The 57,671-nt window shown below is 44.1% G+C and carries 60 protein-coding genes (1 of these 60 cut by a window edge); 28 read left to right on the plus strand and 32 right to left on the minus strand.

The features are described from left to right. The 3 genes from ABD744_RS08160 to ABD744_RS08170 form a co-directional block, all read left to right on the plus strand. Positions 1–1,668: the 3' portion of a TonB-dependent hemoglobin/transferrin/lactoferrin family receptor gene (locus tag ABD744_RS08160; protein ID WP_344797294.1), read on the plus strand. It extends 438 nt beyond the left edge of the window; the window shows 1,668 of its 2,106 coding nt (coding positions 439–2,106); its start codon lies off the left edge, out of view; the stop codon is at positions 1,666–1,668. 70 nt (positions 1,669–1,738) lie between these two features. Beyond that, complete coding sequence (gene hutX / locus ABD744_RS08165; RefSeq protein ID WP_344797296.1) at positions 1,739–2,116, plus strand: heme utilization cystosolic carrier protein HutX; 378 nt, start codon at positions 1,739–1,741, stop codon at positions 2,114–2,116. 26 nt (positions 2,117–2,142) lie between these two features. Beyond that, on the plus strand, positions 2,143–2,667 hold the full coding sequence (locus ABD744_RS08170; RefSeq protein ID WP_344797298.1) for a HugZ family pyridoxamine 5'-phosphate oxidase: 525 nt from the start codon (positions 2,143–2,145) through the stop codon (positions 2,665–2,667). A gap of 140 nt (positions 2,668–2,807) precedes the next feature. On the opposite strand, the gene ABD744_RS08175 is transcribed toward ABD744_RS08170, so the two are convergent. The 3 genes from ABD744_RS08175 to ABD744_RS08185 all read right to left on the minus strand — a co-directional run bounded on the left by ABD744_RS08175 (position 2,808) and on the right by ABD744_RS08185 (position 4,495). Then, complete coding sequence (locus ABD744_RS08175; RefSeq protein ID WP_344797300.1) at positions 2,808–3,107, minus strand: hypothetical protein; 300 nt, start codon at positions 3,105–3,107, stop codon at positions 2,808–2,810. Between the two features lie 97 nt (positions 3,108–3,204). Continuing rightward, positions 3,205–3,954 carry a substrate-binding periplasmic protein gene (locus ABD744_RS08180; RefSeq protein ID WP_344797302.1) on the minus strand — a complete coding sequence of 250 codons (750 nt, stop codon included), beginning with the start codon at positions 3,952–3,954 and terminating at the stop codon, positions 3,205–3,207. Positions 3,955–4,114: 160 nt separating this feature from the next. Further along, positions 4,115–4,495, minus strand: coding sequence for a DUF2750 domain-containing protein (locus ABD744_RS08185; RefSeq protein ID WP_344797304.1), 381 nt, complete (start codon positions 4,493–4,495; stop codon positions 4,115–4,117). 221 nt (positions 4,496–4,716) lie between these two features. On the opposite strand from ABD744_RS08185, the gene ABD744_RS08190 reads away from it, so the two are divergent. Next, a complete protein-coding gene (locus tag ABD744_RS08190) occupies positions 4,717–6,522 on the plus strand; it encodes a response regulator (RefSeq protein ID WP_344797306.1) in 1,806 nt (601 codons plus the stop codon). Positions 6,523–6,529: 7 nt separating this feature from the next. Here ABD744_RS08190 and ABD744_RS08195 read toward each other — a convergent pair whose 3' ends face one another. From ABD744_RS08195 to ABD744_RS08210, 4 genes are all read right to left on the minus strand, one after another. After that, positions 6,530–7,072: a hypothetical protein gene (locus ABD744_RS08195; RefSeq protein WP_344797308.1), complete on the minus strand. Its 543-nt coding sequence runs from the start codon at positions 7,070–7,072 to the stop codon at positions 6,530–6,532. 193 nt (positions 7,073–7,265) lie between these two features. Next, complete coding sequence (locus tag ABD744_RS08200) at positions 7,266–7,976, minus strand: NAD-dependent deacylase (protein ID WP_344797310.1); 711 nt, start codon at positions 7,974–7,976, stop codon at positions 7,266–7,268. A 56-nt stretch (positions 7,977–8,032) separates the two neighbouring features. Further along, on the minus strand, positions 8,033–8,491 hold the full coding sequence (locus tag ABD744_RS08205) for a DUF5071 domain-containing protein (protein ID WP_344797312.1): 459 nt from the start codon (positions 8,489–8,491) through the stop codon (positions 8,033–8,035). Between the two features lie 9 nt (positions 8,492–8,500). Beyond that, complete coding sequence (locus tag ABD744_RS08210) at positions 8,501–9,697, minus strand: hypothetical protein (protein WP_344797314.1); 1,197 nt, start codon at positions 9,695–9,697, stop codon at positions 8,501–8,503. A 236-nt stretch (positions 9,698–9,933) separates the two neighbouring features. Here ABD744_RS08210 and ABD744_RS08215 point away from each other — a divergent pair, with 236 nt between their 5' ends. Further along, positions 9,934–10,359, plus strand: coding sequence for a hypothetical protein (locus tag ABD744_RS08215; RefSeq protein ID WP_344797316.1), 426 nt, complete (start codon positions 9,934–9,936; stop codon positions 10,357–10,359). A gap of 91 nt (positions 10,360–10,450) precedes the next feature. Here the strand turns inward: ABD744_RS08215 and ABD744_RS08220 are convergent, their stop codons facing one another. After that, the gene (locus ABD744_RS08220; protein ID WP_344797318.1) at positions 10,451–10,858 is read right to left on the minus strand and encodes a hypothetical protein; all 408 of its coding nucleotides are present in this window, start codon (positions 10,856–10,858) and stop codon (positions 10,451–10,453) included. Between the two features lie 156 nt (positions 10,859–11,014). Here ABD744_RS08220 and ABD744_RS08225 point away from each other — a divergent pair, with 156 nt between their 5' ends. The 4 genes from ABD744_RS08225 to ABD744_RS08240 all read left to right on the plus strand — a co-directional run bounded on the left by ABD744_RS08225 (position 11,015) and on the right by ABD744_RS08240 (position 12,868). Continuing rightward, complete coding sequence (locus ABD744_RS08225; protein WP_344797320.1) at positions 11,015–11,593, plus strand: TetR/AcrR family transcriptional regulator; 579 nt, start codon at positions 11,015–11,017, stop codon at positions 11,591–11,593. Positions 11,594–11,685: 92 nt separating this feature from the next. Next, positions 11,686–11,916, plus strand: coding sequence for a tautomerase family protein (locus ABD744_RS08230; RefSeq protein WP_344797322.1), 231 nt, complete (start codon positions 11,686–11,688; stop codon positions 11,914–11,916). A gap of 29 nt (positions 11,917–11,945) precedes the next feature. Next, on the plus strand, positions 11,946–12,380 hold the full coding sequence (locus tag ABD744_RS08235; protein WP_344797324.1) for a hypothetical protein: 435 nt from the start codon (positions 11,946–11,948) through the stop codon (positions 12,378–12,380). Positions 12,381–12,406: 26 nt separating this feature from the next. Further along, positions 12,407–12,868: an acyl-CoA thioesterase gene (locus ABD744_RS08240; RefSeq protein WP_344797326.1), complete on the plus strand. Its 462-nt coding sequence runs from the start codon at positions 12,407–12,409 to the stop codon at positions 12,866–12,868. Positions 12,869–12,913: 45 nt separating this feature from the next. Here ABD744_RS08240 and ABD744_RS08245 read toward each other — a convergent pair whose 3' ends face one another. The 5 genes from ABD744_RS08245 to ABD744_RS08265 form a co-directional block, all read right to left on the minus strand. Beyond that, entirely contained in the window at positions 12,914–13,429 is a 516-nt protein-coding gene (locus ABD744_RS08245) for a P-loop NTPase family protein (protein ID WP_344797328.1), read from the minus strand. Positions 13,430–13,636: 207 nt separating this feature from the next. Further along, entirely contained in the window at positions 13,637–14,854 is a 1,218-nt protein-coding gene (locus ABD744_RS08250; protein ID WP_344797330.1) for a hypothetical protein, read from the minus strand. Between the two features lie 153 nt (positions 14,855–15,007). Then, positions 15,008–15,301: a type II toxin-antitoxin system RelE/ParE family toxin gene (locus ABD744_RS08255; RefSeq protein ID WP_344797332.1), complete on the minus strand. Its 294-nt coding sequence runs from the start codon at positions 15,299–15,301 to the stop codon at positions 15,008–15,010. Positions 15,302–15,303: 2 nt separating this feature from the next. Next, positions 15,304–15,519 (minus strand): addiction module protein, encoded by a 216-nt coding sequence (locus ABD744_RS08260; RefSeq protein WP_344797334.1) that lies wholly within the window; start codon positions 15,517–15,519, stop codon positions 15,304–15,306. Between the two features lie 133 nt (positions 15,520–15,652). After that, positions 15,653–16,006 carry a hypothetical protein gene (locus ABD744_RS08265; RefSeq protein WP_344797336.1) on the minus strand — a complete coding sequence of 118 codons (354 nt, stop codon included), beginning with the start codon at positions 16,004–16,006 and terminating at the stop codon, positions 15,653–15,655. 238 nt (positions 16,007–16,244) lie between these two features. On the opposite strand from ABD744_RS08265, the gene ABD744_RS08270 reads away from it, so the two are divergent. Beyond that, positions 16,245–16,910, plus strand: coding sequence for an SDR family oxidoreductase (locus ABD744_RS08270; RefSeq protein WP_344797338.1), 666 nt, complete (start codon positions 16,245–16,247; stop codon positions 16,908–16,910). A gap of 56 nt (positions 16,911–16,966) precedes the next feature. On the opposite strand, the gene ABD744_RS08275 is transcribed toward ABD744_RS08270, so the two are convergent. Together ABD744_RS08275 and ABD744_RS08280 are read right to left on the minus strand one after the other, a co-directional pair. Beyond that, positions 16,967–18,412: a sigma-54-dependent transcriptional regulator gene (locus ABD744_RS08275; protein WP_344797340.1), complete on the minus strand. Its 1,446-nt coding sequence runs from the start codon at positions 18,410–18,412 to the stop codon at positions 16,967–16,969. Between the two features lie 4 nt (positions 18,413–18,416). After that, a complete protein-coding gene (locus ABD744_RS08280) occupies positions 18,417–20,318 on the minus strand; it encodes an ATP-binding protein (protein WP_344797342.1) in 1,902 nt (633 codons plus the stop codon). 304 nt (positions 20,319–20,622) lie between these two features. On the opposite strand from ABD744_RS08280, the gene ABD744_RS08285 reads away from it, so the two are divergent. The 3 genes from ABD744_RS08285 to ABD744_RS08295 are packed head-to-tail and all read left to right on the plus strand — an operon-like array spanning position 20,623 to position 23,243. Then, positions 20,623–22,092 (plus strand): cytochrome ubiquinol oxidase subunit I, encoded by a 1,470-nt coding sequence (locus ABD744_RS08285; protein ID WP_344797344.1) that lies wholly within the window; start codon positions 20,623–20,625, stop codon positions 22,090–22,092. Further along, on the plus strand, positions 22,092–23,087 hold the full coding sequence (gene cydB, locus ABD744_RS08290; protein WP_344797346.1) for a cytochrome d ubiquinol oxidase subunit II: 996 nt from the start codon (positions 22,092–22,094) through the stop codon (positions 23,085–23,087). Before ABD744_RS08285 ends, cydB begins: the two co-directional genes overlap by 1 nt. A 3-nt stretch (positions 23,088–23,090) precedes the next feature. Beyond that, complete coding sequence (locus ABD744_RS08295; protein WP_344797348.1) at positions 23,091–23,243, plus strand: hypothetical protein; 153 nt, start codon at positions 23,091–23,093, stop codon at positions 23,241–23,243. 132 nt (positions 23,244–23,375) lie between these two features. Here ABD744_RS08295 and ABD744_RS08300 read toward each other — a convergent pair whose 3' ends face one another. From ABD744_RS08300 to ABD744_RS08310, 3 genes are all read right to left on the minus strand, one after another. Further along, on the minus strand, positions 23,376–24,425 hold the full coding sequence (locus ABD744_RS08300; protein ID WP_344797350.1) for a quinone-dependent dihydroorotate dehydrogenase: 1,050 nt from the start codon (positions 24,423–24,425) through the stop codon (positions 23,376–23,378). A gap of 128 nt (positions 24,426–24,553) precedes the next feature. Further along, positions 24,554–24,781 carry a DUF2835 domain-containing protein gene (locus ABD744_RS08305; protein WP_344797352.1) on the minus strand — a complete coding sequence of 76 codons (228 nt, stop codon included), beginning with the start codon at positions 24,779–24,781 and terminating at the stop codon, positions 24,554–24,556. 14 nt (positions 24,782–24,795) lie between these two features. Next, positions 24,796–29,589, minus strand: coding sequence for an NAD-glutamate dehydrogenase (locus tag ABD744_RS08310; RefSeq protein WP_344797354.1), 4,794 nt, complete (start codon positions 29,587–29,589; stop codon positions 24,796–24,798). A 230-nt stretch (positions 29,590–29,819) separates the two neighbouring features. On the opposite strand from ABD744_RS08310, the gene ABD744_RS08315 reads away from it, so the two are divergent. From ABD744_RS08315 to ABD744_RS08345, 7 genes are all read left to right on the plus strand, one after another. Next, positions 29,820–30,776, plus strand: coding sequence for an AAA family ATPase (locus ABD744_RS08315; protein WP_344797356.1), 957 nt, complete (start codon positions 29,820–29,822; stop codon positions 30,774–30,776). A 2-nt stretch (positions 30,777–30,778) separates the two neighbouring features. Continuing rightward, a complete protein-coding gene (locus ABD744_RS08320; protein WP_344797358.1) occupies positions 30,779–31,741 on the plus strand; it encodes a DUF58 domain-containing protein in 963 nt (320 codons plus the stop codon). Positions 31,742–31,794: 53 nt separating this feature from the next. Further along, the gene (locus ABD744_RS08325) at positions 31,795–32,448 is read left to right on the plus strand and encodes a DUF4381 domain-containing protein (protein WP_344797360.1); all 654 of its coding nucleotides are present in this window, start codon (positions 31,795–31,797) and stop codon (positions 32,446–32,448) included. Further along, entirely contained in the window at positions 32,448–33,506 is a 1,059-nt protein-coding gene (locus ABD744_RS08330) for a vWA domain-containing protein (protein WP_344797362.1), read from the plus strand. Before ABD744_RS08325 ends, ABD744_RS08330 begins: the two co-directional genes overlap by 1 nt. Next, the gene (locus ABD744_RS08335) at positions 33,506–35,482 is read left to right on the plus strand and encodes a vWA domain-containing protein (RefSeq protein ID WP_344797364.1); all 1,977 of its coding nucleotides are present in this window, start codon (positions 33,506–33,508) and stop codon (positions 35,480–35,482) included. The genes ABD744_RS08330 and ABD744_RS08335 overlap by 1 nt, the downstream gene beginning before the upstream one ends. Then, positions 35,482–37,152, plus strand: a complete 1,671-nt coding sequence (locus ABD744_RS08340; RefSeq protein ID WP_344797366.1) for a BatD family protein — start codon at positions 35,482–35,484, stop codon at positions 37,150–37,152. Before ABD744_RS08335 ends, ABD744_RS08340 begins: the two co-directional genes overlap by 1 nt. Positions 37,153–37,256: 104 nt before the next feature. Further along, positions 37,257–38,522 (plus strand): transglycosylase SLT domain-containing protein, encoded by a 1,266-nt coding sequence (locus ABD744_RS08345; RefSeq protein WP_344797368.1) that lies wholly within the window; start codon positions 37,257–37,259, stop codon positions 38,520–38,522. 25 nt (positions 38,523–38,547) lie between these two features. Here ABD744_RS08345 and ABD744_RS08350 read toward each other — a convergent pair whose 3' ends face one another. The 5 genes from ABD744_RS08350 to ABD744_RS08370 form a co-directional block, all read right to left on the minus strand. Next, a complete protein-coding gene (locus ABD744_RS08350) occupies positions 38,548–39,351 on the minus strand; it encodes a substrate-binding periplasmic protein (protein WP_344797370.1) in 804 nt (267 codons plus the stop codon). Positions 39,352–39,505: 154 nt separating this feature from the next. Beyond that, positions 39,506–40,210, minus strand: coding sequence for an imm11 family protein (locus tag ABD744_RS08355; protein ID WP_344797372.1), 705 nt, complete (start codon positions 40,208–40,210; stop codon positions 39,506–39,508). A gap of 67 nt (positions 40,211–40,277) precedes the next feature. Further along, positions 40,278–41,000 (minus strand): imm11 family protein, encoded by a 723-nt coding sequence (locus ABD744_RS08360; RefSeq protein ID WP_344797374.1) that lies wholly within the window; start codon positions 40,998–41,000, stop codon positions 40,278–40,280. A gap of 111 nt (positions 41,001–41,111) precedes the next feature. Further along, a complete protein-coding gene (locus tag ABD744_RS08365; protein ID WP_344797376.1) occupies positions 41,112–41,444 on the minus strand; it encodes a YnfA family protein in 333 nt (110 codons plus the stop codon). A 66-nt stretch (positions 41,445–41,510) separates the two neighbouring features. Further along, positions 41,511–43,226, minus strand: coding sequence for a winged helix-turn-helix domain-containing protein (locus ABD744_RS08370; protein ID WP_344797378.1), 1,716 nt, complete (start codon positions 43,224–43,226; stop codon positions 41,511–41,513). Positions 43,227–43,444: 218 nt separating this feature from the next. Here ABD744_RS08370 and ABD744_RS08375 point away from each other — a divergent pair, with 218 nt between their 5' ends. Both ABD744_RS08375 and ABD744_RS08380 read left to right on the plus strand, forming a co-directional pair. Then, positions 43,445–44,272, plus strand: coding sequence for an alpha/beta fold hydrolase (locus ABD744_RS08375; protein WP_344797380.1), 828 nt, complete (start codon positions 43,445–43,447; stop codon positions 44,270–44,272). 244 nt (positions 44,273–44,516) lie between these two features. Then, positions 44,517–44,879 (plus strand): glycine zipper family protein, encoded by a 363-nt coding sequence (locus ABD744_RS08380; protein ID WP_344797382.1) that lies wholly within the window; start codon positions 44,517–44,519, stop codon positions 44,877–44,879. A gap of 74 nt (positions 44,880–44,953) precedes the next feature. Here ABD744_RS08380 and ABD744_RS08385 read toward each other — a convergent pair whose 3' ends face one another. Next, positions 44,954–46,201, minus strand: coding sequence for a serine hydrolase domain-containing protein (locus ABD744_RS08385; protein WP_344797384.1), 1,248 nt, complete (start codon positions 46,199–46,201; stop codon positions 44,954–44,956). Positions 46,202–46,355: 154 nt separating this feature from the next. On the opposite strand from ABD744_RS08385, the gene ABD744_RS08390 reads away from it, so the two are divergent. Further along, positions 46,356–46,928 carry a TetR/AcrR family transcriptional regulator gene (locus tag ABD744_RS08390; protein ID WP_344797386.1) on the plus strand — a complete coding sequence of 191 codons (573 nt, stop codon included), beginning with the start codon at positions 46,356–46,358 and terminating at the stop codon, positions 46,926–46,928. Here the strand turns inward: ABD744_RS08390 and ABD744_RS08395 are convergent. Then, positions 46,925–48,070 carry a GNAT family N-acetyltransferase gene (locus tag ABD744_RS08395; RefSeq protein WP_344797388.1) on the minus strand — a complete coding sequence of 382 codons (1,146 nt, stop codon included), beginning with the start codon at positions 48,068–48,070 and terminating at the stop codon, positions 46,925–46,927. The two genes, ABD744_RS08390 and ABD744_RS08395, sit on opposite strands and share 4 nt — an antisense overlap. 73 nt (positions 48,071–48,143) lie before the next feature. Between ABD744_RS08395 and ABD744_RS08400 the strand changes: the two genes are divergently transcribed. Next, entirely contained in the window at positions 48,144–48,941 is a 798-nt protein-coding gene (locus ABD744_RS08400; RefSeq protein WP_344797390.1) for an ion transporter, read from the plus strand. Between the two features lie 95 nt (positions 48,942–49,036). On the opposite strand, the gene ABD744_RS08405 is transcribed toward ABD744_RS08400, so the two are convergent. The 3 genes from ABD744_RS08405 to ABD744_RS08415 all read right to left on the minus strand — a co-directional run bounded on the left by ABD744_RS08405 (position 49,037) and on the right by ABD744_RS08415 (position 51,382). Continuing rightward, entirely contained in the window at positions 49,037–49,807 is a 771-nt protein-coding gene (locus ABD744_RS08405; protein WP_344797392.1) for a substrate-binding periplasmic protein, read from the minus strand. Positions 49,808–49,961: 154 nt separating this feature from the next. Beyond that, positions 49,962–50,612, minus strand: coding sequence for a cupin domain-containing protein (locus ABD744_RS08410; RefSeq protein ID WP_344797394.1), 651 nt, complete (start codon positions 50,610–50,612; stop codon positions 49,962–49,964). Next, positions 50,612–51,382 carry an SDR family NAD(P)-dependent oxidoreductase gene (locus ABD744_RS08415; protein WP_344797396.1) on the minus strand — a complete coding sequence of 257 codons (771 nt, stop codon included), beginning with the start codon at positions 51,380–51,382 and terminating at the stop codon, positions 50,612–50,614. Before ABD744_RS08415 ends, ABD744_RS08410 begins: the two co-directional genes overlap by 1 nt. A 119-nt stretch (positions 51,383–51,501) precedes the next feature. Here ABD744_RS08415 and ABD744_RS08420 point away from each other — a divergent pair, with 119 nt between their 5' ends. Next, positions 51,502–51,864 carry a winged helix-turn-helix transcriptional regulator gene (locus ABD744_RS08420; RefSeq protein WP_344797398.1) on the plus strand — a complete coding sequence of 121 codons (363 nt, stop codon included), beginning with the start codon at positions 51,502–51,504 and terminating at the stop codon, positions 51,862–51,864. Here the strand turns inward: ABD744_RS08420 and ABD744_RS08425 are convergent. Further along, positions 51,861–53,000 carry an S-(hydroxymethyl)glutathione dehydrogenase/class III alcohol dehydrogenase gene (locus tag ABD744_RS08425; protein ID WP_344797400.1) on the minus strand — a complete coding sequence of 380 codons (1,140 nt, stop codon included), beginning with the start codon at positions 52,998–53,000 and terminating at the stop codon, positions 51,861–51,863. The two genes, ABD744_RS08420 and ABD744_RS08425, sit on opposite strands and share 4 nt — an antisense overlap. A 117-nt stretch (positions 53,001–53,117) precedes the next feature. Here ABD744_RS08425 and ABD744_RS08430 point away from each other — a divergent pair, with 117 nt between their 5' ends. The 3 genes from ABD744_RS08430 (at position 53,118) to sodX (ending at position 54,935) form a co-directional block, all read left to right on the plus strand. Continuing rightward, a complete protein-coding gene (locus tag ABD744_RS08430) occupies positions 53,118–54,011 on the plus strand; it encodes a LysR family transcriptional regulator (RefSeq protein WP_344797402.1) in 894 nt (297 codons plus the stop codon). A 114-nt stretch (positions 54,012–54,125) separates the two neighbouring features. Next, positions 54,126–54,626, plus strand: coding sequence for a superoxide dismutase, Ni (gene sodN, locus ABD744_RS08435; protein ID WP_344797404.1), 501 nt, complete (start codon positions 54,126–54,128; stop codon positions 54,624–54,626). A 3-nt stretch (positions 54,627–54,629) separates the two neighbouring features. Beyond that, positions 54,630–54,935 (plus strand): nickel-type superoxide dismutase maturation protease, encoded by a 306-nt coding sequence (gene sodX, locus ABD744_RS08440; protein ID WP_344797406.1) that lies wholly within the window; start codon positions 54,630–54,632, stop codon positions 54,933–54,935. A 3-nt stretch (positions 54,936–54,938) separates the two neighbouring features. Here sodX and arfB read toward each other — a convergent pair whose 3' ends face one another. The 3 genes from arfB to ABD744_RS08455 all read right to left on the minus strand — a co-directional run bounded on the left by arfB (position 54,939) and on the right by ABD744_RS08455 (position 57,406). Next, positions 54,939–55,352, minus strand: coding sequence for an alternative ribosome rescue aminoacyl-tRNA hydrolase ArfB (arfB, locus tag ABD744_RS08445; protein WP_344797408.1), 414 nt, complete (start codon positions 55,350–55,352; stop codon positions 54,939–54,941). An 11-nt stretch (positions 55,353–55,363) separates the two neighbouring features. Then, complete coding sequence (locus tag ABD744_RS08450) at positions 55,364–55,837, minus strand: NYN domain-containing protein (RefSeq protein ID WP_344797410.1); 474 nt, start codon at positions 55,835–55,837, stop codon at positions 55,364–55,366. A gap of 189 nt (positions 55,838–56,026) precedes the next feature. Continuing rightward, the gene (locus tag ABD744_RS08455) at positions 56,027–57,406 is read right to left on the minus strand and encodes a hypothetical protein (protein ID WP_344797411.1); all 1,380 of its coding nucleotides are present in this window, start codon (positions 57,404–57,406) and stop codon (positions 56,027–56,029) included. Positions 57,407–57,671 lie beyond the last annotated feature (265 nt).

Genomic DNA, 57,671 nt, shown 5'->3' on the forward strand with positions numbered 1-57,671 from the left:
CCTTCCAGCAGTCTTTGGGGTTCTGGGGCCATCGGCGGGGTTGTTGTTCAAAATACGATTGAAGCAAACGATATCATTCAGGAGGGAAATAACTCAGGCGGGTTTATTAAGCAAGGTTATCAAGACAATGGCGATGCCTGGACAACAACCGGGTCATACGCAACCAAGTACAAGGATTTTGATGCCCTAGTTGCCGGAACCTATAAGAACAGTGACGGCATGGATCAAGGTAATGGCGACACCTTGTACGGAACGGAAGCAATTAATAAAACCTTGTTAACCAAATTGGGTTGGAATCTGGATAAGCATCAGCGATTAGCGGTTCAATACCGACACTCAGACCTGAACGGCCACCCGCCTACAGTCGGCTCATCGGACAATCAGGAAAATTCGTCGGATGCGCTTATTGACCGATTAGTAAAAGACACCAATGTTGCCATCGACTACACACATCAAGGTTCATCAGACCTTCTGAACCTGAACGCTAAACTGTATGTAAATAATACCAACAACAAAGAAATAAACACCTTTGATGGCACGGATAAAAGTGATGTAAAAACGCTGGGAATGAACCTTTTTAATCAGTTCAACTTTGGCAACACAAAGGTTTTGCTCGGTTTAGATGGTTATCAGGATACGATCGAAGTTTCGCGCGCGGTGGACTCGAACTCTGCAACCGGGAACCGACCAGAACCACCAACCAAAGCAGAAACCAAAGTATGGGGTTCTTTCACTAAAATTACCCACGATATCAATACTCAATGGCAAGTCGAAGCGGGCGTGCGTTTCGACAGCTTTGATACAAAATCAAAAGACACGGGTACCAGCGAAGATGAAACCGCCCTCTCCCCTTCGGCGGCTGTGCGCTGGAAAACCACCGACTGGATGAGCTGGACTTTACGTTACGACGAAGCCTTCAGAGCACCATCCTCTTACGAACTGTATATTGAGGGAACACACTTTAACTATGGCAATCCAGGTTGGGACAACACATTTATTCCCAACCCAGACCTGAAGCCTGAAAAAGCCCAGAACATTGAACTCACCCTGGACTTAGCATTCAACAACCTTTTAGGAAAGGATTCACTGGCACTACAGGCAACGGCATTCCAAAACGATGTGGAAGATTTCATCTACCTTGATGTTCAAACAAATCCAGATTTTGGCCCTCCTCCCGCTTGTAAATGCGTAACAGGTACATCCACGCATATTAATGCCACAGACGCAGAACTCTGGGGTTACGAAATTATGGCTGATTACCAAAACGGGCCCTTTTCGGCATCTCTGAGTTATGGCCAAACACGAGGCACTCATGAAACCACACTGGGCGCCAATACAACGGAAGATCACCTTGATAACATCCCGGCGGATAAATGGGTTGCGGACATTAGCTACGGTTTCTGGAACATTGATACCAAATTGGGTCTTCGTATTATGGATGTGGAAAAGCAAAACCGCATTGAATTTGAAGAAGGATCACCACAGTCTTACGACGGTTACACTTTGACGGATATTTACGCCACATGGGAACCCTCTGCTGCCAAACTTGACGGTATTAAAGTAGACTTCGTATTAGCAAATGCCTTTGATCAAAACTACCGCCAAGCCTGGTCTGAAGTTTCAGAGCCCGGACGTGCGGCTCGTATTTCAGCGAAATACAGTTTCTGATACTCACTATCAGCTTATGTTCACTACCGGCTTCTGCATTCAGAAGCCTCAACACGTACACGGGACTCACATGACTATACCTGGCGAACAATCACTTTCTCTTCTTCAGGAAATCGCAGACTGGGGTAATACCACCACCATCATTCTTCATGGCGGCTGTGTATTCGAGTTTAAGGGAGACTTCCCAAAAGGGTCGCTCGCAGAAGGCTTTTACAACCTCAAGGGAAAGAAGGGTTTTGAAGGCCATTTAAACCTTTCCAAAGTTAAGAATATTCGCTTTCAAGACAAACAACATCGCGGAAAACAAAGTTATGCGCTGGTATTTAACGATCAGGACGACACCTGCATTTTCAAAATTTTTGTAGGCCGAACCTCGAAAGGCGAACTCATAGAACATCAGGTTAAACGCTTTAAAGAATTACAGGCTGAATACTCTCAACCTCAATAATCAGCCATATTTACAGGATACGACACATGAAAAACAAAGGCCTCGAACAAAGATTGAGCGACGAGATTTTAACATTCTTGGACAGTCGCCGAACTTTACACCTTTCAAGTCTGGATGAGGATGGCCACCCTTACGCCTCCTATGCCCCATTTGCTTTGGGTACTGAATGTATCTATGTCTTACTCAGCGACATCGCGGTACATGGCAGAAATTTAAAGCAGAACTCAAAAGCTGCGGTTTTAATCGTAGAAGACGAATCACAGGCAGCCACAATATTTGCAAGAATACGGGTAAACTACCAGGTATCTGCCCAGCATTTACAGATCGATTCGGAAGAATACAAAACGGGCATTCATCAATTATTCAAAAAACACGGAGACCGAATTCATAACCTGGCAGAACTGAGTGACTTTAACTTATTCAAACTGACGCCATTGGGAGGTCGCTATGTTAAAGACTTTGGACGCGCTTTTTCAATCGCGGGTAACACTTTAACCGGCGAAAGCATTGATCGCTTACGCGACGGCCACAAACCAAGAGTTTCGGCGTAAGCCTCATAATAAATTGCCTGAATCGAGATGCAGTGTTTGAGACGCGTCTCTTTGGGTTGCTCCAATGGAAGTTGTGTGAGGCCGCTAACTTTATAGAGTCCTCACACAATGGCCTTACCCAAAAATCGAACGATTCCAATTTACCCCATTCGTTCAATTCCTGTCACCACAGGTTGCCCATCACCCAATGGCTCATATAGCTCGATCATCACAACAAAGGGCTGAGGTTTCGGTATGACCAGTGAAGCTTCACAGATAAAGCGATAGTGAAGACCATCGACAATTTGAGTGGCAAACTCCAACGGTAGATATTGAACACCCGCCAAACCAATAGTCGCCCTGTCAAAAACTGCTTTAACCTCTGATGTAACGGGTTTCCACTCCGACCAGCCAACAATGGAGAATCCGTTATTAGCTGCTAGGTTGGCCTTCATATTCATAAAATCTTCCCTTTAATTGAAATTGATATAAACAAATTTACACCATTCAATTCTGGCCTAATGCCCCAAAAAAGGTATTACGTTTAATTACAGCCAGTTACGGGTTTCGTTCTTTAAGATAGGTTTTAAGTTCTGAATTGAAAGCAGCAAGAAGAGCCTCACTGTTCGGCCAGTTTTTTGAAAACGCAATGTGATAACTTCGCCGTTCACCTACAGGCTGGTTGATCACATCAATCATATCGAACTCAGGTGCATGCTGTTGAATCAGATATTGGCATACTGAAATTTCACATATTGAAAGATCTATAAAGCCCGCTTTCAACCGTCTTAGATGACGTAACTCCAGTGTTTCTCCAGTCAGGTAAGTTACTTTTTTAAACTGATTTCTTTTCAGTGCAGCCATGAATACCTGAGGGTACGAATAGCCCTTACTTACCCCGATTGTATAAGGTGAAAGATCCGCCATTACCTGCCACTGAATATCCCTGTCTGCTCGTTTGAAAAACATATCCTGCACGTAAGATATGGGATCTGAAAAGTAAAGATACTGCTCTCGTTCAGGGCTTTTTGTGAGACTGTATATGGCCGCTACCCGCCCCAACTGAGTGTATTTTTGCGCTCGGACCCAAGGGATCAGCTTGATGTCTGCCTGATAACCCATGCGTTTTAGCACCTGACGAACTACCCGGGTATCACTTCCGACAACTTCTCCATTAAGTTCATATTCAAACGGAGGGAATGTTTCAGTAACGATAGGTATGGACTTACTTAAAGAGTCAGTGTCCGCATTTACAGAATGAAAACAACAAAGCATCACCCCTATAATTAATACTGCTCGAAAGTACATCGATTAAAACTCCAGCCACCGATAACTTAAATTGTAGTAGAAACCCATATATAAGCATCGACAGTCAATACAAGCCCCCTCCTGACTCAGAAAAACTCGAGCAACCGTTCGACCATTCCAATTAACCAGTTTGGAATGGCCAGGGAACAGCGTTAAGCAATCACCAACCGGAAGACAATTCGTCCTGAATGTCGTCCTTAATTTCTGATGGGGCCATTATCCAGACTGTCGCATCCGAGCCGGGAAAAACACCTACCTCTAAACCGTCTCCTTGAAGCCCCGGCACCCATTTTTTAAAAAACTCAGGTAGCCCAATGTTTTTCGGTTTTAAGGTTTCCGTTACACTTTCACAATACACTTGCGCAAACTCGAGACTCGGCCATACAGGTAAATATTCAAACCCTTCATCTTCTGAGAAAATTTTTAAGAACTGTTTCTCTTCATTGACCAATATCCAAATTTCTCGTTCTTCACCGACCACACTCAAGAAGTAATTGTATCTGTCTTCGCAACTTAACTTCTGTATGTCTTCCAACTGCATTATTACTTCTCCCGGTGTTTGCTCACACTTGTGATTTAATCGGAAGATTATAAAGCCCTACCTCAAATTAGAAAGCGCTTACTCAAACAAAAAAACAATATTCTGACTTGTCTTCATATTTTATAGGTACTGTTTTCAAGTAATTGTACGCAGCCAATGTTTACTGACTAAACTGTTTAAAAATAGCTTTCTGATCCGGCCACTACTGATAGCGGTAAAAAATGAACAATACGTCTTATCATTTACTGACAACACCCGGCTCTCATATCCTTGATAAGTTCATTCCGCAAGAACTGCTGAACAATGTCACGTCCAGATTTCAAGCCCGGACACTTATATTCATAGTGGGGTTGTTTGGAGTCACCGGCATCATAGCTCTGACAGTCGTGATCTTTTTAGAAGACGCCCTTCCAGCAAGAAGAATTGTCACCCTTATGCTTGTAGCAGCACAACCAATTGCGTTGGTTGTAATGCACCTGACAAAGAAAATCACACTCGCAGCTCGCTCATCTATTTTGCTGATTTGGCTTGTTACTTTTTACATTGATTTCAATAATCAATCGGTATCCGGCCCCGTATCAATTCTTTGGCTGTTACCCTCCGCCTATGCGGCACTTCTGCTCAACCGAAAAGATGTAGTTTTTACAACAGTAGCTTCATTTATTGGTTACGGGATTAATTTTACCGCACTCGAACATAACCTATTACCACCGCCAATCACCAACCCAGAGTTTTGGGAGTCTGTTAAGTTTATTACCATGACCTTCACAATAACGGTCATCACGGCTTGTATTTACGCATTAACCAAACTGCGTGATGGGCGCGAACACGATTTATCAACCGAAATTAATCTGAGACAAACAATCATGGCAGAGTTGGCGCAAGCAAAAGATAAGGCTGAGTCATCTGCAAAAAGCAAAGCCATGTTTTTGGCCACCATGAGTCATGAACTACGGACCCCGTTGAACGGAGTTTTAGCCAGTGCGGAATTGCTTTCACTTGACCCTCTTCCTGAAAAGTCCCGAGCCAGAGTCAACGACATCACCTCGGCTGGCTCATTACTGCTCACCTTAATCAATGACATCCTTGATCTGAGTAAGTTTGATTCACAAGGTATACAGCTCGCGCCAAAAGCATACAGCCTCAATAATCAGCTCAACAACATCCATCGTTTAATGGCTTCCAAGGTAAAGCCAGGTGTGGAGCTGAAGCTGGACATCCCGCAGGAAGACACATTCATCATTGCTGACGAGCACAGAATGTCTCAGATTATCCTGAATTTGCTGTCGAATTCGCTCAAGTTCACCGAACGAGGCCATGTCATTCTTCAAGCAAGTTTAAAAGACACCAAAAAGTCAGAACGTAAATCACTCACTATCAAGGTAACTGATACTGGATTGGGGATCAGCAAGGAGGATCAGGAAGATTTATTTGTTGAATTCAGTCAAGTGGGAGATTGTCACCGAATTCATCGGGAAGGCACAGGCCTCGGGTTGACCATAACGCAAAAAATCGTACAAAAAATGGAAGGCACAATCAGCCTTGATAGCCAACCCAAAATGGGTACTCAGGTTACTGTTGAATTACCAGTCATCTTATCGGATTGCCTTGATACCCCACCGGAACCGACCAGCCATCAACCCATCAATGATATCAGTGACTTAAAAGTTATCATTGTGGATGACATCGAACTCAACCGATTAGTATTAAAAGCCATGTTAGAAGAGCTTGGTGTTCACCACATTGATGAATTCGATAACGGCTTAAAGGTGTTTGAATATGTTGAGCAACATCCTGATATTGATATCATTTTTATGGACGTTTGTATGCCCGTCATGGACGGCATTGAAGCCAGTAGAAACCTCCGAAACATTGATTTCAAAAAACCAATAATCGCTGTTACAGCAAACGCATATTCAGAAGATCAGGAACAATGTCTAGAAGCAGGTATGACTGGTTTTGTAGCAAAGCCTGTTTTGATTGGTCCATTAAGAACGTGCCTCGAGGAAATCATCGAGGCCGGATAACGTTTGTTTAACCCAACAATTTAAAAGACTCGAGGAATTCTTTGGTCAGGTCAGTTTTGCCTTTCTTAGCATAGGTATTGATGGAATAACCCGTCTTGCCGTTCTTCACAACGATCGAAGTCAGAGTGACTTCTTCATTCTTAAATACAAACTCTACCGCTGGAAAACCCGATACCTGAACGTCCCGTTGAGAAACCATATATACTTCACCTACATCCGAAACTTCTGATCGGAATGCTTCCACCATGGACTCCAATGTTTCTTCATCTGCATCTGGAAATACGTTTGAAACCTGACCGGCAAATATCATATAACCCGTGCCCTTATAGTTAACGGCCCGAACTTCAAACCGGACATCACCGCTGCCAGGAACAAACCGGGTTACGTATTTTACTTTAGGCTTTTTAGGAAACTGCACTTCATAATCAAATAGTGCCGAAAAAGAATAATGATCTAGGCCTTTTTCAACAGGAGCTGGTGGCGTGGCCGTATTTTGGTAAACTTGATACCCACCGCCAAGTAACGCCACTAAAATAAGTAAATACTTCATTGATCGCATCCTTTGCTTTTACATCCGTTGTATTTGAATACTTTTCGACTGGGATCAATCGAGCGATGAGCATCATACCAGACGAAACAAACAATACAAATAAGTACCTTTCTTGAATAACACCGACTTGTGTTGCACATCTAACCAACACACTTGGCTCTACCCATCGATACAACAGATAACTCCAGACACACTAAAACGCCCGCCCGCCATTCATCCAATCACCAACGATTCGAGGGACGATATTGGTCGCTTTGCCACGAATAAATTTATAGCCAAATGGAACAGAATCCACCTCTAAAGAAACAATCGCTTTTTCAGCATGGAAACTGGCTTTTTTCAGAAGTCCCGCAGCAGGATATACATTTAACGACGTTCCGATGACCAGAATACGAGCCGCATTTCTGACATGATTTCGGGCTTCGTCATAATTTATAATATTTTCACCAAACCAAACGATATGAGGCCTCAGCTGGCTTCTCAGTTCGCAGAAATCCCCCTTCTTCAATGGCTGACTTCCAATATCATAAATCAGTGTTTCATCGAGAGAGCTTCGTGCTTTCGATATTTCGCCATGAAGATGAATAACCTGAGACGATCCCGCTCTTTCATGAAGGTCATCAATATTTTGAGTCACAACAACGACTTCGTGCGTTTCTTCCAGGCGAGCAATCGCATCATGAGCTGCATTCGGTTTTGCGCTGCTCATTTGTTGTCTGCAATCATTATAAAAATCCAAGACTAGTTCAGGGTTTCTCTGCCAAGCAGCTGGTGTTGCAACGTCCTCGACAAGGTATTCATTCCAAAGGCCGTTTGAATCCCTGAAGGTTCTAATACCACTTTCAGCGCTTACGCCTGCACCGGTAAAAACAACCACTTTATCTTTTTGTAACACTCTCGCCATCTTTCATCCCGGAGAAATGTAATTCAAATGACAGCCATAGTTTGTTCCGGCTTCTGTTATTCACCGGAAACGTCACAAACCTGGAGCGTCTCTTCAATCCATAACTGATAAGTTTGCACATTTTTATGAGCAATTTCTTTAATTTCTGTATCACTAAGCAGCTTACGCTCACTTAAAACCCTAAGTGACTCGAAGTCACATTCGTCACTGCCCGGTTGCTTAGCCCAACGCTGTAAATGATCCGTACACATTTCTACGATTGCATCGCTGTACTGCGCGATTAAATTGGTAATCAAAGAGTAGCGCCAACCTTCATCCGCCCGATCTGCAAGCGACAGAACCCGCTGAACTTCCTTCTCACCTAACCGCACAAAATAGCCGTAAATACTGGCGGCTATTGGCCAGTTTGGGTCACACGTCCAGGACAATAACTCGTCCAGTGCCTCGCTATTCACGGGGTATCCCTGATTAATTATGCTATCAACGCTGTCTTGATCACACTTATCACGTATCAATGTTAGATCCTACTCAAAAATTAAAGCATGCTCATTAGAGCGAGATTGAAAAGCCTTTTCTTCTGCTTCTAACTGTTTAAACCGTTGATCACTTAAAAACATTTTTACACTTTCAAGATCAGACCCGTCACACGCGTATTGAGCAATACCATAACAATCCGAAGATAAATTGAGGTATCTGCGGATAGTTTCACTTTGAAGGAGCTTGTCTATCAACCTTTTATAGAACAGAAAAACCTCTTTTTCAGCGTCATCAAAATTGCATACCTGAACCAGTGCTTGAATATCGTCATTAATCTCAGACAAATTAACCGCTTCATAATTATGTTCCCACTCGACAATCCCTAACCAACTGAGCGGCCCATATTCCATCAGGTGATCTTTATCATTTTGAGTCCCGAAACCCAGACTCCAATCCAAGAAATACTGATCAGAGAATTCGAACATAATAACGAGAACTTCTTGTTCAATTTCTGTGCTTGTTATGACGCGAACGGCTTCCTCATAAACCAAATCAAAGTAATCGTTAAGCTTTTCTCTTAATTGTTGAAGGGCTACATCAGGCGGAAATATCTGAGCCCCCGTGTTATTAACAACAGCAAGCACCTCATTCGATACCGGTCCAACAACAATGGTGTATGAATCAGGCAAATCAAGAATCACGCCCTCATCTACTGTTTGGCAGTCCAAGTAGTTCGTATAAATGCATTCTGACTTTTCCCACGCAAAGTGTTCGTAACCCAGTAACGGTCTGGACAAAGTCCCCAAACGTGAGAAAATTTCTATCGGCCTATTTTTCTCATTCCGTCGAACCATGACCGCTCTTGTTACATCAATATCCTCTTCACTGAGGGAAAATTCATAAAGACACACCGATGAGTTTGCATACTCATACAGAACTAAGTAGCGAACTTCCGATAATGTAATTTCAACCATATCAGGCTGTTCAACGTCACCATATATGTAATATTTGCCATGATTTTGGTTTGGAATATTCAAAGAATACGCTGCAGCCTCGCTGACATAATCTGAAGCGGTATAGAAAAAATAAGGATTCAGCTGGGTATTAAAATTCGAATACCTGTTTGGAAACGGCCACTTGTTTTTTATCCGGCGAACCCGTTCAGTGAGAGAAGCAAATAAACTCAACTGCTGTTCGGCCAGGTAATGAAAATGTCGTGCAGAAGATGGGTGCATGTTGATCATTTTAAATTCCATTTTTTAGGTCTAACTAAAGTCCATCCACGAACTTTTATTCATCATATACCAGAGTGAATATCTAATCAGTGTGCTGATTCAAAAAGCAGCATGTGCAATTCTGCACAACCAATGACTATTTTAAAATATTTAACAACCATCCAGCACAGCTTAACATTCATTCAAACAACAACACGCAAACATACATAAGAATGCTTGTTTTGCACTTTATCAGGAGAAACAACATGCCTCTAATCAACGTCACCGCACCAAAGGGTGCATTTAACAGCACAACTCAAAACGAATTTATGACAGAAATAACAAACGCAGTGCTTATTGCTGAAGGCGCATCACCAGAAGACAGCGGAGCGAACGCGTTGGCCTGGGCCTATTTCAAAGAACACCCTGAAGGAAGTATTTATGTGGGCAAACAACACCCGGATAAAGTCCCACTGCTCATCCGAATTACCACACCAAAAGGCGGTCTGACTCTCGAAGCCCGGATTCAGTTAGCCGACACCATCAGTAGCATCGTCAACAAGTACATTGGCGTATACGAAGGAAAGCTCAACCACTGGCTGCTCATGGATGAAATCAACGAAGGTGGATGGGCAGGCAATGGCCATGTGTTTTCAATTGACGATGTTAAGGCGGCGATGAATATTACATAGCTGCCAAAGTATCGTATCACCTGACTCCAACACCTGACTTATGTCTGAAGCGGGTATTGATGAGCAGGCTAACCAGATGTTTGTATCACCTTTAAGGCATATCAATACAAGAGAATGTTTCGGTCTGAATAGTTTTTTGATCATTCACATTAAACTTCAAAAAACGGGTCGAGCATTCTTGGTCTTGCCAAGGTTTACAGTCGGATATTGAAATCGTACAAGTACTTTCGAAGCAACCATAGGTCAGTTCATTTCTGATGTTGGTTTTGTTGGATTCAATTAACGAGGCCATCACAGCACCAACCGTGCGAACCGGCCTGCCCTCACATGCATAATTTTCCTCCAGAATTGCAGTATTAGAATTAGCCAAAACTTTTTCCAAGAGTTCATGCTGCTCAAGATCATGCGCGCGAAATTGGTATGAGTCCTGCCAAACAACAAAAATACCAATGAAGAGCCCCAGTAAGAAAACCATCAGATATTTAAATGTGCTTATCATGTAGACCGTCTGCGTAAGAAAGATAAAGTAATGTGTATCACATGAGCCAGCCAAAAACATACAGTCATTTTCCCTCTGCCGGTTAATTTCGATCGACTTTTCCAGGCTAGATCAGAAATTTGACAACCTCGCAGGCCAAGGTTAACATCCGTTAACATGAGTAACACTAAAGACATTATCCTGGCGTGTGCAAGAGACCAATACCTGACTGACGGGTATAAAGGTCTGTCCATGCGAAAAATTGCAGAAAAGGCAGGCATCAGTGCGACGGCGATTTACCGGCACTTCAATAACAAAGAAGAGCTCTTCCATCGTTTGGTGAAAAAAGGGTTTGGCACATACACTCAATATTTGATACCCGCCCTGGACGAGCCAACAGCCGAGTTACGCTTTAAAAAAACCATGGCCAATGCTTTGAATTTTATTTTAGAGCAACCGAAATACTTTGAGCTTATCTTCGTGAAATCAGAAACCAAAGACGAACTGGTTAACTTTGATGACCTAAGAATAGACTCCAAGATTTCCTTTGATTTTTATACCGCCCGAATTACGGAGTGCATCTCCGAAGGCTATTTAAAGGATGATAACCCCAGCGAGATTTCAGTGCTTTTACTGGCAGCATATACCGGTTTTTTTGCGCTCTATACCTCTGGACTGTTGCCCCGCTCTAAAGCGGATATTGAAGCTTTGTATTGGAGGACCATTGATCGAATATTAAACGGTGTCGTCGCTTAACTCGACACCAAAAATTTTTTAACCATTGGTTAACACCCGTTAACATTGATATTTAAAAACACTAAAAGCATAACCATTAAGAGGACAACAAAATGCCATTTATTACTTACACCACAGTTGAAGGTGCATTATCCGATGAGCAAAAAGAAGCACTTTCAAAAGCCTTAACGGAAGCGGTGACCAGTACTCTGGGAGAAAAACTAAGATCCAATGTATGGGTAACATTGAATGAAGCGCCAGAAGGCAATTTCTACATTGGAGGGCATGCTTTGAAAGCAAAAATGCTCAAAAAACTGATGGATACACCAGACTCTGAAGTCTAACCACAGATAACAATAAAAGGAGTAATTAAATGCTCGAAATAATTCTTATTCTGAATGCACTTTGGTTTGCCATGGGTTTTAACGTGTTTTCCATACGCAATAAGATTTTTGCAAAACTGGTGGTTCCCAGAGCCCATCGAGATACGCCCGTCTTTAAAATTTTGGCAGAATCCGGTCGGTTTTTAGGCGGCTTTAATCTTGCCTTCGCTTTATTGAATTTACTGCTTCTTATTAACCTAAACGCATTTGATAAAGATCTTCAGTGGGCCATTCTATTATTTGTCAATGCAGTCGCCCATGGAACACAGTTCGTGTTTAACTTACCCATTGCACTTGAGAACCGCAAAGGGCGCGGGGTTTGGCAAGTACTGAAAGGCACCATGCTGTTCATTTTCATAAACGACTTTCTACTGATGGTATTGAACGCTGTATTCGCAGCAGCTTATTTACTGGAACTTTTTTAACCTTCAACATACAACAAGGCGTTCAAATGAGCAGACTTCAGATTACGTTTCCAGACAAGATTCACTTTACCACGCACCAAACAGTCCGAATCCAGGATGTAAATTATCGGAAACATCTTGGACACGATAAAATTATATCTATGATCCATGATGCCAGAGCCGCATTCCTGGAGTCAATTGGTGAATCAGAGCTGGTGGATAAGCCCGATGGCTACGTCCTCGCAGACATGCAAATCATCTACTTGGACGAAGCCTTCTACAAAGATGAACTCAGGTTCGATATTGCAGTCGACGAAGTATCCAACAGAAGTTGCCAAATTTATTACCAAATCAGCAAACAAAGCAGTTCAGGTCAAGGGCCTCAGGTAATAACACGCGCAAAGACCAGCGTTGTCTTTTACAACTATCAGTTGAAGTCAGCTATACCCGTGCCTGAAAGCATCAGAACGTTAACAACACAAGACGAAACAGAACTTACTGAGGCTTAGTTCAAACAGGCCAGCGATGCTGGCCAAGTTACATCTAGTGGATTGCTAGACCACATAGTTCTCAACAAAAGAGTCCAACTCGGATATCGACCGAATCACATGTAAAGACTTGCCCGCCGACACTTTTTCTAAGTTTTGTTTAAAGTCTTTATTCCAAAACTTCGGGCAAAGTTTCAATACCTTGTAACTTTGCAGTGAACCTTTCAAAACTGAACTGCCTTCTGGCCAGCCTTCCGGTTTAACAAATACCCCCTTCAGTAGTCGCTTCGTCACCAACCAATAACTGACTGCATACGGCAAATCAATAAAGATCAATGTATCCGCAGCGTCCAGCCTTTGTTTAAACGATGCTATCGGCCCAAAGCCATCAATTATCCAGTCATCGGAAGACAATATACTGTCATGAATCTTATCGTAGATTGCACGATCCACCCTCTCCCCGTTTGCTTCAAATTCAATAGAGTCGACGGCGTGTAATTTAATGCCTGTTGCTAATGCAAGACGTTTACTTAATGTGGACTTACCGCTACCAGGTTTTCCAAATACAACGATTTTTTTCATACTGCTTCCTTAGCTTCGATGAAACCCAAGAAGGCAGAAATGAAAAACCCGCCTCTTGGGCGGGTTTGACAAACTCTTAACGCATCAAATTACCCACCATTCCTATGGAATGATGATAATTATGGCAGTCTGATGGTGAGATATTTTGGTCATCTGTTTATCTTGATTGCGGATAGTTTAATTGTCAACAAGGCTTTAGGTATTCTTCTAAAATAATCCAAGAACAAAATAATTGGCATGATTTTCAAGCAGTAAAGCTAAACCATACAGACTCACGCTTGCAATCAAAGAAAAGACAATGAACCCGCCTTTTGTCCCCCAGTAACCAACCCAACTCAATATCCATAAGGTGAAACAAGTATTCATAAATGCACTTATGGTCGTCAATTCGAATAACTTGGCCCCTATCAGCGCCAACGCAAACGAGAGAACCATTAGAAAACAAGCCGCGTTAAAACCCTTATCTTCCTTAGACCAAGGCAAGGCAGAAATGAGCAAACAGACAGACAACGCCAAAGAACAGACGTACTCTATTCCGAAAGCGAAATGCTCAATATAGGGAACCGTTACTCCCGTAACCGTAATTAATCCGTAAATCAGTAACACCAGAAAATTAGAATAAATAACAATCGGCAGATAACTTTCATCATCAACACCAAGTGCTACGCCGTAGGCGAGCTGATAAATCACGAACCCTGTAGCAAACACAAAAGAGGCTACTGCGAATACGCCAAAGGTACTGGATTGATACATAATTGCCAGCACACTAAAATAAATCGCCAGATAAACGCCCGCCATCACATGGGGCTTCATCCCGAGCGAGAGTAATTTTATGAGTGCATCGCCAAATTTTTCATAAATTACAAAAACCCACCCAATGACGAGTAACTGCAGAAGACTCCCTGTCAGCGCCAAGTAAAACGCTTCCGAAGGCCAAATCCATTGAGGCGCGAAGGTTAAAACACCGGCGAAAATCGAAGCGCAGCCCTGATAAACGACCGTAGGAACCAGCATAATAATTCTGAAAAAAGTATCCACCAAGTTACTGATGATTCCCCGAAATGCAAACAACAGGAAAGCAACCGCTAAGAACTTAACCGCGCCCGTCAAACTAAAGTAACCAGACCATGTAATGCCTTTGCCCGCTGATTCAGAAGTTTCAGACGCTCCTGTCACATATTGTTCTTTTGCGTACTGAGCATTTTCTTCGGTCAGAAAACCGTCCTGAACCAACTTATCAATGGTCTCAACTATGATTCTGGACTCATAGCCCACATCGTTGGTGACTCGTTCTTTCGGCTGACTGCCTGCGGTTATCGAAGTCGAGTTTGCAACCTCAACCGTGTTTGTAACTTCTATCTCGTCGGAGTATGCGCTGCCACTGATTAAAATCAAAAACAGCCATATATAACTGAAAAAATACATAAATAACTTCCCTTTAATTCAGGCCTGAACCAAAGACATCATTGTCATTCAGGCTATTTCCCTAATTATTACGTTTTGAAAATGCCAAGCTATGAAAAAGTAGAAATGAGTTAAAGTGACTCAAATAATGGTCTATTGAAGTATCAACACGAACTACAATCGACCAAACCAGTATCCTGGTTTACGTCGGTGATGCATCACCGCAACAACGTATAGTTTGCCACCTCTTTCCCGGTAGATGACAGAAAAAGGAAACTTAGAGAGCAAATAGCGTTTAAAGCCGATGTGAAAGTTGGGCCACGAGTCAGGATACTCTGAGATAATATGGAAGGATGCATCAAGTTCAGATAGAAAGTCTTCACCTAAACCTTCCGCTTGCTTCTGATACCACTGATAAAAAACTTTAATCTCTTCCTTCACGTCCGGGTGAAAAATGAGGTTTTGCAATTTCAGTTCCTTATTTCACTTTTTATTTGATCCCAGGAAACACCGCTAACTTCACCAGAATCAAGTTCTTTAAATCGATTCTCTGCCAATGTCCCCCAAGCTTCTTCTACCCCGTCTTCCTGAACGGAATCAAGTGAGGATATCAAGCAATGAGCCAACATAGCTTTTTCATTGTTCGTTAAGTTTTTGGCATTTTCCAGTATTTGCTTAATGCTCATTTTTACATACCTTCTGACTGTCTGCGATACCGATAGTATCAGCCCCGTATTCCAAATGCACTTATCACAAAGTTCGACGTATCGATAACCCGTCGTTTATACCGAAGTATAGGCAACAACGGCTATTAATATTTCACTTGGAAACCACATTTTCATTAACCAGCCACACACCATCTTTTTCATGTATGCCTAAGATAATCAATGCTTCATTTTTTTCATAGGTAGCACGCCAGACGAACCTTAAACAATTTGATCGACTGTCAGTTTTGAACCCTTGCAGAGAACCAAGAAAAGACCGATCTTTATATGCGCCCAAGTCTTCACGCATTAATTCAACGTCCTCCAGAAAGGTATTTTTAGTAAAACCTTCCAAATCGTCATCATCGAAGTGTTTTATAAAAGCGTCATAGTCGCCATCGCGATCCGCTTCAAGCATGTCCGTGAGATAGGCTTCCACAATCCTCAATTCTTCAATATGTTCTTTCATTTCAACTGTCCTTAGCATTAATAGTTTCCATACCGATTAAATGTACAGATAAACAAAACATTTGAACATCAAATCAACTTGTCTCTGAAACTTTTAATTAATCAGAGTGGCCTAAAAAAGAACTCTCTCAGGCACAAAATTCAGAAAAGAGGCCGATTACCCTTGAAGGTTCGTTCGCTTGCCTATATTGATAGAGGGGAAATCATTCACACCAACGCATCCTTATAGGGAAATAACCATGTCCAGAACTGTATTGATCACCGGAGCAAACCGGGGAATTGGCCTTGAACTAGCGCGTCATTACGCCAAACAAGGTGACAACGTCATCGGGGTATGTCGAGAGACTTCCGACGAGCTCAATCAAATTGCCTTCAAAGTCATTGAGCACATTGATGTGACCAGCCCTAGCAGCGTCGGGCAGCTTGCTTCAGCATTAAGTAATACCTCAGTCGATATCCTGATCAACAACGCAGGCCTGTTCAGCAATGAAACGCTCGGTGAGTTGGATTTTGAAAGCATCGAGCGACAGATGGAGGTTAACGCCTACGCGCCTTTGCGAATCACTCAGGCATTACTGCCGAATTTAACATCCGGCAGCAAAATCGCCAACATCACCAGTCGAATGGGGTCGATTGAAGATAACACCTCCGGCAATTACTACGGTTACCGCGCTTCAAAAGCAGCACTCAATGCATTTGGTAAATCGCTGGCAATGGATTTAAAACCCAAAGGTATCGCCGTTGCTTTGCTTCACCCAGGCTTTGTTCAAACTCGAATGGTAGGATTCAATGGTGATATTTCACCAGAACAGGCTGCAAGCGGATTGGCTCAGCGTATTGAAGAGCTGAACATCAATAACACTGGCGGCTTCTGGCACTCCAACGGTGAACAGCTGCCTTGGTAAGGATGGATATTAATCACTCTTGGTAAACAAAACCAAGAGTGATGCCCACGCCTCTGTCAGAAATCCAATTCATACCGATGGATTTTGTTAATCAACCCCTGGCGAGTAATGCCAAGCTGTTGAGCGCTGCGTGTCTTGTTGTTGTCATTCACAGCCATCGCAGCACAAATCAGATTAATCTCAAGTGCACTGACTTGTTGCTCCATCGGTTTGGCTAATATGTCTTTAGGTGGGTATTCCACCCATTCTTCAGCCGAAGCGACCTGTAACTTACCCTCCACAAGTAAATCATTTCGAATGAGCGCAAGCTCTTGCATGGTCACTTGATCCGTGAGACAAATCGCCGCTGCACTTTCTAAGGTATTTTTTAATTCGCGCACATTGCCCGGCCAATCCGCTTGATTAAACCACTGGAGCACTTCAGGGGATAAGCTCAATTTCGTTTGATTTTTCTCGTTATAACGCTTTAAGAAATGTCGAAGTAACGGAACAATATCTTCTCTTCGCATTTCAAGGCTCTGTGTGCCAACGGTTAAGCCTTTAATGCGGTAATAGAGATCATCCCGAAACTCGCCTTGCTGTACAGCCAGCGGTAAGTCCCGATTGGTAGCAGACACTAAGCGAACATCAATCGTCATTAAGTCTCTGCTTCCAACTGGATAAAAACTCCCTTCTTGCAGGACGCGTAACAACTTTACCTGCATAGCCAAAGGCATTTCACCAATTTCATCAAGAAACAGGGTCCCGGTGTGGGCCATTGCCAATAACCCTTTTCTGTCTGAATCTGCGCCAGTAAACGCCCCTTTTTTATAGCCAAACAATTCACTTTCCAAAAGCTCTGCGGGTATGGCACCACAGTGCACTGAAATGAAAGGGTTGTCAGCTCGATTACCCATTTTATGAATGGCGTTCGCTATGATTTCTTTACCTGTCCCGCTGGGGCCTTGGATAAACACCGGCACCTGAGTCGGCGCTATTCGGGTGACCAACTCACGAATGCTTTGAACATTCTGGCTCACACCAACCAATCCCAAATCGTCTTCTTTTGCTTGTCCGGTTTTTAGCTCAGACTCCAGTGTTTGCACTTGTTGTCGCAATTGATTTTTTTCAACCGTTCGTTGCACAATCACTTTAAGAAGGTCAGGGTCAACGGGCTTTGCAATAAAGTCTTCCGCGCCGAGTTCCATAGCTTTTAACGCAAGAGAGCGCTCATCGTGGCCGGTCAAAACCACCACAGGAACGTTTTCATAGCGATTGATGAACGCCAACCCGTCCTCAGGCTTAAAGGTTGGCGGCAACGCCAGGTCATGAATAATAATATCGAAGCCAGCACCCGCCTCTTTAGTTTTATGAAACAACAATTGAGCTTGTTGGCCGTCACCACAAGTAATGACATCGTATCCGGCCTGCTTCAACCAGAGTGCACAAAGTTCGCAGAATGCACTTTCATCATCCACTAGCAGCACTTTGGTTTTGTCAGGAAAAACATGCTCTTGATTCATAGATTTACTCTGGTAAATGTACAATAAATGAGACTGGCCAACCAAAATCTTCGCGATACTGAATATCACCCTGATAAGCATCCACAATTCGACGAACTATGGACAAACCTAAGCCACTGCCGCCACTGCGTTTACTGATGAAAGGCTCAAACAGATGGGCTTGCATCTCTTCTGGAATTTGAGGGCCATTATTATGTATGGTCAAGATTAACGTATTTGTTCCCGCTTCTTTTTCTACGCTTAACAAAATCCGGCCTCCGTCTTGCTGATTGATAAAGGCAGCCGAGTTTTCCAAAATATTAATCAAGACCTGCTGAATTCGAGGGCCATCATAGTGACCTTTCAGCGTTTCTGGTGCCTGGACAACAATGCTAACGTTAAACAAAGACTGAATCTGTTCAACCACCTGGTTGATCAGCAACATCAAGTCCATCTCTGTTTTATGCAGCTCTATTGTGCTTGCATAACTGAGCGTATCCCTGATCAACAGCTCAGCTCGTGCCACCTGGTTCTGAATATGAGATTTGATCACAGGCTCAGTTTGGGCGGATGCCATATTTATAATATTTAACGGATTCCTTAATTCATGAGCAATCGCAGCAGTTAGCCCACCCAGTTCAATCAAGTGCCTTTGCTCAATTCTGGCGCGCTCGGCCTGAGCCTCTACTTTCGCCAGCTGGATGGAACGCTCTAACGAAGCGCAAGTACTGGGTAACAAGGCGGCAAGAATTTCTGCCATATAATGTTTAGCAGGCGCAATGTCTTCCCAGCCATTTAAATAGCAGTGCCACTGAGAACGTTTAACGCAGGTAAACTGCGTGCTATTCCCGGAATCAACCAGAGGTTCACCGTCTGCATCCACTATAGCAACTCCGGCTTTGTGATGACTTCGGTCATACCACATGGTTTCTACGGTTGTGGCCAGATCTTGCCAGGATGTGACTCGGTTCAATTGACTGACCCATTTGTTCAGCGTTGCATCCTCAATCTTGGCACCAGGATAAACCAACCGCTCTGAAATGCGTTTGGCTGGCTCATATAAGAACCAAGCCACCAATAATAATACCGTGGAGTAGACCAAAAGCTGAAAATTCGGCACATGCGATAACTCTTCCAGACCCAGCGGCTCAATCACTACTAACAGCAACCACATTAGTATCATTGAAGCGACGAGCACCAGGAACCACTGTAACGCCTGACTGACCATGCGATTCGCTTCAACCAGCCGATAACGAACCACCGAATAAACAACCAGCACGGCATAACTGGGCAGCGCTAACATTGGGTAAGGAAAGAAACGACTGGGAATGGAGGGAAAAATAAAACTCGTCGCCAATAAAAAGCCCCAGGCACCTACCGCAAAAATAGCCACGATGGAGCGGCGTTGATTGCCCTGACTGCGTTGGAAACCGTACAACAATAAAATATGAGCAAATATACCCACGGCTACCGTATAGCCGAGGTTCAGCCAACCGGAAAAAGCCAGATGAAAAAAACTGGGAAACGCCAACCAAGGCGACAAATAACCTCCGTCGGTAATTACACTGGCAACCGTTACCAGAATGGCCAGGCCATAAAACCAGGGTATTCGCTTGTATAAATTGAATGCTGACACACCCGAATCTTTAAGCCAGACAATGACAAAGTGAAGAAATGAGGTGGGTAACAGAGGATTGGCAAGCAGCAATGGAATTGCAAATTGCGGCTGTTCCTCCAAGGCAAAAATATGACCCAAACACCAAATGGCCATCGACAAACAAAACCCTGCAAGGGCTGGTAGGCTGGAATCTTCCTTGCGGCGGGTCCATAGCCAAATCGCCACACCCAGTGCCGTCAGTACCGTTGCCCAAAGGCTGGTTGTAAACAGAATTTCAATATCCAAACCGTAAACCTTCTTTACAGTCACACACAATAAATCGTCTAGATAGTTTACACAGAGAGTATTTTATTAACCAGCAATCGCCCGTTGAATATTAAATAAATCCTCATGAGCCAGTGTTTATCGGCGCTAACGCTTTCTTAAATAATATTGGCACTCCCCTTGCTCTAACAGATTAAGCACAAGCCGTTCCCAAAATGAAGGAACAGTCAGTTTGCTTGATTAGGATCAATTAAAAACCATATAAACCACTCCACGAAGTGCGAAACCACCTGGCGTAACCCGGTGAATTTACTTTTCAGCGCTCGTGAAATACCTAAAGGCTTACTCTATGTTCGAGTTTCTGACCTCGTTACCCGACTCAAGCTTCCTCTCTCGCATTCAATTTGCGTTTACCGTGAGTTACCACATTATGTTTCCGACCATCACAATTGGTCTGTCTCTGTATATTGCCTTTATGGAAGGTATGTGGCTAAAAACCCAAAAAGCCGTTTACCTGCAGCAGGTCAAATTCTGGATGAAACCTTTCGCTGTCACCTTTGGTATGGGGGTAGTCTCCGGTGTTGTACTTTCATACGAGTTCGGGACAAACTTCAGCGAGTTTTCAGAAATTGTCGGGCCGGTTCTTGCTCCATTGCTTGCTTATGAAGTGCTTACCGCCTTTTTTCTTGAAGCCGGTTTTTTAGGCATTATGTTGTTCGGCTGGAACAGGGTTTCACCCAGAGTACATTTCATCGCTACCTGTACTGTGGCCATTGGTACCGTATTTTCTTCTTTTTGGATTTTGGCAGCCAATTCCTGGATGCACACACCCGCCGGTTATGAGATCGTTGATGGGGTTTTCCATCCAACCAGCTGGATAGAAGTGATATTTAATCCTTCATTTCCTTATCGTTTATCCCACATGCTGCTTGCAACTTGCCTCTCTGCGTCTTTATTGATCGCCGGGATTCATGCTTACTACCTATTGAAAAAGAAACACATTGAGTTTGCCAAAGTAGGCTTTTCAACGGCTATGACAGCGGTATTAATTCTGGCACCTATACAAATCATCGTCGGCGATTTCCACGGTCTGAATGTCGCAGAACACCAACCAGTAAAACTGGCGGCAATGGAAGGCATTTGGAAAACTGAAAAAGGAGCTGATTTGCGGTTATTCGCCATTCCTGATCAGGAAAATGAAACCAACCACTATGAAATAACCATCCCCAAGGCCGCCAGTTTGATCATCACTCATGATTTAAACGGCGAAATCGCTGGTCTCGACCAAGTTTCTGCGAAAGATCGGCCTCCTGTTTCTGTTGTGTTCTTCTCTTTTCGAATCATGCTGGGGTTAGGCGGATTAATGCTATTACTCGGCATTGCCGGTTTAATCGCACGTAAAAAGAACCGTTTATATGACTTCAGGCCGCTATTGAAGTTTTCTGTCTTAATGATTCCTGCAGGCGTCATTGCGACCTTGGCGGGCTGGTACGTGGTAGAAGTCGGCCGCCAACCTTGGCTTGTGCAAGGTTTGGTGCGAACCACTGAGGTGGTCTCTCCTCTGCCTGCGCAACAAGTTGCTTTCACACTTGCATTGTTCGTAACGGTGTACAGCATTCTGTTCTTCACTTATTTGTACTTCATGCGCAAGTTGGTATTAAAAGGACCGGCGGACATTCATTCACTCGCAGAAGTAGAACAGGATTTACCTGCCACCCTGAACCCGGCGCAAGTAGACGTTGGTTACACCCAAGAAATGTCTGATTACATAGACACCCACAACCAAACAACACACCTTGCTGGCAAAGGAGAAAAGTAATGGACATTGCATTGGTTTATTTGTTGCTGATAGGCTTCGGCATTCTTGTTTATGTTCTGCTGGATGGGTTTTCTCTGGGGGTAGGCATCATCTCTCCGCTTCTGAATAACCCGGAAGACAAAGGCATTGCCATGAAGAGTCTTGCACACCTCTGGGATAGCAACCAAACTTGGTTGGTTTTCGGTGGCGTAGTATTATTCGTGGCTTTTCCGGTTGTCTACGCTCATGTGTTATCAAACCTGTATATTCCCATCATACTCATGTTGATCGCGTTGATCTTTCGGGGTGTGGCATTTGAGTTCAGGTTCAAAGCAGACAGCAGCCGTAAATGGTGGGACATCAGTTTTGCCATTGGCTGTACCTTAGCAACATTCTGTCAGGGCTTAATATTAGGCGCGTTGGTTGGCGACATGTCGTCACCAAAAACCATGGATGACCCTGTTCAATGGTTAACTCCGTTTTCAATTCATACGGGCATTGCCCTGGTGGTTGGCTATGCCCTTTTAGGGGCCTGTTGGTTGATCCGAAAAACCGAAAACGGCTTACAACAGCGAGTGAAAGAGCTGGCAAAAGTGTTATTGGTCGCGATGCTATTCTTTATGGCGATGGTCAGCGTGGAAATGCTGCTGGAACAACCTAAAATTGCAGAACGCTGGTTAGATTGGCCAACCAGTTTATGGCTGGCGCCAATGCCGATTTTAACTGTATATTTCGCGTATAAGCTGTGGTCATTACTGAATGACAATAAAGAACCGGGCTTAAAGCCGCTTGCTTATGTGATGGGGCTTTTCAGCACAGCCTTTGCCGGTTTAGTTGCAGGAATATTTCCATACATCATTCCAGGAAGGCTCACAATCTGGGAAGCCATAGCGCCTGACAAATCGGTCTATTTTACCCTGGTCGGCATTTTGATTTTTATTCCGATAATCATTGCTTACAACGTATATAACTACAAAACCTTCAGTGGTAAAACCAGCATCAAGGATGGGTATTAAACTATGAAACAAATCATCCCTGAAACCAGTGACGGCCACGCAGATAAATTTAAGCCAAAACACCCGTTTCGGGATGCAATGGCTTTGTATTTCGGTGGCGTAATAGCCTTGGCAATTTTTGCTTATGGATGCAAAGCTCTGCTGAATTTGATTTAAAATACCAAACAGCTGAAGCGGATATAGCAAGCCCAAAAAAAGCCGTCCAATCATGAGATTGGACGGCTTTTTTTGATTATTCTAACGAATTTAACCCAAGCGAATCACATAAAGACGCTCGTGGTAATTTTGTTATTCACCCTGAGCTTTCACAATAGCGCGGCGAGCTTCATTTACCCCTTCAAAGGCTTGTTTGATAAGCGCGGGGCCTTCGTATACAAAACCACTGTAGATCTGAACCAAACTTGCACCGGCCTCAATTTTAGCGGCCGCTGTTTCTTTGCTGTTAATGCCGCCAACACCAATGATTGGCAATTTACCGTCCAGAGCTTTCGCAAGCTTTTCAGTCACTTGTGTTGATGATTCAAACACCGGGGCGCCACTTAGACCTCCCTGTTCATCACCAAACTCCAAACCTTCGACCTTTTCACGGGCAATGGTGGTATTCGTTGCAATCACGCCATCAATTTTATGTTTTACTAACGTTTTCGCGACCCACTCGATGGCTTCATCGTCCATGTCTGGTGCGATCTTAACCGCAATCGGAACATAACGATTCTTTTCTGCTGCCAGCTTAGTTTGCTCTTCTTTTACTGCTTTGATCAGGGACTCCAACGAATCACCCATTTGTAAATTACGCAAGCCAGGTGTGTTTGGTGAAGAAATATTCACCGTCACATACGTTGCGTAATCATATACTTTGCGCAAGCAAGTCACGTAATCTTCATTGGCGTCTTCCACGGCGGTATCAAAGTTCTTACCGATATTAATACCCAGAACGCCTTTGAACTTGGCCTTTTTAACCTGTTCAACCAGAAAATCAACGCCTTTATTGTTGAAGCCCATACGGTTGATGATGCCTTCGGCTTCCGGCAGACGGAACATACGAGGCTTAGGGTTACCAGGTTGTGGTCTCGGAGTTACGGTACCGATTTCAATGAACCCGAAGCCCAGTGCAGCCAAACCGTCGATACACTCACCGTTTTTATCCAGTCCCGCTGCTAAGCCAACCGGGTTAGGAAATTCAATACCCATCACATCCACAGGGCTGTATGCCACGTTCTGATTTAACAAACCAGCAACGCCGATACGGCTTAGTGCTTGCAAACCTTCCAGTGTCAGCTCATGAGCCGTTTCTGGTGATAATTTAAACAGCATGGAGCGTAGAATTGGGTATAACATGATGAGTTTTAATCCTGATTTTTAAGGCGTTTCAAAGAGGTAGGCTAGTTTAACTATTTTCGAGCGTTGTCACCACGTCTTTGAGCTTGTTTTTCAAACTCAAAGACGATGATTTTTTTGAGTCACCCTTATACACGCTCTATTCGGTCGAACTTGCCTTCTTCCGTAAAGAAAATACAAAACCGACCACGAATACCCTCGCGCGTCACAAAGGGCTGTAAAATATTGGCAGGAAACCGCACCGAGCGTCCATCAATACTATGAGTAACGACAGTGCGGGCCACCCCGCTATAAACACGGAGGTATTCATCCGCTGGTATATTCAAACTGACAATGATGTTTCTTGATCTTTTCATAAACCGAAACATTACTACACATGAGCTAGATTACTCAACTCACGCATAGCAACAGTAAACATAGCCAATTCAGGGTGATCCGTGTTTCGAACTTCGTTCAGCAACGTCAGCCAACGCTTCACCAACGGACTGCTTTCATCGAACCAATTAACCAGACACATACTGACGTGTTGATCCTCTCCTTCGGCCACTTCGCAGTTCATTATATGAACCAACAAGGCTTTCTGCTGCCAATCGAGATCGTCCATCAGCGCCTCACGAGCCAGACCTTGCCAATGGTTCGTCACAGACAAGCCATTAATTTGCTGGATAAACCAGTGAAGCCCCAATTTATGACGCAAACTGAAAAACAGCCCGGCCGTGGTATCAACATCATTTTTAGTTTCACGAGCGGCATCACAAATGGTCAATGAACCGTACAAAGATGGTGTACCTGAAATAAACCGGGCAACATTTTCTGGAATGCCGGCCTCGATATATTCCTGTTTCTGAGACACCCATTCATCTCTGACTGAGTTTGATAAGTGTTCATCCAAATGATCATACAAGGTATCCACCACTGGACGATACATCTTAACTAAATCTTCGAGAGGCTGATCCAGGTTGGTATTGCGTAAAAACCACCGAGTCGCTCTACGAATCAATCGCATCAATCTTTCATGGCAACTGAATTGCAGTTCGCTCGGCACTTTATGATCAAGATCATCAATGGCCTGCCACCAATTTCTTAGACGGAACACATCCCTTGCCACAATAAAGGCTTTGGCAATTTGACCGTCCGGCATCCCGGTAGACTTGCGAATACGGTGTACAAACAGATCACCCATCAAGTTCACAATCTCATTGGCCAACTGAGTGGCTACAATTTCCCGGTTTAGCCCAAGAGACATGATTTGATCGTAACAGCGCTCCTGCAAACGCACAGGAAATTCATGCAGAGCCTCACGCAATACGTAATCATCATCAAAGCCGTCGGCCTCTGACAATGAATCTTTCAGTTCATTTTTCGCGTACGAAATCACCACTGAAAGCTCCGGCCGGGTCAGACCCACTTCAATCTTCCGTCGTTCATCCAGCACTTCATTATTTGGCAGGAATTCCAGACTCCGATTGAGTCTGCCACTGTCTTCCAGTTCACTGATGAATCGTGCGTACTCATTAATGCGTGTGAAATTGCGATTGGAAGCATTGGCAATAGAGGTGGCCTGCCTGTAATTATTCTTAAGTACCAAACTGGCCACTTCGTCGGTCATTTCAACCAACATGTCGTTACGCTGCTTCAGCGTCAGCTCACCTTGCTCCATCAACTGTTGAAGCAATATCTTAATATTAACCTCGTGGTCAGAGCAGTCCACCCCACCGGCATTATCGATTGAGTCTGTAAAACAGGCGCCACCGGTTAAAGCAAATTCAATTCTGCCTCGCTGGGTAAACCCTAAGTTCCCGCCTTCGCCAATCACTTTAGTGCGCAATTCACAGCCATTAATGCGTAACGAATCATTTGCCCGATCCCCCACTTGCGCATCGGTTTCTTCCGTAGACTTAACGTAAGTACCTATGCCACCGTTCCAGATCAAATCCACCCGCGCTTTCAGAATGTGTTTAATCAAATCATTGGGTGCGAGCCGATCCGCTTCAATGTCGAAAATAGCCTTCATTTCTGACGTAATTTTGATCCACTTGGCCGACCTGGAGTAAACGCCACCGCCTTGCGAAATCAGGTTTGAGTCAAAATCTTCCCAGGTTGAGCGAGGTAAATAGAACATGCGCTCACGCTCTTCAAAGCTTTTTTCCGGGTCTGGATTTGGATCGATAAAGATGTGCATGTGGTTAAACGCCGCAACCAACTTGAGCGCTCTTGAACGTAACAGGCCGTTACCAAAAACGTCTCCGCCCATATCACCAATGCCGACGACTGAAATGCTGTCCTTTTGTACATCAATGCCCTTCTCCCGGAAGTGACGTTGAACAGAAACCCAGGCACCACGAGCAGTGATGCCCATTTTTTTATGGTCGTATCCATCAGAGCCACCGGAAGCAAAGGCGTCTCCCAACCAGAAGCCATAATTAATCGCAATCTCATTGGCAATATCGGAGAAGGTAGCCGTCCCTTTATCGGCCGCAACTACCAAATAGGTGTCGTCTTCATCCCAACGCATCACCCGCTCAGGAGCAACCACCGCGCCTTCCACCAGGTTATCCGTCACATCCAATAAACCACTGATGAACTGCTGATAACATGCGACCCCTTCCGCCTGAAATTCATCTCGGCTCATCGATGCATTTAAACGACGGGCGATAAAGCCGCCTTTCGCGCCCGCAGGCACAATCACCGCGTTTTTGACTTGCTGGGCTTTTACCAAGCCTAAAACTTCAGTGCGGTAATCTTCCGGACGATCCGACCACCTCAAGCCTCCACGAGCCACGCGTCCACCCCTTAAGTGAACGCCCTCAAAGCGAGACGAATAAACAAAAATTTCAAACATAGGCCGAGGTAATGGCATGTCCGGAATGTCTTTTGGCAAAAACTTCAGCGAAATATAAGGTCTTGGTAAGCCATCCGCATTTACAACAAACGCATTGGTCCGCAAGGTTGCAGAGATCAAATCAATATAGCGCCGTAGAATGCGGTCTTCGTTAAGGTTTGAAACATCCTCAAGTTCTTTCAGTACTTCTTCTTTTAAAACTTCAAACTTATCCGGATTATGTTTTTTCGGATTAAAACGCAAATCAAACAAACGAATCAGCTTTTTAGTAATGCCTTGGTGATTACATAATGTGGCACTGATGTAGCTTTGAGAAAAACCGAACCGAATTTGCTTCATGTAGGCAGAATACGCGCGAAGTATATTCACCTGAAAACTGTTCAGCTCAGCCTTTAGCACCAGTTCATTGAATGAATCACTGGTGATCTCACCCTCCCAAACTTTGAATAAAACCTCTTCGAAGTTTTCCCGGACTTTGGCTACGTCCAAATCAAAGTCGTCATTGGTTCGCATCCTGAAGTCATGTAACCAGACGATTTCCTCATCTTTGGGGTGTATCTTATAGGGGTGTTCACCCAAGACGTGCAACCCCATTCGCTCAAGCACAGGCATCACATCCGACAATGGCAAAGAATCACTGCGTTTAAACAACCTCAGTCGCAACTGATGATTTTCATCTTCCGGCGAGCGATAAAAGCTGATGGACAAAGGCTTGCCCTTATCAAGCACACGAATATGCTCAATATCCGCAACCGCCGTTCTCGCCTGAAAATCCGATTGATAACCGGCAGAGAAAGCATTTCCGAAACGTAACGCCAATGCACTGCCCCGCTCCTCGCCAAACTGATCAATCAAGGCATGATCCAGGTCGTCCTCCCAGTCCGAAGTGGCCCGAATTACCTTTTCTTCCAGTTGTTTCGGATCTGGGCTAGAACGTTTACTGGAATCTAAACGAACAATGAAGTGCGTTCTGGCCAAAATAGATTCCGAGAAATAGGTCGTAAATTCAATGTCCGTGGCGTTGTGTTCTTCCACCAAGATCTGCTGAATTCGTTCTCGTAAGTCGGTGGAGTACAAATCTCTCGGCATGTACAACAAGCAGTTAGAAAACATGCCAAATCGTCCCTGCCGGACAAATAGGCGAATTTTCCGGCGCTCCCGAATCTGGAGAACACCGATGGCAATTTCACCCAGCTCTTTCACACTCGACTGAAACAGTTCATCGCGCGGGTACACAGCCAAAATTCGCAATAATTGATTGCGCTCTTGCATATTCCCTTTATCAATGAAGTCATTACATATGCTCTCTACTTTATTCCGGACAATCGGAATCGAAGATGGCTCTGCGGTATAAACCTCAGAAGTATAGACGCCCAGAATCCTCGCTAGGCCTGTGAGATTTCCCGCCTTATCAAACCGCTTTACAATGACGTAGTCCGGGTAAGCTGGCCGATGAATGTGCGAACGTACCCCGGACTTCAAAAACAACAGCACATCACTGCCATAGACGTCTTTCAAGCCTTCAGAAAGACAGAATTCCACTTCGTCTTCGTCCCGACGATAATGTTTCAGAACACCAAGCTGGTTTGACCTTGCACGTTTCAGCGAGTGGTTTTTTTCATCATAAGTGAATTCGTCGTAGCCCAAATAAGTAAAGTGGTTGGAGTCCAGCCAGGTCAAAAACTCAATCACTTCTTTTTGATCTTGTTTGGTAATGCCTTTGACGGCGGCTTTCAGTTCACTGTTCAGCGCTTTCACTTTCTCCCGCATCACAGGGTAATCGTGAACACACACGCTGATGTCTTTTAACAGTGCAGTCGCTGTGTCGTGCAAGCAAGTCAACTCTTTAGCTGCACTGTGCCGGTCAATCTCAAAATGGATGATCACTTCTTTATCAATGTTGTCGTTTTCAGGAATTTCCCACGACTGCAGTTCAAAGTTTTTATCACGATCCGCAGAAAACAGACTGTAATGAATAGAATGAATGGTAATGTGCCGACGATTTAACTCCATCCGCATGGAGTCGATCATGAACGGCATATTCTTTCCCAGCACCTGAATAATGGTGTGCGTGGACTGCCAGGCGTTTTGCTCGTAATCCGGATTAAACACACGGATTTTAAAGTTGTTGGATTCTGCATCCTGGATAAATTGCCAGGTATCAAGCACCAGACCGTATAAGTCCGAAACCTTCAGTGCTTCTATGTCTTCGCTGGGGGCAGTACTGATCCAATGACGGCCAAATGCCTCTACATCCTTACCTTTCTTACCTTGTAATCTTTCTTTCACTAATTCTGCAAACTTATCCAGTTTTCTTTCCACAAGTACAGCTCCGTAAATAAGGGACCCATCAACAAGAAATCCAATCTCTAAATACTAGACCAAATGTTCCGATTTTCGAGAAAAAAATTCTTATGAAACTTACACTTGTAAATTTGGTCTTAGACCTTACATTAATGCGAAAGAAACTCAGGTCTTGTATTGTGTATCTGGTTTCACACAGTTAAATTAATGAATTCGTTAATAATCGAACAATTAAAAGAATCGACTTTATGCCTCAGACTGATTTCAAAAACGCTCAAACCTATTTAAGCAGCCAAATTTTAGGCCAGGAAAAACTTGTAAACAGACTGCTGGTCTGCCTGATTTGTGGCGGACACTTATTGGTTGAAGGTGCTCCGGGTCTGGCAAAAACAAAAGCCATTCAAACTCTTTCGAATTTAATCGAAGGTGATTTTCAGCGAGTACAGTTCACTCCAGACCTATTACCTTCCGATATCACCGGCACAGAAATCTATCGCAGCCAAACGTCCACCTTTGAATTTCAACAAGGCCCGATTTTCCATAACCTGGTATTGGCCGACGAAATCAACCGTGCGCCGGCTAAAGTTCAGGCCGCATTACTGGAAGCCATGGCGGAGAAACAAGTCAGTGTCGGCAGCCAAACATACAAGTTGGATGACCTGTTTATGGTCATGGCCACTCAAAACCCGATTGAACAGGAAGGAACCTACCCGCTGCCTGAAGCACAGCTGGACCGTTTCCTGATTCACTGCAACGTTGATTTCCCGAACGCAGAACAAGAAAAACAGATTCTCCGTTTGGTTCGTGGAGAGCAAACAGCCTCCGTTGCAAAACCGGACACATTACTGACTAAAGCATCAATTTTTGAAGCCAGAAAACAAATTTCACAAATGCACATGTCAGATTCCGTAGAGGATTATATTGTTCACCTCACGATGGCGACGCGACAGCCCGAAAAATACGTTCCTTCATTAGCTAACCTAATCGAGTTTGGCGTCAGTCCTCGTGCCACCATTGCATTAGATCAGGTTGCCAGAGCCTATGCCTGGTTAAACGGCCAGGACTTTGTTGCCCCTGACGACGTTATGAACGTTGCTCACGACGTATTCAGACATCGTTTGCTACTGAGCTACGCAGCGCAAGCAGAGCACATCTCAGCAGATCAGGTAATTGACAAGATTCTAGAAAGCGTGCCGGTGGCATAACCATGAATCTTTCTAACTCGCACCACAGTTCTACCTTACATAAAGACAGTGCGACCGGAGCATTTACCGATAAGCAGTGTTTACTTGGGTTAGCGAATGCAGGCAGTAAAATCAACCTGGCCAAGTCCACCTATGCCCTCAGCCGCAGTTCTGGTACGCACCATTCGAACCAGCGTGGCCGAGGCATGGAGTTTCTGGAATCTCGCCATTATCAACCTGGCGACGACATTCGTAGCATTGACTGGCGAGTAACAGCCAGAACAGGCAAAACCCACACAAAAGTGTTTGCGGAAGAAAAAGAACAACCGGTGTTCGTACTTTGCGATCAAAGCCCTTATATGTTCTTTGGCAGCAAGGTGCGGTTTAAAAGCGTGCAGGCCACCAACATTGCCTCTTTAATTGCCTGGAGCAGTTTAAAACAAGGTGACCGCTTCGGCGGTGAAATTCTCGGTAAGGACAATGAATCTCGCTTATTCAAGTTATCCAGGAACCGCTCGCGGCTATTGCAATTTATTGAACAAATGACCGAAATGAACCATGCTCTGAGCAATCACGACTCGGCAGACTTTGGCGAAATTGCGGAAAAACTCCATCAATTGCGATACCTACTCATGCCGGGTTCCAGGTTATATGTGATTTCTGACTTATTCGCATACACAGACACCGCACTGAAAGCATTAGCACAATTGTCCGCCCATACCCAGATTACGTTGTTTGCGGTGAACGACCCTCTGGAGATATCGCCGCCCTGCACAGGTCAGACTCAAATCAGTCTGGGTGACCGGGTGATGTCGGTGATTCTCTCGAAAGAACAAAAGCAAACCATCGAAAACCAATACGAAACGAGAAAACAGCAAGTGGTTCAATACCTCAACAACTGGAACATCCCTCTGATTCCGGTTTCGACCACAGACGACCCTGTTGATCTTTTCAACGTGGGCAAAAAACACAATTACAAAAAATAGTTCACACAAAAATGAAGATATGTAATTACGTCAAGTATGTTTTTATATTTGGAATGCTTTGGCCTATCGCGTTACAGGCCAATTCGTTGCCAACAGACGAAACAACGGCACAGCTACCCAATACGTTCCAGCAGGTCAACCCGCAGCAACGGGCTGCGCCGCTTCAAAACACTTTACCTGCGCCACAATTTCAACAAGGAACGCCATCACAACAGGCAAATCCGCTGAAAGACTTAGGCACACCGTTCCAATTGGAACCAATCAGCCCAAACGGCCCATTTGTCTGGCCTCCTGCCTATGGTTGGTGGGGAGTTGGGGTCGCCAGCATATTGGCCATCGTTTCTTTGGCTTTCTGGTTTCGTAATTATCTGAAGCGTAAAAAAATCAGAACCCGATATTACAATGCGTTTTCAAGTGTGATGATTTTAAATTCGAACGCCACAGAAGAAGAACAAACGCAATACATTCATCAGTTAAACAAAGCACTTAAGGCCATCGCGCTCGATAAGTTCGGCCATGAGACAGTCGCCACATTAAATGGGAAGGCCTGGCTGGAGTTTCTCGATCAGACCGGCAACTGTAATCACTTCACCAAAGGAAGCGGCCAAGTGTTTGGTCAATCATTGTATCAAGCCCAAATTAAGGACTTACCGGACTGCGAGCATTTAATGTCCGTATGTCAGGGTTGGGTTAAGGAGATTTGCTGATGGAATTTGCATGGCCTTTGATGTTTTTACTTTTACCTCTGCCGTGGTTGGTATGGAAAAAAGTACCTGCTGCCCCAGAAACCAAACAAACTCCTATTTATCTGCCAAACGCCAGCCAGTGGCAACAAACGGTAGAGATGGTGAGCACTTCGAACAACCAAACAACGAATACCAAACTTATCTTGATATTTCTGACTTTAAGCTGGTGCCTGTTAGTGACCGCATTAGCTCGTCCGCAATGGGTCGGTGAGCCCATAGCGCTACCGACACAAGGGCACGATCTACTCTTGGCCGTGGATTTATCCGGCAGTATGGATACTGAAGACATGGTGTACCAAAGAAAACGCATGAACCGACTGAATACGGTGAAAGTCGTAGTACGTGAATTCCTGCAAGAGCGTAAAGGCGATCGTATTGGCTTAGTGGTGTTTGGCGATGCGGCTTTTATACACACACCAATCACCCGGGATCTCGACTCAGTTTCCAAACTGTTAATGGAAGCTCAAGTAGAAATGGCCGGCCCAAACACCGCCATTGGTGATGCCATTATAAAATCTACTGATGTACTACGGGATCAACCCGAGCAAGCCCGCATCATGATTTTATTAACCGACGGTCAAAACACCGCAGGTGAAATTGAACCGATACCTGCGGCTGAATTAGCAGCAAAACATGGCATCAAGATATACACCATAGGCATTGGTGCCGACAGCATGACTCAAAGTGGCTTGCTTGGTTTTTTTAATAACACAGTTAATCCGTCCAAAGATTTGGATGAAGAAAGCTTAAAAACTATTGCCGAAAAAACAGGTGGCCTCTATTTCAGAGCCAAAAACCCAGAACAACTGCAATCCATTTATACGCGAATCAACGAACTGGAACCGATTGACCAAGATGATCAATTCATTCACCCAAGAAAAGAATGGTTTTATTGGCCATTAGCATTTTCTTTATTTCTTTACCTTTCCGCTTACCTATTAAAGTTCTTTAATCTTTCAAATTTTGTCATGAGAATAAAATCGTCTGCGAACTTAACGACCAACAAAGGAGGTAACTGATGGATACCACCTTTGACCTGTTCTTTTTTGCCCGACCTTGGTGGCTCTTACTGCTACTGCCGATATTGTTAAGCTTTGGGGTTTTCATTAAACGTAAACTTACCTCGGAGCAATGGAACCAACACATCGACCCTGAACTTCTGGACAATCTGATTGCGCCCTCCTCAGGCCAGAGTAATCAATACATCATGCCCTCCCTTGCCACACTGATTGCAACATTATTGGTCATTGCATTGGCGGGGCCATCATTTCAGAGCGATGAAGTACAAAGTATTCAATCCGACGATACCTTAGTCATCGTCTTGGACTTGTCTTTATCCATGACCGCCGAGGACATCAAACCTTCCCGGCTTGAGCGCGCTCAATTTAAAATTCAGGATTTACTTGATCAGCGAACAACGGGGCACACCGCACTGGTTGTTTATTCCGGCGACGCCCATGTTGTCGTCCCCCTGACCAAAGATGCTGAAACCATTAAACACCTTGCCAAATCCCTGAACCCATGGATGATCCCATCCAAGGGCAGTCGCTTATACCGCGCCATAGAAGAAGCCAACAAATTATTGGATGCCTACCCATCCAGCAACAGTCGCATTTTATTAATGACCGATGAAATTTCAGACAAGCAGTTGTCCAAAACGCTGAACATTTCAAAATACCCGACTTACGTCATTGGCGTTGGCTCAGAAACCGGGGCGCCTATTCATTTACCCGATAAAAAACTACTGAAAGATCGAAATCAAAATATTGTGATCGCAAAATTCAATGACAACCAGCCAAGAGAGCTCGCCAATAAAACAGGTGCGGTTTATAAGAAGCTATCCGTTAACAATAGTGACATTAAACCTGCCCTTAATTATCAGCCTGAAGGCAACCAACAAGAGAGCAACGACAAACTTACTTCCATCCAGGATTACGGCTACTTATTTGCCATACCTGTTTTGATTTTGATGTTGTTGTCGTTCCGCCGAGGTTGGTTGCTCCTGCCTCTGATTATCATCTTACAACCGACGGACTCATACGCTTTCAGTTGGGAAGAGGCTTGGCAAACGGATCAACAACGTGCTCAGCAAGCCTATAACGAAGGACGATACGGTGAGGCTGCCGAGCTGTTTAGCGATCCGATCCGAAAAGGCAATGCCTTTGGCAAAGCGGATAAATGGGAAGAAGCAGAGCAAGCCTACGCCCAATCGGACCTTGCAGCGGCTCAATACAATTTAGCCAACGCTCAGGCTCGTCAGGGGAAATTCGACGAAGCATTGAACTCTTACCAGCAAGCCATTGAGAAAGCCGAAAAAGAAGGTCTACAAGAAATCACTGATCAAGCAAAAAAAGACATTGATCTGATTGAGAAGCTGAAACAAGAAAATCAAAATCAAGACAACCAAGATCAGAATAGCCAGCAAGGCGATCAAAACCAAGAACAAGACAACGGCCAAAACTCAGACCAACAACAAAACGCTGACAAGCAAAACAGCGATCAGCAAAATAATGAGCAACAAGATAATCAGCAACAAAATAACGACCAGCAAAACCAACAAGCTCAACAAAACCAGGAACAAGATTCTGCAAATAATCAGAGCCAGCAGTCTCAGGGGGATGATCAAACCTCTGAGCAAAGCCAGCAATCTAAAGATGAACAGCAAGGTCAATCCGGCGAAGCATCCGACGCTGAGTTAACAGAAGAACAAGCTCAGGCAGCGGCGGATAAAGCGGAACAAGCAGAACAGGAAATGCGCCAACAGCAAGCACAAGCAGCACAAGGTGAACAGCAAGATCAGCCAACCGACAACAGTGCCAACGGTGTTGCGGATTTCCAAAACAGCCAGCCGTTGACTCAAGAGCAAATTGAAGAAGAAAAATACCAGCAAATATTGAGAAAAATCCAAACGGACCCATCTCTTCTACTGGAGAACAAGTTCCGTATTCAGCACTATCAAAGAAATCAACCCGCTAACGAATCACAGGTGTGGTAATGCAGTTTAAAAACATTCTAATAACAATTGTCTCTTTGATTTTATTCTGCGCAAGCTCGATGGGCTTTGCTCTTGAAGCACGAGTGGACCGAACTACCCTGCCTGAGAATGAAACACTTCAACTGGAAGTAAGCGGGAGTTTCAGTGCATTCAATATGAACATTGACTTATCCCCATTAGAAAAAGATTTCCGGGTGCTAGATAACCGACGCAGTACCAACATGCAATACATCAACGGCGACTTTTCGGCACAAACCACTTTAACCGTTACGCTTGAACCGAAAGAAACCGGAATCTTTGAAATTCCGGCACTTACCGTAGAAGGTGAAACCAGCCAACCCATTCAAATCAAAGTCACCCAAGCGGACGTAAAACAAAGCAATGACCCTAACGAAGGCGGCCCTATCGCCATTGAGGTAGAACTGGATCAAACTGACACTTGGGTACAAGCCCAGTTGCTATTGAACGTTAAACTGTATCAGTCCGTTAAGCTTTACAATGCAGAACTGAATGGCATCAAAGAACTTCAGGAAATGGGAATAAGCATTGAAAAGATCGGCGATAACAAGAGTTATCAAAGTAAACGCAACAACCAAACTTATCAGGTTACCGAACTGAACTACAGACTCTCTTCCGATAATCCGGGGAAAATAGAACTGCCGACCTTTTCATTTCAAGGACAAATGCCCGCTCGGGGCTACGGATCTCGCTACGGGAAAGCCATTCGGGCAACCGCAAAACCCATAGTCATTAATGTCCAAGACATCCCGAAAAACTACCCTTCAGCAACCTGGATTCCGGCAACCCGACTGGACTTATCTGATGACCTGAATGACGTTGTAGAAGTGCCCGTCGGCGAATCCATCAATCGAAACCTGATTGCCTCAGTACACGGCCAGGAAGCCGCTGTCATTCCTGATTATCCGGAAATCAATTCACCACTGGTCAGTATTTATTCCGATACGCCAGAGTTGAATAATCAGCTGAATCAGGATGGCGTAACCGGCGTCCGAATGGACAACATTGCGCTCATAACCAAGGCGCCTGGCACACTGAAGCTTCCAGAACTCAGAATCACCTGGTTCAACACAACGACCGGCCAGGTGGAGCATACCTCCTTGCCTCCACGTACGATCAAAATTATGGGTGCCCCAGGCACAGGATTACCCACGCCACCGCCTGTACAACAACCTCCCCTTGAAGCTACGACGCCAGAATCACAACAAGCGCCTAGCACAACCCCTGTACCTGTAACTGAGTCCAGCACTCCAGTTTGGATTATTGTTCTACTGGTAATACTGGTTATTATGGTCATTCTTCAGATGTTCTTCATTGCGGCCCTTTATCAGCGAAAGGACCGAGCAGAACAAGAAACTGAAACTAAAGAAGAAACAACGGCACACTTCAACTGGAAAGAAGAACTGCCGAAGGACTTCATCGCTTGCCATCGTATTATTGAACGTGAATTACAGGCAGCGGGCTTGACCTCCCTGGATTTAACCGACGAGCTGACCAACCTAATCAATAAATTCCGAGCCAGCTGCTATTCCCCGGACACCGGCAAACAATTCAGCGCGGATGACCGAAAGACCCTGAGAGATAAACTCGCCGTATTTATCAGTTCTCACAAAGGCAAACAAACCGATGCTCCGAGCTTGTATCCTAGTTAGGGTACAAGCTTGGGAGCTGAACTTTTAAAGCGAAAGACAATGTCTGATTTAATCGCTAAGCTATGAGATTAACAAAGGACATAAAACACCGAGGGACTGACCGCATGAGCAAACGACTTCTGACTGCACTGACAACACTGAGTATTTTATGTTCACCTCAGATTCATGCCCTTTCAGAGTTCGAACAATTCAAGCAGCAACACCTCTCTGAAGCTAAGCAATACAAAGCGGAGCAAACGGACGAATTCAAAGCTTACGTCAAAGCCAACAAACAAGCCTTTAAGCAATACAAAGCCGAGTTGGCAACCGTATGGGGCAAGGACGTCACCATCAGTGGCAAAACCAACTGGGTCACTCACACAGAAGATTTAACCACGCGGCAAGAAGTGGATTTCAAAAAAGAAGAAATTCGCATAACCATGATTGCTGATAAAAACATCTCGAACGACCAGATCAACAAAGACATTGAAAAGCAACTAGCGTTATTGTCCGAGACTTCTGTGGACGCAGCGCAAAAAGCCGACCCCATAAGCCAACGCGTTGCTGAAATCGTAAAAAACCAAAATTTAAAGCCTAACCTCCCTCCTCTGACAGAGCCTGACTTAAAACCAGTCATCACCCTGACTGAGAACCCTGCAGGGTCGACGCAAGCCAAAGAAGAAATCCGAACCATCATTCAGACCGCAAAGATCATTAAAAAACCGGCGCCCAAACCAATCATCACTCAACCAATCATAAGCCAACCAACCGCAACCAAACCAGCCAGCAAGCCAACAGCAAAAGACAAACAACGAATAGTTGTCACGATACCTATGCCTAAGGTCGCGGTGTCCAGTAAAGCAGGTCGCTATAAAACGCCAGTAAAAAACTCTTCTGAGAAATGGAAAATAGATTCCGCACTGGTTTTGGCAGTAATTCACACCGAAAGCAGCTTTAACCCTATGGCTCGTTCGCATATCCCTGCGTACGGATTAATGCAGATTGTGCCTAGATCCGCAGGTCAGGATGCCTCTGCGCTCATCTATGGCAACTCAAAGATGTTAAGTTCGCACTACCTGTACACACCAAACAAGAACATTAATGTCGGCACCGCCTATCTTCATATATTAGACAAACGCTATCTGAGAAAAATTAAAAATCCGGAATCCAGACTGTACTGCACCATTGCGGCCTACAATACGGGCGCGGGTAATGTAGCGAGAGCCTTTACCGGCAAAACTTCAGTAACCAAAGCGGCTTCAAAAATCAACGCAATGACACCATTTCAGGTTTACAACCACCTGCTAAGAAACTTACCGCACAATGAAACCAAGGATTACTTAAAACGCGTCGCTTCTCGCTACGAAGCCTACAAAAAACAAAGCATTTGATTCAGGCAACACATAAACCGCCTTGCTATCGAGTGGCATACAGTACTTGTTTGATGTCGAAAGAAGAGTGGCTGTCATGCTTTAAAACTTCCCCACTCAGATAGTCACGGCTGTAAAATATTTCATTTAACACACCTTCGGCCTTCATTTGTTCAAGCGCCCTTCGGATTTTCTCTGCCTCACCTTTCAGCGGGGATTGCTTAGAAAGGTACAAATCAGCGGTGGCCGTAGATAAAGTGGTTAATCGTTTTAAACGTAAAGGATCTATAGACATAGTATCTATGCCATAAAATATGGACTGATCAGCACTGACCAACGCCGCAACATGCCCCTTCAACAACATTCTTAATCCCTGATTCATATCTTTCACCGGGACTTTAATGATCTGCTCATTATCATCAAATGAAGGACCATAAACAGACCCTCTGACATGGGCCACCCGCTCACCCGCTAATTCTGAAATATCTTTAATGGGCTTATGATCGCTTAAAGACACCGCAATGATATCCGCCTGAACAACGGTACCCAACGACTGCGCGATACCTTCTGACTTCGCCCCTTTGTACATAACAGCAAGATCACATTTCCCAAGGGAAATATCCATAATGACTCTGGGGTATGGCCGCATTCGGTTATCAATCTTCCGATCGAGTTTAGTTGCAAGGCTGTACGCAAAATTGACCAACAAACCTTCATGCAAACCACTCTTTTTCTCTATTCCCCAAGGCATGACATTACTGGTAGAGATCTTTATGGGCTCCACCGCCTTGGCGTGAATCGACAAAAATATGACAAATAGAACAAAAACAACTTTAAGATGAGCTAACACGTTGATTTACCGAGATATAACCTATAAAAGATCAAGATAGTAACACAACAAACGAGTCCGAAATACTAACTTTACAATCTACAAATAAGCCCGATATCTTCTGCAAGATATCGGGCTTATTTCTACTAACTTAGATATTAATTTTGAGCTTACATTAGACATGCCCTACAACTTCACCGTCTTTACCTGCATATTCTGTATACTCTTCTATTCCCGTTACGCCCGCTTTTTTAAACGCGTCCATCAACACTTCATTAAAATAAAGAACGTGGATCGCTATTTGCTTGAGGGGTGTTATATAACGCCACATAGGCAATGTTTCTATATTTTTTCTTACTTCTAGCTGATGTTGTATCGTTGGTAAAACGTCTGCTTCCATTTCACCTGTGGCAGGTGAAAAATCCAGCCTTTGCAATGGCTTCCCATTCGGCTCGATCATCACATATCGTCGCATATTCATAAGGTAGTAAGGCTCTTCGTTCAAACGTTGGCCTTGTTCATCCACTAGCTCTACTGGCCAAAATTGGTGACCAAAAGGATCAATACTTTGAATGACTGACTTCGCTTTTTCAGAAACATATATCTTCCCTGAAGCCATAATATCTTGTAATTTCAAGCTTTTTTTATCTATTTCGCTCACATCGATAACTGTATTAATATTAAGGCGCCATTCAGGGAGGATTGGTGCCTTAAAAACACGACTTAAAGGCCAATCACCAGATAATTTAATCTCTTCAAAATGATCTTCATATTCTGGGGTAGGTATTCTTGTACCAGGAAACCAATACGGCCCTGCCTTTAAGTCATAACTGTATGAGACACCATCCTGTCCGTAAGGCCGTTCAAGTCGATAAATCATCCAACTACCACCTTTAAAGAAAGAGTGTAAAAAAACAGATTCCTAACCGAAGCTTCCTTTGTAATGTCTATAGTTCGCATAAAGACTCCTCCCCTAAACCGTATTTCTGGCTGAATAAATCCATCCCAATCACCTTTTCAGCCCTTAAAGCATCAACTAACTCTTGATTAAAATAGACAATGGCTCTGTATCTGATGCCATGCTCTCGCCATTCGATGCCTTGTCTCACATGTCTCCAGATTGGTACTTGTTCAAGCTCTGTTTGCAGCTTTGGCGTATCTTTAACTCGTGCTATAAAATCTTCTGATACATCCAGCGGGAAATAGCCTAACTCTTCTGCTTTTGCTGTTCGTACCGAAGGAGTAATGGATAGAAAGCGCCGTAAATTCAACCAGTAATACGCCTGCTCTGTTTCTAAAGGTTGTTCATTGTGATCTATCCATTGAATGGGAATGTATTCATGCTCAAAGTCATCGATGGATTCAATGACTTTTTTTACCTTTTCAGAGATAAATAATTCGCACTCGGCACCCCAAATATCGGGTAATACTTCCGTTTCTTTACCTTCATGAAACCGTAAACACAGCCCGGTTGGTCGGGTATCAAATCTCGGCGCCTGATAACAGCTAACCCCTTCTATTTCAGGGGACATTGCTATTTGCGTCATCTTTTTTTCATAATGAACAATACCGACCCCGGCACGAATTTCTTTGTGCTTACCGGGTATTGGCACCGGGAAGGCTTCTAACCGTTCGAGCGTCGCAAGTTTGGATAAAAATCGATAAATCACAGTAGATTCTCTGTTTAAATTAAAGGCTTTTCATGATCATAGACCACCGGGGTACTGAATTAGACTGAATAGCCATTTTTAGAATTCGAAATTACTTTTTCGGGCCTACGGCTACGCCCCTCTCGGCCCAAACATAATGATCGCCATCCCAAGAAGTGCCACCGAAGACCCAACAAGATCCCATGTTGTCGGTCGAATGCCATCCACAGCCCAAAGCCACATTATGGCAACGAAAATGTAAACGCCGCCGTAAGCGGCATACACTCGCCCTGCCGCCGTAGGGTGCAAGGAAAGCAACCAGGCAAATGCCATCAAACTCAATGCACCCGGAATCAGCAGCCAGACAGACTTATCTTCCCGCAGCCAAAGGTAAGGCAGATAACACCCAAGTATTTCGGCAATTGCAGTGACAAAGAACAACGCGATGGTTTTTAGTTCTGGCAAGAGAGGTTTCCTCGTGGTTACGTGCTGAACTGGCCTAATGTATTAATCCAACTATTCATTCCGTTTTCAGTGCCACAAGCGTATTTGTTCTTGCAGTAAACCGGCATTCAGTTCTGAGGCAAGAATTTTAGCTTTCGCCAGGTAGCGATGGGCGCGTTCGGAATCATGCGTCTTATGGAGTTCCGCCCTCAGCATCCAGGCGATACTGAGTTCATAAGGTTGGTTCAGTTGCTTCAGAATTTCAATGGCACGCGCATAGTAATTGTCTCGTTCATTGAGGTTCAGCTGGACGTCTCCGCCCTTTTGTAACAGGACAGATGAGAGCAAAGGTAAGTATCCTTGGCGAGTAATGCGCTCTAATGAGGCCACCTTTAAGCTCTCATCCGCACTTAATTTAATTAGTTCATGAGATGGGTCCTTCTGGTGCCTTGTATTGGTATTATCACTGAGCAACAAACTTGTAACCGCATCGGCGTCATCCGATTGGCTGGCGATTTGTATGTTATGAATTTGTAATTTGAGGTTATTGATATCGTCGAATAACACCGTATTTGAGGTGTGCTGGAGCTGGGATATACTCTGCTCAAGTTGAACAAGCGCGTCTTCCAGTAACCCTTCCCGAAAGCTCAAAACAGCAAGCCAATAATGGCTGAATGCCAACAAAGAAGGATCTTCAACACCAAGTATGCTCTTAAAAGTTGTCTTAGCGGTTGTCCATTCACCAAGATAGAGCTGGCATACGCCTAAATAAGCTTTAGACCATAGATGGGTTGGATCAATCTGAACCGATGCCGCAAAGTAGTGTTGAGCCAATACGGAGCCTTTATTTTGCAACGACTGAATACCTCTTGCATATTCGTGCATGGCACTGGGGACATAGTTATACGGCGGCAGCGCAACCTGTTGCTTTTTCGGATGTATTTGTTGGTACAAAGCGCTGACTAAATCCGGCATAACAACGGCCAAATCGCTGCGTTCGAAACGGCCTTTTTTTATCTCCCCTTCTTGGTAAACCAGTTGATAATTAAGCACCTGATGCTGAGGCGTCAACTCAACCTCTCCGGCGATAATTACATCAAAGTCACTTATGAGAAACAGCTTCGAATAATCGCCTGTCGCTAAGACGGCATCCAGATCAAGATCTGAGAACAAATACGGAACTTGTGTTGGAGGCGTAGTTTTAACCCCTTCAATTGATAAAAAATCCCCCGCCATCATGTCACTCAAGCCATACTCAACCCAATTCATTGAAGTGGTATGCGTTCCATTTTTGAAAGGTAAAATCAACACTTTCATTCGGTCATTAGTAATCTGCGTCCCAGGCGTTGTTTGTTGAACAGCGAATACAAAAACTAAAAGCGACAACACAAATAAAACAGAGACAGCAATAACCACCCTGCTTTTGTTTGGTTTCACTTTTTCTGGTTCGCAAACTAAGGGCGTATCTGGCGGAATTTGAGCGGTGTTGTCACATACCCATTGATACCCTTGGTTGGGAATCGTCCGTATATATTGAGGTGCAGAAGATGAATCACCTAAGGCTTTTCGTAACTCCAAAATACTTTGCGATAAAGACTTTTCTCGGAACTTCCCGTGCTCCCAAAGTGCATCAAGAAGTTCTTCTTTTGGAATCACCCGTTTCTGATTTTCAACAAAAAAACGGAGCAACTGTCGTAACTTCTCACGAAGAAATACTGATTCGTCGGCACCTGCTCGGGTTAACTCGCCCGTTTGTGTATCAAACTGAAAATCATTGAATGTATATGTGTTCGAGTTTTGCAAAATTCTTCCCTTAAAGTCCTTCGCTTGAAGCCATGCACACAGTAATCAATAAGAGATTGATTTAAAAGGAATTTGGAATAAATTTGATCCGTTTTGACTTCTTTTTGATTCGATGTTCAACCGATTTTACCCGATTTGGGTTGTCGACTTTTGATGATCTCGCCAAGCTGCGCTCAACAAAAATCGTTCATTTAATCAAAACCGAAAAGGATAATCCCATGAACAACAGTGAAACCTTTACCCTCAAAACAATCAAAAAACTTGGCGTTATGAGCTGTTTGTTAGCCAGCACAACCGCCAGCTTTGGGGCTCAAACGCAAGAAAAACCAACGCTAGTGTTTGTACATGGCGCTCATTTTACTGCAAGCTCTTGGCAACAGGTTCAAACAGAGCTGAAAGATACGTATCCAAGTGTGGCGGTTAACCTGCCCGGAAGAAATGACAAGATCATTCCTAACCAAGTCAGCATGGAACTGTCTGCAGGCTCTTTATGCCAGTCTCTTGGCCAGATTTCAGGTGATAAAGTTTTGGTTGCTCACAGTCAGGGCGGTGCCATTGTAAACGCAGCATTGAACATCTGCCCCAAGGAAAACATCGAGAAGATTGTCTATGTAACTTCAGTCGCGCCATTAGACGGTGAAGACGTTTTTGCCAAATTATCAAAAGCCGATGAAGAGCATTATTTCCAGGGCATTCGTTTTAATGAGCAAATGGAGCTGTTAGAAATCAGTGACTCCGAAAAATTTGCAAATAACTTTGCCCAGGATGCCTCTGGTGAGCAGCGTAAATGGCTTATTAACTCAGCTGTGGCAGAGCCAGCGCCTGTGGGAGGAAGTAAGATAAAACTGAACCAACAGCGGTTTGATGATATTGAAAAACATTATGTGTTCGCCAAACGGGATCAAATTATTTCCATCGAGTCTCAAAACAAAATTGCAGACAGTTTAAAGCTCAAGTCCACCTTCACCATCAACAGTGGCCATCTGCCAATGCTGACCCAAAGTAAAGAGTTGGCCAATATTCTTGTTCAGGTAAGCTCAAACTAATCCTTCAGTATGAGGGCGATGTGCACGCCCTCTTTCTGCGTTCTCAAATAAACCATTTAATCAGGTCACAATCGCTAACGAAAGAAATTACTACTTATCTATGAGAGTTAGCCTTTCATCCGGAAGGTTTTTCAAGATGAGAATTGGTTCACCCAGTTGAATTGACTAATACCGGCCGTTTTAGTCATTATGGCAGCAACCTATACGACCAAGTGGATTTATCATGAATCCGGAACACAAGATTATGAAAAAACTCTCACTACTCTGTGCTGTTACGCTTATTGTCGGCTGTTCATCTAAGCCAGGCGGCAACATCATCATTGATGATAAAAATATCGACCAAACTGCGTATGAAAGCGATCTAAATGAATGTGCTAAATTTGCAGATCAAGTCGACACCAGCGGACAGGTAGCGTCCAGCGCAGGTGTTGGCGCCATTGTCGGTGGCGTAGTCGGGCTTATTTTTGGAGACACCCAGTCAATCATCAACAGTGCTGCGGCAGGCGGTATCATCTCTGGTGCAGGCGGCGGTGCTCAGGCGCAACAAGAAAAGAACCGTGTAGTTCGGAATTGTTTAGTCAGCCGAGGCTACAACGTACTTAACTGATTCTGAATAAAGCCATTACTTCACTTTGTATTCGGTAATGGCCTTTATCCGCTGATCATCGAAACAAATAATGATTAATCAATAGCAGCCAGGTTGCTTGTGTTGGTCTTATTGTCTGCCAAAGATTTGGCTATTGCTCTGAATGCCGCAATGGACTCCAGCGCAGATTCAAAACCATTATCCATAAACTTTCTGTTTGCAGAGTTCTTAACCACAACCACATTCGCTTTCTGGTTCACATAAATAAACTGATCGTAAACACCTATGGCCATGAACTCTTGATCTGAGTTTTCAGGAATCCACCACTGGTAACCATAACCCAAAGCCATGTCAGAGGTATCACGTTTGCCCGGTATTAAATGAGGGGCGTCAGGCGTAACCGAGCGCTTCACCCAATCTTCCGGAACCACTTGCTGGCCTTTCCAGCGACCGTTATCCAGATACAACTTACCAAACTTCGCAAAGTCCCTAGTCCTCATGTTCAGGCCACCCAAAACCAAGGGCTCACCTTGAAAATCAGTGATATAAAATGTATTGCCTTCTGGCTGTATTCTGGACCACAAATGCTCGTTAAAGTATTCAAGAATACTTTGACCTGTGGCCTTACGAAGCACCATACCCAGCACGTGGGTATCAATACTGACGTAATGTAGGTACGTGCCCTGCTCTCGCTCTTTCACCAAGCTGGCCGCAAACTCATCATAGGAACCCCCTAACGCCATTAGCCGACCAAAGCGATTGATGTCCGAATTAAAATCCTGATAGTCCTCATCAAACTTCACACCGCTGGACATCTGAAGAACATTTTTAATCGACACCCCATCATAACCGCTGCCCACCAGCTCCGGCACATAATCGGTGACGGGTTGATTTAAATCTTTGATATGCCCTTGATCTACTGCAACGCCAAACATGGCAGACAAAAACGACTTAGCCACCGACCATGAAATACGCAGGTCTTTTTCAGTAGTGCCTTTGTAATAGGATTCATGGGTGACTTCATCACCGTGCAACACTAATAAAGCGGTCGTTTGGCTGCGATCTAAAAATTCGGAAAGATAGGCTTGTTTGCCATTGTATTTAAAAAATTCTGGCAACATTTTTTCATTTTTCTGAAACACAAAAGGCTCTGATGAACTGATGACTTCAGCCGTTGGAAACAGCTTATCCATATGAACAAAATTCTCTACGATGTACTCTTCATCAAACAAAGTTATTGCGCTGTATAGTTGCATAACTCGCTGCCAATTCAGCGCAGCAACCAAACCAAGCACCAGAACCGCAACTCCGGAAATTATCAATCCTGCTTTTACAATCTTCATTGGCATTCCTCTTCATTTTTATTTTTGTAGAAGTAAATACTAAATCAATCGATCGATAAAAAAAAGACATATAGAGAAATATGCCCCCATAAGGATATAATTCACAACTTCAGTTACGAAAACTTTATCTAAGCAGCCGGAAAACAACGTATTTATGGGTCGTCCTAATAAAAGCGAAGAAAAACGCCATCAAATTTTGGATGCATTTGAGCGAATTATTCTAAAAGATGGTTTCGCAAAAGCGTCTCAACGAAAGATAGCTCAAGAAGCCGACATGAATCAGCCAATGATTCATCATTATTTCGCTGGTAGTGAAGAAATGCTGGATGCCCTTCTGAATCGTGTAATGCAGCGTTACCAAGAAGCTTTGGATGACTTTGTAGCAAGCCATGAGCAGCCAAACCTTGAAAGCTTAATCGAGTTTGTATGCTCAGAGAAGTTTCATAGAATCAGCCGGCAAAACGAAGTGTTTTTTGCTCTCATTGGCCAAGGGGGGCATCAGGACAGTGTTTTTCAAAAAATGTCAGACGTCTACCACGAATTTCACAACACCATTGTAGGCATGCTACGACAAGGGGGCCTTAACGAGCCTGATCGTGTAGGTTACATGCTCATGTGCTTTATCATTGGTCATGACTGGGCGAAGAAGCTGGGCTTTGGCGAACAGAGAAATCAAGACATGACCAAGAACCTAATTAACTTAGCAAGCATGGCCACTGTTAATTAGACCTCTTTCTTAAAGGGCACCAAGGTTAACGTTTCTTTAAAGTACGCCTCAATGTACGGTTTTTCTTCGTTAACGGCATTTTCAATGGCGACTCTGAAAGCATCGTCTCTGATCCAGTGATTCGAATAACTGTACACTGGCTCGAAGCCGCGCTGGATTTTATGTTCCCCTTGCACACCCGGATCAAAACGCCCTAAACCATGGGATAAACAATACTCAATGCCTTGATAATAACAAGTTTCAAAGTGCAAGCACTCGTGTTCCTCTATACATCCCCAATATCTGCCATACAGTGTATCCGTATCTTTAAAATTCAAAGCACCGGCAATGTATCGTCCTTCGCGCTTAGCCAGCACCAAAACCAGGCTTTCAGCCATTAGTTCAGACAACAACTCAAAAAAGGTTTGGTTCAAATAGCCGCCATGACCACTCCGTTTGGCGTAAGTTAACACGTAAAACTTATAAAAAATTCGCCAGTGTTCAAAACCGATCTCTTTGCCCGTCAACACGTCAAAACTGATGCCTGCATCGACCACCCGCTTACGCTCTTTGCGTACATTTTTACGCTTACGGGAACTGAAAGCAGCTAAGAAATGATCAAAACTCGTATAGTCACGATTAAACCATTGAAAATGAACGGCCTTACGCTGAAAGTCGGTACAAGCCGAAAAAGATTGGCTCAATCTCTGATCCGGAAACAACAAATGAAATGAGGAGCCTTCAATCTCAGCGGCTCTTTTTTGAATTTCAGAGATAATCAAAGGAATGATGTCACTTTGATCAACACCTTCAGCACAACACAGTCTCGGGCCTGTGATCGGTGTGTACGGAATGGCAGAAACGAACTTCGGAAAGTAGTCAAAACCATATCGCTGATAGGCATCGGCCCAAGCGTGATCAAAAACGTACTCGCCATAACTGTGAAACTTGAGATACAAAGGCAGAATCGCAACGAGCTCGTCACCTTTGTGAACCAAACAATGATGGCCTACCCAACCCGTTCCTTTGCCGGTAACACCGCTTTTTTCAAGAATTGAAATAAATCTGTAGCTTAAAAATGGGTAACTACCCATCAGGTTGTCCCAGTCAGAACTTGAAACCTGTTGAATCGACGCAATAAAAGAAACTTTAAGACTGTTCATACAGAACCATAACCTAATAAAATAGTCTTACCCAAACGATCCTAAAACCGAACTTCAGGAGAACACCCATTATATGGAAACGACCAGCCTTCAACAGTCGTTTATGAAACTCAGAAGCAACAAAGCCTTTGAACTCTTTGTTGTCAGCATCATAATCTTATCCGCCATCTTAATCGGTGTAAAAACTTATGAGTTACCACCCGGCGTTTTCACCCTGATTACCTGGTTTGATCACTTCATTACAGTGATATTTTTAGCTGAGTTGATCATTCGTTTTACCGGTGAAGAGCGAAAGCGAGACTTCTTTAAACAAGGTTGGAATATTTTCGATACCATCATCGTCTTCGCAAGCTTAGTCCCCATCGAAGAAAGTGAAATGGCATTTGTCGGTCGATTACTTCGTATTTTCCGTGTCCTTCGTATGGTCTCGATCATCCCTGAATTACGAGTTTTATTAAACTCACTGATTAAAGCGTTACCTCAACTCGGCTACGTTATGTTATTGATGTTCATCATCTTTTACATTTATGCAGCCATAGGCTCAACGCTGTTTGCAGGCATTAACGAAGAACTGTGGGGAGACATTTCAATTTCTTTACTGACGCTGTTCCGGGTAATGACATTTGAAGACTGGACAGACGTCATGTATGAAACTATGACGGTGTATAAACTGAGTTGGATTTATTATCTGACCTTCATCTTCCTGACCGCCTTTGCCTTTTTGAACATGGTGATCGGTATTGTGGTCAGCGTGCTTGAAAAAGAAAATGCCGAACACCAACATGAAATGGGTGAACCGACATTATTAGAGCTTCAGGATCAGATTCAGGAACTCAAGGTGCTGATTCAGCAGAATAACGCCAGCAAATAACATTAAGAAATTAAAACGCCCTGGTTGATCAGGGCGTTTTAAATCAGACATCATTCAAAAAGTCACATCAATAAGCGTATTTCTCAAACACACTATCAGGCCTTCATTTCGTTCATTACGGCTTCCACTTCTTGCACATATTTTAGCGACACCTTCTTATTGGAAAACAGAATATACGTTGGCCATGTCAGTACGACCAGATTATCACTGCTACCTACCGATTCTTTTACAATATCAATCCTATCGTATAACGCATTTTCTTTGATGTAATGCATGACAGGAAGGTAATCACCAACAAAAAAATCCACTCTGTCACCCAACAGCAAGTCAACACTTTGCCTCGTTGAATTACTCAGGATCACGTAACTGAATTTCTCTTCATCCAGTGCATGCCTGAACGGGCCACTGCCATACAAGTAACCTAGCCTGACTGCAATTGATTTATCTTTCACGTTGCTAAAGTCTGGATTAACCTCAATATCCTTATTCCTCTTTTTAAAAAGAACGTATTTCTGCAATATCAAGGTGGAATCAACATAGTAGCCCCATTGCTGACGGGCTTGATTTTTACCAGCGTTGAACAAGATATCGTTCTGTCCGGACTCCACCAAAAACACCGCCCGTTTCCAAGGAAAAAACTCAAAGACGACCTCATTTACCCCAGTACGTTTTACCGCCTCTCTGATGATTTCAACCGCAATGCCTTTGGGCTGACCATCTTCGAGGTATTCATAAGGCGGGTAATCCAGAGTCGCTGCTAATATCGCCCTGTCCTTTTCAAACCCATAGCTGATGCCCGAGAACCACAGGCTCCAAAAAAAGACGAAGTAACCCAACACTACGTTTATTCCCAAAGAAAGAGGCATACACTGACCACCGGTGAATTTATAAAGATGAAATATTCCATACCTTTACAACCACAACGAAACTCCCTTGAAACTATAAAAGTATTGGTAGCAGATGAACTACTGTCAAACCCGGCTATCGCTGATCAGCTTTTCTTTTCGAATCACGACCGACTTAAACCGGTAAATGCCCCGTTTTCACCAGAATTACCGTTTCTTCATGCACAAACGGATGATGTTGACTCATATGTGGGCTGCGAATCCAACTTCCTTGCTGATAAGCTCCGTGCTCATCTTGAAACATCCCGGACAGCACCAGTATTTCCTCACCACCAAAGTGTCGATGAGGTTGGAACACTTCACCTGCAGGCCACTTAACCAATGCCACATGCTCATGTTCGAACGCATGCAAAGACATGACCTGTAAACCACCAATGCCAGGCAACCAGTTAGCTTTCGTGGTGTCGATCCTGACTTCTTTGGTGTCCTGCACATCAAACTGATTCAGCTTCACAAAAATGACACACCCCTCTTTACTGAAAGGAGTATGAAAACTACCTGGAGGGTTTCTTAGGTACGTTCCTTTACCGTAATCACCCGTTTCATCTGAAAACACGCCATCCAAAACGAAGATTTCTTCACCCATTGGGTGCTTATGAGCACTAAAGCTGGAGCCCGCTGCGTATTGCACCACACTGGTAACATGCCCTATTTCATCATCGGATCGCGCTAAAGGTTTTCTTAAAACACCCGGTGCAGGGCTGGCAACCCAGCCCATACTTTCGGTATCAATAACTACCCGTTGTTCAAAGTTCAGATTCAACATTACCCATTCCTACCCGCCATAACACCACCATCTACGTCCCAAATGGCCCCAGTGACCCACTCAGTTTTATCAGACAGCAGGAATCCGACCGTCTCTGCAACCTCCTCTGCCCGACCCACACGACCTATCGGATGAAACGAGTTAAGCCCTTCCAATGCATCATCCACTTCACTCGGGTCTATAAAGGCTTCATAAATCGGCGTTTTAACAACCGCCGGAGACACCGCGTTAACCCGAATTTTGTGATCGGCCAACTCCATCGCCATATGTTGAGTTAAGGCATGAAGTCCGGCTTTTGCCATGGAATAGGCCGACGAAGGCGTGGCCTTTATCGCTTGCTGCGCCCACATAGAGCCGATATTGACGATGCTTCCTCCGGTATTGCGCATCATATTTTTTGCAACCGTCTGGGAAATAATGAACATCGCCTTGTTTAGCCCCATGTAGGTTTCATAGTCCTCTTCTGAGTGATCGATAAAAGGCTTTGGATTAAAATAACCCGCCGCATTGACTAAGTATCCAACCTTCGAATTAGGTTCATTAATATAATCCAGAACTTTTTGATAACTGTTTTTACTGTATAAATTGGCCTGTATAGAAGTTGCATTACCCATCGCTTGCAAAACACCCAAGGCATCTTTAAGTTTTGTTTCATTGTTACCAACAATAACAACGTCTACTTGATGACTGACTAACAACTTGGCAACCTCTAAACCCATGCCACTGGAACCGCCAATGATCAGTGCAACACCTGATTGATTAAAATTCATAACTTTCTCCTTCGTTTGATACCATCTTTTGGTGAGTTGATGTGGTAATCTTAAAAGCGAGGTAACCGTATGAAAACCAGGTACATTTTGGTTAGGTAGGAACTTTTTGGTACATCTTTATGAAATCTAACGAAAAATTAATTTCAAGAAAAACAGCGCCAGCACAATCAGCCAGAATGGTTGAAACCATTTACGGTTGCAAATGGTCGCTTACGGTTTACCAGTTACTGGCTAACGGGATCAATCGCCCAGGCGAGATGGTTCGGAATGTAGAGGGGTTAACCACCAAAGTACTGAACAGCTGTTTAAAAAAGAATGCCGAATTCGGGATCATTGAACGCATTGTCTACAATGAATTGCCGCCAAGAGTCGAGTATAAAGTCACCGACTTTGGCACCAAATTCATTCGTATTCTGGACGAGATTGAAAGGCTGCAAGACGAAATCGACAATGAAGCCGCACTCTCGGCCAATAAGACCTAAACCTCTTCAGCCTCAAAGTGAATCACTGTCCGTATGCTCTTACCTTCATGCATCAAATCAAACGCTTGGTTAATATCCTCCAGCGGCATGGTATGCGTGATAAAGTCACTTAACTGGAATTCGCCGTCCAGATAACGCTCTACATAACTCGGTAACTCAGAGCGACCTTTCACACCCCCGAATGCAGAACCCCGCCAAACCCGGCCAGTAACCAATTGAAACGGTCGGGTGGAAATTTCCTGACCCGCACCAGCAACACCGATCACAACCGACTCACCCCAGCCCTTATGGCAACATTCCAACGCCGAACGCATCACATCCACATTACCTATGCATTCAAACGAATAATCCACGCCGCCGTCGGTTAATTCAACGATGACATCCTGAATTGGCTTATCGAATTCTTTAGGGTTAATGCAATCGGTTGCTCCGAGCTTTCGGGCTAAATCGAATTTACTTTCGTTAATATCGATCGCAATGATTCTGCTGGCTTTGGCCATTGCAGCACCAATGATCGCAGATAAGCCAATACCGCCCAAACCAAAGATAGCGACCGTTGCACCCTCTTCCACTTTGGCCGTATTCATGACCGCGCCCATACCCGTGGTAACGCCACACCCCAAAAGGCAGATTTCTTCCAACGGCGCCGCCTTATTGACTTTAGCCAAGGAAATTTCAGGCAATACGGTGTATTCAGAAAACGTCGAACACCCCATATAATGAAAAATGGGTTCGCCATCTTTATAAAAGCGCGTGGTGCCGTCCGGCATTAAGCCTTTACCCTGAGTCTCCCGGATTTTCTGACACAAATTGGTTTTACCGGAAGTACAGAACTTACACTCTCCGCATTCTGGTGTGTACAGAGGAATAACGTGATCACCCACCGAAACAGAAGTAACCCCCTCACCCACTGCCACAACCACACCGCCTCCTTCATGGCCTAATATCACCGGAAAAATACCTTCAGGGTCATCACCTGACAAAGTAAAGGCATCCGTATGACACACACCGGAGGCCACCACTTTCACCAGTACTTCGCCCTGTTTTGGCGGCATCACGTCCACCTCTTCAATGGACAAAGGTTGGTTTGGCCCCCAGGCAATTGCGGCTTTTGATTTAATCATTTGTTGAGACATGGAATGCACCTATGGAATTTGATTCACTTTGATGAAGCCATTGTATTTGTTTACAAATGAAAGATAATCACTATAAATATAAAAACACTTTTACCTATTTGTAATAATGAGAGCTTCATGAATCACTGGGAAGGCGTGACCGAGTTTGTAGCGGTGGCCGAATCTGAAAGCTTTACCAAAGCGTCAAAAACACTGGGCATATCCACGGCACAAGTTAGCCGGCAAATCAGCAACCTGGAGCAACGTCTCGCCACCAAACTGCTCTACAGAACCACCAGGAAGGTCTCTGTCACAGAAGCGGGTCAAATCTATTATCAACGCTGCCGGGTATTACTGGATGGCCTAGAGGAAGCAGAAAACGCACTGACCCAACTGCACCAAATCCCCAGTGGCACAATCAAACTGACGGCCCCGGCCGCTTACGGCGAAACCGTCATTGCACCATTACTGCATGATTTCTTAAATATTTACCCAAGTCTTTCACTCAACACCCATTTGACCAACGAAAAAGTCGACCTAACGGAAGGCGGTTATGATTTAGCCATACGTCTAGGCAAACTTGAAAATTCCAGCATGATCGCCAAGCGCCTTCACAGCAGAGTTCAGTTTATCTGCGCCAGTCCCGAATATGCCCAACAAAACGGTTTGCCCGAATCATTAGCAGAGTTAGAAGAACACAACTGTTTGAAAGGCACATTAGATTACTGGCGCTTTACTCAGAACAATCAGGAAAAAAATATCAAAGTATCCGGCAATATTCGTTGTAACAGCGGACACGCCATTTTGGATGCGACGCTAAAGGGCATTGGAATTTCACAGCTGCCGGATTATTACGTCAACCCTTTTATTAAAAACGGTCAACTGATCACCTCACTGGAAACCTACCAAAATCGGGACGAAGCGGTCTGGGCGCTCTATCCTCATAATCGACAACTGTCACTCAAAGTTAAATTGTTGATTGAATTTCTGGCGGAACAGTTGTCTGCGGCGTCTGGTGATTCTCTATATTAGTGCACCTTTTTAAGTTCACGTTCATCAATCCCTTGAACTCATTCTTGACTGAACATCATATGCGAATGATAATAATTAGCACTTAAAACAATTAGACCAAATTAAGGAAGACTCATGCTTCATTCGCTTTTCAAACGCTTCGATCAACTGAGCCCTTTCAACCAAGCCTCAGCACATTGTGACATTCCTTGCAAAATATACGACCCTGCAGTTGCGCAAATTAATGCCCTGACAGTAATCAGAATGATGGATCTCATCGCTGAGCTAGACCAAAAAGAAACACTATCTCTTAGCGATCAAGCCCTTTTAACGCGTTTAGTTACGCAAAAAGAAGAGCACGCCGCCAAAGTCAAAGACGAGATACGAGTAATTTGGGGGGATTATTACAAGCAACCTCAGTTTGATCTGCTACCTGATGCCCATGAGTTAACACATAAAATCATGTTACAAGCGTCGAAATGTAAACAGAATATTGACCGGTCACTGGGCCTGGAACTGCTAAATCTGGTGAATGAATTTGCTGAAGGCTTCTGGAAAACCAAAGGTGTCGATACCTTTATAGCCACTTGCCCTTACCCGCCCGCTGAACAAGTTGTTTACCCAAAACTGGGCTAAATGATGATACGGGTGTTTAAAGTCGAGGGAACCAGTATGTTCCCTACTCTGAATCAAGGTGATTTTGTGATTGCTAGCCTTTGGTTTAGGCGTCTCATGCCGAATCAACTGGTCATCGTGAAACACCCGATTTATGGCACCCTGGTCAAGCGCATTCAAAGTGTGCAGCCCAATGACGGCTTCACACTTTGCGGCGACAACCCTGAAAGTGTCAGTAGCGAAAAAATGGGCTTAGTGAAGCGACAACAAATCATCGGCAAAGTCATTTACTCCGTCCAACAGACCAAACAAGCAACCGGTGTCCGGTAGACGTTAATAACTAACCTTGCCGCGTAGCGCTTTAGTATTACCACGCTGAGTTTTTTTATCCATTCTTTTACGCTGAGAAGAGCGCGAAGGTTTGGTTTCTCTTCGTGCCTTTTGAACCGCAGTCGCTTTTTTAATTAACTCGACTAAACGTTCCTGCGCCATCATCTTGTTGTATTCCTGACTCTTCGACTCTTGCGATTTAATGAGAATCAAACCGTCTTTCGTAATTCTATGATCTTTCATTGCCAAGAGGCGTTGTTTATAAAAATCAGGCAAAGAAGATTGCTTAATATCAAACCGCAAATGAATTGCAGTAGACACCTTATTCACATTCTGACCACCAGCACCCTGTGCTCGTATTGCCCACATTTCTATTTCGCGATCAGGAATAGTTACGTTATTAGATATCTCGAGCATTGATCAACCGCCTACAACAAAAATTCTTCAGTAATGGGGTGGTAAGCACTGGCCGCATGAATCAAGGAGTTGGCAGTTAAGGCAGATACGCCATAAACTTCAGCCCGAACATCATAAACCTCTTTGATTTTATCCAGTAGCAGGTCAAAGTCACCATCACCAGACAGCAGCAGCACAGTGTCAACGTTTTTCGCTGCTTCCATCACATCAATGGCAATACCGACGTCCCAATCGCCTTTTGCCGAACCATCAGCACGTTGAATGTAAGGCTTTAAGCGAACATGAAAACCCATTTTTTTTAAAGCGGCCTGAAACTTCATTTGCCGATCGTCGCCACGATCAATCGCATACGCATTGGCAATGACAATTTCACCTTGCTCGCTGATCATTTGCCAGAGTTTTCTGTAATTGAATTGTCGACCATACGTTTGTCGCGTGGTGTAGTAGATATTTTGGACATCGACGAAAAGAGCAATCTTTTTCACTGAGGATTCGCTTTGATTATGAAGGTCAGCACCATTCTATCAAGCAAGCGTTAGGAAGGCATGGTATTTATAAATTCCCAGCGCAAGCGTTTGCGCCGGGAATTTCAGTTCATTGTTGAATGGCTTCAACCACTCTTTGAATTAAAAAAGATCATTCAATTTAAAACCATTCAATTAACAACTTTTCAATTACAGAGTGTTCGCTGCGACTGAACGGTCTACATTTGAGTCCAGATTGATCGTGAAGTGACGAACCAATGTATGACGCTCATAAGACAACAAGTACAAGTGAAGTATCGACTTATCTTCTTTATCCAAATGCATAACCGGGCCATCAATACTGGTCGAGTGATGGTCTATCCATTCGTCGTTTTCATCCAGCAAAACACTGAAGTACTCACTCTCATAAGGAGGTTGTTCTTTCAGTTGCTCGTAACTCTGATAAAACGGCGGAACATTAATACCCATCGGCTTATACAAGCCTTTCGGATAATCCTTGGTTTCCAGTTGAGGTAACGCATTTACATCAAAGCCACTGATGATTAAACGATTATTCAGCCCGGTTTCTGTGTCTTTAAATGTCAGTTCAAGCTCCTGAAGGCTTTCTTTTTTACCTGACGCTGGAGCAATATCGCGCATTTTAGCGTAGTCCAACTCACCAATTTGCCAGTATTTGTTATTCCAAGCCTGATTCAGCTTATATTGACCCGGCGGAACAAAGCTCGCGAACTGAACCTTATCCGGCTGAGTCATGAAGTCTTTCCAGGTGACTATGTTGGTGGATGCGTTAAATGTACGAATCTTACGTTTTTGTTCACCAGCCACAATCACGCGCTCATTCAACAACGGATCAACCTCAACAATACGCTCACTGCGGATGGTACGAAGCTGCTCCAAATCCACCTGTGTACCTGCCGGGTCCATCCAATGTTCCAGGCGCGCCCAGTGGTCCCAATAGGAAACCTGATTAATTTTCTCAAAAACATCTTTGTAGTGACCAAGCGGGAAATCAAACCAGCCCTGATAATACAGCTTCTTACCACCGTCTTCTTTGGTGAACAACAGAACTTCCCACAAACCCGCATTCAGACAGTTACGAGCCAAGTGCACAGAATGCATGTTTTCAATCTCGAAGCCATCACCGCCGCTGATCTCAATGTGTTCTGAGTCCGGTGGAAAGCTGACTTGTTGGCGATTCCATTCCCGGTCTACCAAAGTAATGACTTCCAGCCCTTTGTCATCTTTCACCCAGTTTGAAAGTTTAGGAACAAACAACTCCAAATCGATATTTTTGAAGGTGACAGTAGCAACTCGGTCATCTTCTTCTGGCTTGAGCGTGAAATCAAAGTGCGTTTCGTCGTTTTTGGTCAGAGTAAGCGAGCGACCACCGTACTTTTTATAATACGCACTGATCGGAGCCGGATCTTCAGGGTATTCATCCGTGGTGTATTCTTTCACTGAAATGTCCATAACATCGGAGGCATCGTATTTACCAAAAAACGCCCATGTTCCGGCAGTGACTCCAACAGCGGCTATCATTGCGCCAGCGAGTAATGCTTTTTTCTTCATAATGATCTCTCAATTCATTCCATAAATGTGCAAACGTATATGCTGCTTTCTTATCCGTATGATCTTTGTTATTAATAATAAAAAAGCGACTCTCCTCAATTCGTAAGCAATTCTATGAATCGTTCCTAGCGCAGCAATATCCGTATTTTGAACTTAAGGTTTAGTTAAACTTAACCTCATGATTTCAAACTAAAAACTGTATTTTTACCGAAATAATTAATTACGTTTAATTCACTAATAATTCAATCAATACCAACAAGACCCA

It is taken from the genome of Litoribacillus peritrichatus (assembly GCF_039537985.1).
GTDB lineage: Bacteria > Pseudomonadota > Gammaproteobacteria > Pseudomonadales > Litoribrevibacteraceae > Litoribacillus > Litoribacillus peritrichatus.

Bases quoted from the DNA above. Each gene is read 5' to 3' on its own strand.
- hutX (WP_344797296.1), top strand. From the start codon at position 1,739: ATGACTATACCTGGCGAACAATCACTTTCTCTTCTTCAGGAAATCGCA.
- ABD744_RS08170 (WP_344797298.1), top strand. From the start codon at position 2,143: ATGAAAAACAAAGGCCTCGAACAAAGATTGAGCGACGAGATTTTAACA.
- ABD744_RS08175 (WP_344797300.1), bottom strand. From the start codon at position 3,107: ATGAATATGAAGGCCAACCTAGCAGCTAATAACGGATTCTCCATTGTT.
- ABD744_RS08180 (WP_344797302.1), bottom strand. From the start codon at position 3,954: ATGTACTTTCGAGCAGTATTAATTATAGGGGTGATGCTTTGTTGTTTT.
- ABD744_RS08185 (WP_344797304.1), bottom strand. From the start codon at position 4,495: ATGCAGTTGGAAGACATACAGAAGTTAAGTTGCGAAGACAGATACAAT.
- ABD744_RS08190 (WP_344797306.1), top strand. From the start codon at position 4,717: ATGAACAATACGTCTTATCATTTACTGACAACACCCGGCTCTCATATC.
- ABD744_RS08195 (WP_344797308.1), bottom strand. From the start codon at position 7,072: ATGAAGTATTTACTTATTTTAGTGGCGTTACTTGGCGGTGGGTATCAA.
- ABD744_RS08200 (WP_344797310.1), bottom strand. From the start codon at position 7,976: ATGGCGAGAGTGTTACAAAAAGATAAAGTGGTTGTTTTTACCGGTGCA.
- ABD744_RS08210 (WP_344797314.1), bottom strand. From the start codon at position 9,697: ATGATCAACATGCACCCATCTTCTGCACGACATTTTCATTACCTGGCC.
- ABD744_RS08215 (WP_344797316.1), top strand. From the start codon at position 9,934: ATGCCTCTAATCAACGTCACCGCACCAAAGGGTGCATTTAACAGCACA.
- ABD744_RS08220 (WP_344797318.1), bottom strand. From the start codon at position 10,858: ATGATAAGCACATTTAAATATCTGATGGTTTTCTTACTGGGGCTCTTC.
- ABD744_RS08225 (WP_344797320.1), top strand. From the start codon at position 11,015: ATGAGTAACACTAAAGACATTATCCTGGCGTGTGCAAGAGACCAATAC.
- ABD744_RS08230 (WP_344797322.1), top strand. From the start codon at position 11,686: ATGCCATTTATTACTTACACCACAGTTGAAGGTGCATTATCCGATGAG.
- ABD744_RS08235 (WP_344797324.1), top strand. From the start codon at position 11,946: ATGCTCGAAATAATTCTTATTCTGAATGCACTTTGGTTTGCCATGGGT.
- ABD744_RS08240 (WP_344797326.1), top strand. From the start codon at position 12,407: ATGAGCAGACTTCAGATTACGTTTCCAGACAAGATTCACTTTACCACG.
- ABD744_RS08245 (WP_344797328.1), bottom strand. From the start codon at position 13,429: ATGAAAAAAATCGTTGTATTTGGAAAACCTGGTAGCGGTAAGTCCACA.
- ABD744_RS08250 (WP_344797330.1), bottom strand. From the start codon at position 14,854: ATGTATTTTTTCAGTTATATATGGCTGTTTTTGATTTTAATCAGTGGC.
- ABD744_RS08260 (WP_344797334.1), bottom strand. From the start codon at position 15,519: ATGAGCATTAAGCAAATACTGGAAAATGCCAAAAACTTAACGAACAAT.
- ABD744_RS08265 (WP_344797336.1), bottom strand. From the start codon at position 16,006: ATGAAAGAACATATTGAAGAATTGAGGATTGTGGAAGCCTATCTCACG.
- ABD744_RS08270 (WP_344797338.1), top strand. From the start codon at position 16,245: ATGTCCAGAACTGTATTGATCACCGGAGCAAACCGGGGAATTGGCCTT.
- ABD744_RS08275 (WP_344797340.1), bottom strand. From the start codon at position 18,412: ATGAATCAAGAGCATGTTTTTCCTGACAAAACCAAAGTGCTGCTAGTG.
- ABD744_RS08285 (WP_344797344.1), top strand. From the start codon at position 20,623: ATGTTCGAGTTTCTGACCTCGTTACCCGACTCAAGCTTCCTCTCTCGC.
- cydB (WP_344797346.1), top strand. From the start codon at position 22,092: ATGGACATTGCATTGGTTTATTTGTTGCTGATAGGCTTCGGCATTCTT.
- ABD744_RS08295 (WP_344797348.1), top strand. From the start codon at position 23,091: ATGAAACAAATCATCCCTGAAACCAGTGACGGCCACGCAGATAAATTT.
- ABD744_RS08300 (WP_344797350.1), bottom strand. From the start codon at position 24,425: ATGTTATACCCAATTCTACGCTCCATGCTGTTTAAATTATCACCAGAA.
- ABD744_RS08305 (WP_344797352.1), bottom strand. From the start codon at position 24,781: ATGAAAAGATCAAGAAACATCATTGTCAGTTTGAATATACCAGCGGAT.
- ABD744_RS08315 (WP_344797356.1), top strand. From the start codon at position 29,820: ATGCCTCAGACTGATTTCAAAAACGCTCAAACCTATTTAAGCAGCCAA.
- ABD744_RS08320 (WP_344797358.1), top strand. From the start codon at position 30,779: ATGAATCTTTCTAACTCGCACCACAGTTCTACCTTACATAAAGACAGT.
- ABD744_RS08325 (WP_344797360.1), top strand. From the start codon at position 31,795: ATGCTTTGGCCTATCGCGTTACAGGCCAATTCGTTGCCAACAGACGAA.
- ABD744_RS08330 (WP_344797362.1), top strand. From the start codon at position 32,448: ATGGAATTTGCATGGCCTTTGATGTTTTTACTTTTACCTCTGCCGTGG.
- ABD744_RS08335 (WP_344797364.1), top strand. From the start codon at position 33,506: ATGGATACCACCTTTGACCTGTTCTTTTTTGCCCGACCTTGGTGGCTC.
- ABD744_RS08340 (WP_344797366.1), top strand. From the start codon at position 35,482: ATGCAGTTTAAAAACATTCTAATAACAATTGTCTCTTTGATTTTATTC.
- ABD744_RS08345 (WP_344797368.1), top strand. From the start codon at position 37,257: ATGAGCAAACGACTTCTGACTGCACTGACAACACTGAGTATTTTATGT.
- ABD744_RS08355 (WP_344797372.1), bottom strand. From the start codon at position 40,210: ATGATTTATCGACTTGAACGGCCTTACGGACAGGATGGTGTCTCATAC.
- ABD744_RS08375 (WP_344797380.1), top strand. From the start codon at position 43,445: ATGAACAACAGTGAAACCTTTACCCTCAAAACAATCAAAAAACTTGGC.
- ABD744_RS08380 (WP_344797382.1), top strand. From the start codon at position 44,517: ATGAAAAAACTCTCACTACTCTGTGCTGTTACGCTTATTGTCGGCTGT.
- ABD744_RS08385 (WP_344797384.1), bottom strand. From the start codon at position 46,201: ATGAAGATTGTAAAAGCAGGATTGATAATTTCCGGAGTTGCGGTTCTG.
- ABD744_RS08390 (WP_344797386.1), top strand. From the start codon at position 46,356: ATGGGTCGTCCTAATAAAAGCGAAGAAAAACGCCATCAAATTTTGGAT.
- ABD744_RS08395 (WP_344797388.1), bottom strand. From the start codon at position 48,070: ATGAACAGTCTTAAAGTTTCTTTTATTGCGTCGATTCAACAGGTTTCA.
- ABD744_RS08400 (WP_344797390.1), top strand. From the start codon at position 48,144: ATGGAAACGACCAGCCTTCAACAGTCGTTTATGAAACTCAGAAGCAAC.
- ABD744_RS08405 (WP_344797392.1), bottom strand. From the start codon at position 49,807: ATGCCTCTTTCTTTGGGAATAAACGTAGTGTTGGGTTACTTCGTCTTT.
- ABD744_RS08410 (WP_344797394.1), bottom strand. From the start codon at position 50,612: ATGTTGAATCTGAACTTTGAACAACGGGTAGTTATTGATACCGAAAGT.
- ABD744_RS08415 (WP_344797396.1), bottom strand. From the start codon at position 51,382: ATGAATTTTAATCAATCAGGTGTTGCACTGATCATTGGCGGTTCCAGT.
- ABD744_RS08420 (WP_344797398.1), top strand. From the start codon at position 51,502: ATGAAATCTAACGAAAAATTAATTTCAAGAAAAACAGCGCCAGCACAA.
- ABD744_RS08425 (WP_344797400.1), bottom strand. From the start codon at position 53,000: ATGTCTCAACAAATGATTAAATCAAAAGCCGCAATTGCCTGGGGGCCA.
- ABD744_RS08430 (WP_344797402.1), top strand. From the start codon at position 53,118: ATGAATCACTGGGAAGGCGTGACCGAGTTTGTAGCGGTGGCCGAATCT.
- sodN (WP_344797404.1), top strand. From the start codon at position 54,126: ATGCTTCATTCGCTTTTCAAACGCTTCGATCAACTGAGCCCTTTCAAC.
- sodX (WP_344797406.1), top strand. From the start codon at position 54,630: ATGATACGGGTGTTTAAAGTCGAGGGAACCAGTATGTTCCCTACTCTG.
- arfB (WP_344797408.1), bottom strand. From the start codon at position 55,352: ATGCTCGAGATATCTAATAACGTAACTATTCCTGATCGCGAAATAGAA.
- ABD744_RS08455 (WP_344797411.1), bottom strand. From the start codon at position 57,406: ATGAAGAAAAAAGCATTACTCGCTGGCGCAATGATAGCCGCTGTTGGA.